This window comes from Corynebacterium sp. 51B, from assembly GCF_008930785.1.
GTDB classification, from domain to species: Bacteria; Actinomycetota; Actinomycetes; order Mycobacteriales; family Mycobacteriaceae; genus Corynebacterium; species Corynebacterium megadyptis.
Map to the genome: position 1 here is coordinate 115,343 of NZ_PQMK01000008.1, position 54,481 is coordinate 169,823.

General features: G+C 63.5%; 47 protein-coding genes, 4 tRNA genes and 1 pseudogene (1 of these 52 only partly in view). 30 read left to right on the top strand and 22 right to left on the bottom strand.

Annotated features, from left to right (window positions below; translation table 11 throughout):
* Both GBB14_RS09910 and GBB14_RS09915 read right to left on the bottom strand, forming a co-directional pair.
* Window positions 1–1,250, bottom strand: partial view of an ATP-dependent DNA helicase gene (locus tag GBB14_RS09910; protein WP_151529775.1) — the 5' portion only. Its footprint begins 763 nt before the window's first position; 1,250 of the gene's 2,013 nt are visible here — the first part of the coding sequence; it begins with the start codon at window positions 1,248–1,250; its stop codon lies beyond the left edge, outside the window.
* A 99-nt stretch (window positions 1,251–1,349) separates the two neighbouring features.
* Window positions 1,350–2,678, bottom strand: coding sequence for a nicotinate phosphoribosyltransferase (locus GBB14_RS09915; protein ID WP_151529774.1), 1,329 nt, complete (start codon window positions 2,676–2,678; stop codon window positions 1,350–1,352).
* Window positions 2,679–2,810: 132 nt separating this feature from the next.
* Between GBB14_RS09915 and clpS the strand changes: the two genes are divergently transcribed.
* The 9 genes from clpS (at window position 2,811) to rdgB (ending at window position 9,182) form a co-directional block, all read left to right on the top strand.
* On the top strand, window positions 2,811–3,119 hold the full coding sequence (gene clpS, locus GBB14_RS09920; protein ID WP_151529773.1) for an ATP-dependent Clp protease adapter ClpS: 309 nt from the start codon (window positions 2,811–2,813) through the stop codon (window positions 3,117–3,119).
* A 70-nt stretch (window positions 3,120–3,189) separates the two neighbouring features.
* Window positions 3,190–3,729: a DUF2017 domain-containing protein gene (locus GBB14_RS09925; protein ID WP_151529772.1), complete on the top strand. Its 540-nt coding sequence runs from the start codon at window positions 3,190–3,192 to the stop codon at window positions 3,727–3,729.
* A 39-nt stretch (window positions 3,730–3,768) separates the two neighbouring features.
* The gene (locus GBB14_RS09930) at window positions 3,769–4,707 is read left to right on the top strand and encodes a P1 family peptidase (RefSeq protein ID WP_225976619.1); all 939 of its coding nucleotides are present in this window, start codon (window positions 3,769–3,771) and stop codon (window positions 4,705–4,707) included.
* Window positions 4,708–4,793: 86 nt separating this feature from the next.
* Window positions 4,794–5,504: a rhomboid family intramembrane serine protease gene (locus GBB14_RS09935; RefSeq protein WP_151529771.1), complete on the top strand. Its 711-nt coding sequence runs from the start codon at window positions 4,794–4,796 to the stop codon at window positions 5,502–5,504.
* Window positions 5,505–5,671: 167 nt separating this feature from the next.
* Complete coding sequence (locus GBB14_RS10625; protein WP_192796112.1) at window positions 5,672–5,827, top strand: hypothetical protein; 156 nt, start codon at window positions 5,672–5,674, stop codon at window positions 5,825–5,827.
* A gap of 159 nt (window positions 5,828–5,986) precedes the next feature.
* The gene (murI, locus tag GBB14_RS09940) at window positions 5,987–6,859 is read left to right on the top strand and encodes a glutamate racemase (RefSeq protein WP_225976625.1); all 873 of its coding nucleotides are present in this window, start codon (window positions 5,987–5,989) and stop codon (window positions 6,857–6,859) included.
* A 61-nt stretch (window positions 6,860–6,920) separates the two neighbouring features.
* Window positions 6,921–7,688, top strand: a complete 768-nt coding sequence (locus GBB14_RS09945) for an MBL fold metallo-hydrolase (protein ID WP_151588412.1) — start codon at window positions 6,921–6,923, stop codon at window positions 7,686–7,688.
* 50 nt (window positions 7,689–7,738) lie between these two features.
* Window positions 7,739–8,470, top strand: coding sequence for a ribonuclease PH (gene rph, locus GBB14_RS09950; protein WP_151529769.1), 732 nt, complete (start codon window positions 7,739–7,741; stop codon window positions 8,468–8,470).
* A 25-nt stretch (window positions 8,471–8,495) separates the two neighbouring features.
* Window positions 8,496–9,182, top strand: coding sequence for an RdgB/HAM1 family non-canonical purine NTP pyrophosphatase (rdgB, locus tag GBB14_RS09955; RefSeq protein WP_151529768.1), 687 nt, complete (start codon window positions 8,496–8,498; stop codon window positions 9,180–9,182).
* A 115-nt stretch (window positions 9,183–9,297) separates the two neighbouring features.
* On the opposite strand, the gene GBB14_RS09960 is transcribed toward rdgB, so the two are convergent.
* Both GBB14_RS09960 and GBB14_RS09965 read right to left on the bottom strand, forming a co-directional pair.
* Window positions 9,298–9,663: a DUF3817 domain-containing protein gene (locus GBB14_RS09960; protein WP_151529767.1), complete on the bottom strand. Its 366-nt coding sequence runs from the start codon at window positions 9,661–9,663 to the stop codon at window positions 9,298–9,300.
* Window positions 9,664–9,665: 2 nt separating this feature from the next.
* On the bottom strand, window positions 9,666–10,034 hold the full coding sequence (locus tag GBB14_RS09965; protein ID WP_151529867.1) for a hypothetical protein: 369 nt from the start codon (window positions 10,032–10,034) through the stop codon (window positions 9,666–9,668).
* A gap of 209 nt (window positions 10,035–10,243) precedes the next feature.
* On the opposite strand from GBB14_RS09965, the gene GBB14_RS09970 reads away from it, so the two are divergent.
* Window positions 10,244–10,328: transfer RNA gene (locus GBB14_RS09970), tRNA-Leu, on the top strand.
* A 737-nt stretch (window positions 10,329–11,065) separates the two neighbouring features.
* Here the strand turns inward: GBB14_RS09970 and GBB14_RS10630 are convergent.
* Window positions 11,066–11,236: a hypothetical protein gene (locus GBB14_RS10630; protein ID WP_192796251.1), complete on the bottom strand. Its 171-nt coding sequence runs from the start codon at window positions 11,234–11,236 to the stop codon at window positions 11,066–11,068.
* A 540-nt stretch (window positions 11,237–11,776) separates the two neighbouring features.
* Between GBB14_RS10630 and GBB14_RS10765 the strand changes: the two genes are divergently transcribed.
* The gene (locus GBB14_RS10765) at window positions 11,777–11,908 is read left to right on the top strand and encodes a hypothetical protein (protein ID WP_255456461.1); all 132 of its coding nucleotides are present in this window, start codon (window positions 11,777–11,779) and stop codon (window positions 11,906–11,908) included.
* A gap of 283 nt (window positions 11,909–12,191) precedes the next feature.
* On the opposite strand, the gene GBB14_RS09975 is transcribed toward GBB14_RS10765, so the two are convergent.
* From GBB14_RS09975 to GBB14_RS10640, 4 genes and pseudogenes are all read right to left on the bottom strand, one after another.
* Window positions 12,192–13,598, bottom strand: coding sequence for an NAD-dependent succinate-semialdehyde dehydrogenase (locus GBB14_RS09975; RefSeq protein ID WP_151529766.1), 1,407 nt, complete (start codon window positions 13,596–13,598; stop codon window positions 12,192–12,194).
* Between the two features lie 145 nt (window positions 13,599–13,743).
* Window positions 13,744–14,362, bottom strand: a pseudogene (locus GBB14_RS09980) (response regulator).
* A 4-nt stretch (window positions 14,363–14,366) separates the two neighbouring features.
* Window positions 14,367–14,996, bottom strand: coding sequence for a sensor histidine kinase (locus tag GBB14_RS10635; RefSeq protein WP_192796114.1), 630 nt, complete (start codon window positions 14,994–14,996; stop codon window positions 14,367–14,369).
* Window positions 14,885–15,457: a hypothetical protein gene (locus GBB14_RS10640; RefSeq protein WP_192796115.1), complete on the bottom strand. Its 573-nt coding sequence runs from the start codon at window positions 15,455–15,457 to the stop codon at window positions 14,885–14,887. Before GBB14_RS10640 ends, GBB14_RS10635 begins: the two co-directional genes overlap by 112 nt.
* A gap of 111 nt (window positions 15,458–15,568) precedes the next feature.
* Between GBB14_RS10640 and GBB14_RS09990 the strand changes: the two genes are divergently transcribed.
* From GBB14_RS09990 to GBB14_RS10010, 5 genes are all read left to right on the top strand, one after another.
* Window positions 15,569–16,171 carry an ABC transporter ATP-binding protein gene (locus tag GBB14_RS09990; RefSeq protein WP_151529764.1) on the top strand — a complete coding sequence of 201 codons (603 nt, stop codon included), beginning with the start codon at window positions 15,569–15,571 and terminating at the stop codon, window positions 16,169–16,171.
* Window positions 16,155–17,375: an FtsX-like permease family protein gene (locus tag GBB14_RS09995; RefSeq protein ID WP_151529763.1), complete on the top strand. Its 1,221-nt coding sequence runs from the start codon at window positions 16,155–16,157 to the stop codon at window positions 17,373–17,375. Before GBB14_RS09990 ends, GBB14_RS09995 begins: the two co-directional genes overlap by 17 nt.
* A 175-nt stretch (window positions 17,376–17,550) precedes the next feature.
* A complete protein-coding gene (locus GBB14_RS10000) occupies window positions 17,551–26,625 on the top strand; it encodes a type I polyketide synthase (RefSeq protein WP_151529762.1) in 9,075 nt (3,024 codons plus the stop codon).
* Between the two features lie 46 nt (window positions 26,626–26,671).
* A complete protein-coding gene (locus tag GBB14_RS10005; RefSeq protein ID WP_192796126.1) occupies window positions 26,672–27,097 on the top strand; it encodes a holo-ACP synthase in 426 nt (141 codons plus the stop codon).
* Window positions 27,098–27,219: 122 nt separating this feature from the next.
* Complete coding sequence (locus GBB14_RS10010) at window positions 27,220–27,483, top strand: hypothetical protein (RefSeq protein WP_151529760.1); 264 nt, start codon at window positions 27,220–27,222, stop codon at window positions 27,481–27,483.
* A 9-nt stretch (window positions 27,484–27,492) separates the two neighbouring features.
* On the opposite strand, the gene GBB14_RS10015 is transcribed toward GBB14_RS10010, so the two are convergent.
* The gene (locus GBB14_RS10015; RefSeq protein ID WP_370451566.1) at window positions 27,493–28,179 is read right to left on the bottom strand and encodes a TetR family transcriptional regulator; all 687 of its coding nucleotides are present in this window, start codon (window positions 28,177–28,179) and stop codon (window positions 27,493–27,495) included.
* A 143-nt stretch (window positions 28,180–28,322) separates the two neighbouring features.
* Window positions 28,323–28,799, bottom strand: coding sequence for a thioredoxin-dependent thiol peroxidase (gene bcp, locus GBB14_RS10020; RefSeq protein WP_151529759.1), 477 nt, complete (start codon window positions 28,797–28,799; stop codon window positions 28,323–28,325).
* Between the two features lie 157 nt (window positions 28,800–28,956).
* Here bcp and GBB14_RS10025 point away from each other — a divergent pair, with 157 nt between their 5' ends.
* The 3 genes from GBB14_RS10025 (at window position 28,957) to GBB14_RS10035 (ending at window position 31,542) form a co-directional block, all read left to right on the top strand.
* A complete protein-coding gene (locus GBB14_RS10025) occupies window positions 28,957–29,232 on the top strand; it encodes a DUF3618 domain-containing protein (protein WP_151529758.1) in 276 nt (91 codons plus the stop codon).
* A gap of 111 nt (window positions 29,233–29,343) precedes the next feature.
* Window positions 29,344–31,086, top strand: a complete 1,743-nt coding sequence (locus GBB14_RS10030) for an alpha/beta hydrolase (protein WP_151529757.1) — start codon at window positions 29,344–29,346, stop codon at window positions 31,084–31,086.
* Window positions 31,087–31,134: 48 nt separating this feature from the next.
* Window positions 31,135–31,542 (top strand): hypothetical protein, encoded by a 408-nt coding sequence (locus GBB14_RS10035; protein WP_151529756.1) that lies wholly within the window; start codon window positions 31,135–31,137, stop codon window positions 31,540–31,542.
* Window positions 31,543–31,705: 163 nt separating this feature from the next.
* Here the strand turns inward: GBB14_RS10035 and GBB14_RS10040 are convergent.
* A tRNA-Lys gene (locus GBB14_RS10040) sits at window positions 31,706–31,778 on the bottom strand.
* Between the two features lie 386 nt (window positions 31,779–32,164).
* On the opposite strand from GBB14_RS10040, the gene GBB14_RS10045 reads away from it, so the two are divergent.
* Window positions 32,165–33,418: an Ig-like domain-containing protein gene (locus GBB14_RS10045; protein ID WP_151529755.1), complete on the top strand. Its 1,254-nt coding sequence runs from the start codon at window positions 32,165–32,167 to the stop codon at window positions 33,416–33,418.
* 76 nt (window positions 33,419–33,494) lie between these two features.
* Here GBB14_RS10045 and GBB14_RS10050 read toward each other — a convergent pair whose 3' ends face one another.
* A complete protein-coding gene (locus tag GBB14_RS10050) occupies window positions 33,495–34,508 on the bottom strand; it encodes an LLM class flavin-dependent oxidoreductase (RefSeq protein WP_225976621.1) in 1,014 nt (337 codons plus the stop codon).
* A 103-nt stretch (window positions 34,509–34,611) separates the two neighbouring features.
* Window positions 34,612–35,919, bottom strand: coding sequence for a hypothetical protein (locus GBB14_RS10055; RefSeq protein ID WP_151529753.1), 1,308 nt, complete (start codon window positions 35,917–35,919; stop codon window positions 34,612–34,614).
* Between the two features lie 645 nt (window positions 35,920–36,564).
* Between GBB14_RS10055 and GBB14_RS10060 the strand changes: the two genes are divergently transcribed.
* The gene (locus tag GBB14_RS10060) at window positions 36,565–37,380 is read left to right on the top strand and encodes a GIY-YIG nuclease family protein (protein ID WP_225976622.1); all 816 of its coding nucleotides are present in this window, start codon (window positions 36,565–36,567) and stop codon (window positions 37,378–37,380) included.
* Between the two features lie 262 nt (window positions 37,381–37,642).
* Here the strand turns inward: GBB14_RS10060 and GBB14_RS10065 are convergent.
* Window positions 37,643–37,715: transfer RNA gene (locus tag GBB14_RS10065), tRNA-His, on the bottom strand.
* Window positions 37,716–38,010: 295 nt separating this feature from the next.
* On the opposite strand from GBB14_RS10065, the gene GBB14_RS10070 reads away from it, so the two are divergent.
* Complete coding sequence (locus tag GBB14_RS10070; protein ID WP_151529751.1) at window positions 38,011–39,630, top strand: aspartate:alanine exchanger family transporter; 1,620 nt, start codon at window positions 38,011–38,013, stop codon at window positions 39,628–39,630.
* 61 nt (window positions 39,631–39,691) lie between these two features.
* Here GBB14_RS10070 and orn read toward each other — a convergent pair whose 3' ends face one another.
* From orn to GBB14_RS10090, 4 genes are all read right to left on the bottom strand, one after another.
* Window positions 39,692–40,336, bottom strand: coding sequence for an oligoribonuclease (orn, locus tag GBB14_RS10075; RefSeq protein WP_151529750.1), 645 nt, complete (start codon window positions 40,334–40,336; stop codon window positions 39,692–39,694).
* Between the two features lie 43 nt (window positions 40,337–40,379).
* On the bottom strand, window positions 40,380–41,180 hold the full coding sequence (gene cmrA, locus GBB14_RS10080; RefSeq protein WP_151529749.1) for a mycolate reductase: 801 nt from the start codon (window positions 41,178–41,180) through the stop codon (window positions 40,380–40,382).
* Between the two features lie 20 nt (window positions 41,181–41,200).
* Complete coding sequence (locus tag GBB14_RS10085; protein WP_151529748.1) at window positions 41,201–42,124, bottom strand: ornithine cyclodeaminase; 924 nt, start codon at window positions 42,122–42,124, stop codon at window positions 41,201–41,203.
* A gap of 148 nt (window positions 42,125–42,272) precedes the next feature.
* Window positions 42,273–42,346: transfer RNA gene (locus GBB14_RS10090), tRNA-Arg, on the bottom strand.
* A gap of 172 nt (window positions 42,347–42,518) precedes the next feature.
* Between GBB14_RS10090 and GBB14_RS10095 the strand changes: the two genes are divergently transcribed.
* From GBB14_RS10095 to ettA, 3 genes are all read left to right on the top strand, one after another.
* Window positions 42,519–44,723 (top strand): cytochrome c oxidase assembly protein, encoded by a 2,205-nt coding sequence (locus tag GBB14_RS10095; RefSeq protein ID WP_225976623.1) that lies wholly within the window; start codon window positions 42,519–42,521, stop codon window positions 44,721–44,723.
* Window positions 44,724–44,883: 160 nt separating this feature from the next.
* Window positions 44,884–45,336, top strand: coding sequence for a single-stranded DNA-binding protein (locus GBB14_RS10100; protein WP_151529747.1), 453 nt, complete (start codon window positions 44,884–44,886; stop codon window positions 45,334–45,336).
* Window positions 45,337–45,481: 145 nt separating this feature from the next.
* Window positions 45,482–47,152, top strand: coding sequence for an energy-dependent translational throttle protein EttA (gene ettA, locus GBB14_RS10105; RefSeq protein WP_151529746.1), 1,671 nt, complete (start codon window positions 45,482–45,484; stop codon window positions 47,150–47,152).
* A gap of 117 nt (window positions 47,153–47,269) precedes the next feature.
* Here ettA and pdxY read toward each other — a convergent pair whose 3' ends face one another.
* Window positions 47,270–48,121: a pyridoxal kinase PdxY gene (gene pdxY / locus GBB14_RS10110; protein ID WP_151529745.1), complete on the bottom strand. Its 852-nt coding sequence runs from the start codon at window positions 48,119–48,121 to the stop codon at window positions 47,270–47,272.
* On the opposite strand from pdxY, the gene GBB14_RS10645 reads away from it, so the two are divergent.
* From GBB14_RS10645 to GBB14_RS10120, 3 genes are read left to right on the top strand one after another with little or no spacing between them, the layout of a single operon-like run.
* A complete protein-coding gene (locus GBB14_RS10645; protein WP_192796116.1) occupies window positions 48,120–48,290 on the top strand; it encodes a hypothetical protein in 171 nt (56 codons plus the stop codon). The genes pdxY and GBB14_RS10645 overlap by 2 nt on opposite strands.
* Before the next feature lie 44 nt (window positions 48,291–48,334).
* Window positions 48,335–48,802, top strand: a complete 468-nt coding sequence (locus GBB14_RS10115; RefSeq protein WP_151529744.1) for a thioesterase family protein — start codon at window positions 48,335–48,337, stop codon at window positions 48,800–48,802.
* A 15-nt stretch (window positions 48,803–48,817) separates the two neighbouring features.
* Window positions 48,818–49,444 carry a hypothetical protein gene (locus GBB14_RS10120; RefSeq protein ID WP_151547660.1) on the top strand — a complete coding sequence of 209 codons (627 nt, stop codon included), beginning with the start codon at window positions 48,818–48,820 and terminating at the stop codon, window positions 49,442–49,444.
* Here GBB14_RS10120 and GBB14_RS10125 read toward each other — a convergent pair.
* Both GBB14_RS10125 and GBB14_RS10130 read right to left on the bottom strand, forming a co-directional pair.
* Window positions 49,441–49,827, bottom strand: coding sequence for a globin (locus tag GBB14_RS10125; RefSeq protein WP_151530467.1), 387 nt, complete (start codon window positions 49,825–49,827; stop codon window positions 49,441–49,443). The two genes, GBB14_RS10120 and GBB14_RS10125, sit on opposite strands and share 4 nt — an antisense overlap.
* An 11-nt stretch (window positions 49,828–49,838) precedes the next feature.
* The gene (locus tag GBB14_RS10130; RefSeq protein ID WP_151530466.1) at window positions 49,839–51,701 is read right to left on the bottom strand and encodes an FAD/NAD(P)-binding domain-containing protein; all 1,863 of its coding nucleotides are present in this window, start codon (window positions 51,699–51,701) and stop codon (window positions 49,839–49,841) included.
* A gap of 130 nt (window positions 51,702–51,831) precedes the next feature.
* On the opposite strand from GBB14_RS10130, the gene GBB14_RS10135 reads away from it, so the two are divergent.
* Both GBB14_RS10135 and GBB14_RS10140 read left to right on the top strand, forming a co-directional pair.
* Window positions 51,832–53,505, top strand: coding sequence for a TIGR04028 family ABC transporter substrate-binding protein (locus GBB14_RS10135; protein WP_151530465.1), 1,674 nt, complete (start codon window positions 51,832–51,834; stop codon window positions 53,503–53,505).
* Between the two features lie 3 nt (window positions 53,506–53,508).
* The coding region (locus GBB14_RS10140; protein ID WP_151550548.1) for an ABC transporter permease at window positions 53,509–54,481 on the top strand (973 nt) is incomplete at its 3' end.

Consider the following 54,481-nt stretch of genomic DNA (forward strand, 5'->3'; position numbering starts at 1 on the left):
TTCTGCGCCAGCAGCGGCGCCACCGACAGCGGCGCCACGTTCAGCGAATCGCGCCGAGAGCTGGAGGAGAACCCAGCCGCCTCCGGAGAGGAAGCATAGGGGCGATCGAGCCACACCACATCCTGCTGCTGGGCGGGATTATCGGTGTCAAAGACCTCCATGATGCGGTCGATGGCATGCACCAGCTCGCTTACGTGATTGCCCAACGAACGCCGCTCGGCCGCAGTCTCCTGATCTTCGCCCAGCTCGCCGCCGTCGAGAGAGGAGAGCATGCTGCGGCACTGCTTGCGCACGCTCAGCAGCATTCCCGACGCCTCCTCGCTGATCTCTAACCAGCGCCCCGCGTCCTCGGCCTCGAGGGTGCGGTCCCATTCTTCGGCGAGCTCGGTGAGCTTCTGTTCCTTGCCGTCCACGCCCACCTTGCCGGCGCGGGTGGCGGTGAGTTTCAGCGCGGTCGAGGACAACGAGTTCGTGGAGACCGCGGTGATGCGCCCATCGAGTTCGTGGGCCTCGTCGATGATCACCGCATCATGCTCGGGGAGGATATCCACATCGGAGAGCGCATCAATGGCTAAGAGGGCGTGGTTGGTCACCACCACATCCACATCGGAGGCGTGGTGGCGGGCCTGCTCGGCAAAGCAATCTTCGCCGAAGGGGCAGGTGGCCGCGCCCATGCAGTCTTTTGAGCTCACACTCATCAGATTCCACACCCGGTCGCTGACCCCGATGTCGAGATCATCGCGGTCACCGGTCTCAGTCTCATTCGCCCACTCAGTGATGCGGCGCACCTGCTGGCCGAGCTCCGAGAGCTCGGTGGGCTGCTCCTCCGCCTCGTCCATCGGCAGGGAAGGGTCCTCGGCATCGAGCTTGTGCAGACAGAGGTAATTATTGCGGCCTTTAAGGATGGCGAAGGTGGGATCTCGCTCCAGCTGGGGGCGCAGGCCCTCGACGAGCGCCGGCAGATCGCGGCCCACCAGCTGCCGCTGTAGGGCGATCGTGGCGGTGGAGACGATGACGGTAGTATCGGTCTCGTGCGCATAGCGAAAGGCCGGTACCAGATAGGCCAAGGATTTGCCGGTGCCGGTGCCGGCTTGGACGGCTAGGTGCCGCTGGCGAAAGAGAGCAGAACTGACCGCGTGGGCCATCTTTTCCTGTCCCTCGCGGTGTGCCCCGCCGAGGTGCTCGACGGCTGCGCTGAGCAGGCCACTGACATCGGCCGTGGGCGAGGCGGTGCTGTCGGGGGAACTCATAACGCTCATAGTAATGAGCGCCCCATGCGGGGTGGAGAGTCAGCTCACCCGAGAACACCGCCGCGCCCGCAGTGGGGCGGCGCGGCCGGTGGTGCGCGCCTAGTTTTCGAAGCCGTAGAAGCGGGTATTCACCGCGGGTTCTCCCCGCGAGAGCGCCAGACCCTCCCACGGCAGCGACTCGATTTCTCGGGCCAGATGTTCGCGGGACTGCTTCAGCGTGGGCAGGTCATCAACGATGGCGCCGCCGCGCATCAGTGGCTGTGTCAGCTCCACGTGCTCGAGGCGTCCGGTGGCGGGGGTGTCGTGGTCGAAGGGGTAGATGATCTCCTCCACGGCGGTGCCGGTGGCGCGCCGGGTACGGATGGCACGCTTGGTGCCGCCGTGGGAGCGCTTATTGGAGGAACGCTTGGACACAGGGTGGCCGTCGACCTCCACGAGTTTGTACACCAGACCTGCGGTGGGGGCGCCGGAGCCGGTGACCACCGAAGTGCCCACGCCGAAGACGTCCACGGGATCACCGCGCAGACCGGCGATGGCGAATTCATCCAAGTCGGAGGACACCACGATCTTGGTATCGCTGGCGCCGGCAGCGTCGAGCTGGTCCCGCACCCGTCTGGTGAGCATGCCGAGATCGCCGGAGTCAATGCGCACTCCGCCGAGCTGCGGCCCGGCCACGGCGAGGGCGGTTTCTACGCCCTTGGTGATGTCGAAGGTATCCACCAGCAGGGTGGTGCCCACACCTTGGGCGGCCACTTGCGAGCGGAAGGCCGCCTCTTCATCCGGCTGGCCATTCTCGTCAACGTGCAGGAGCGTCCAGGCGTGCGCGGCGGTGCCGGAAGCGGGCACCCCGTAGCGGTGGGAGGCCTCCAGGTTTGAGGTGGCGTAGAAGCCGGCCAGATACGCAGCGCGGGTGGCGGTGACGGCCGCATATTCGTGGGTGCGGCGGGAGCCCATCTCGAGGATCGGTCGGCCATCAGCGGCGGTGACCATGCGCGCGGCGGCGGAGGCCACCGCGGAGTCCGCGTTCAGGATGGAGAGAATGACTGTCTCTAGGATCACGCATTCGCCAAAGGTGCCGCGCACCGTGAGCACGGGCGAGTAGGGAAAATACAGCGATCCCTCGTGATAGCCGTCGATATCGCCGGAGAAGTGATAGTTCCGCAGATAGTCGAGAGTCTCGGCGCTGAGGAAGTCGAGGCTGTCGAGCTGCGCTTCGGAAAACACGAAATTGGTCACGGCATCCAGCACCCGGGGTGTACCGGCCACCACGCCATAGCGGCGCTCGCTAGGGAGGCGGCGAGAGAAAACTTCAAACGTGCATTGCCGATTCACCGAGCCATCCTTGATGGCAGCTTCCAGCATGGTCAATTCATACATGTCGGTGAGCAGCGCCGAGGACAGACTTTTCAGGTTCTCGTGTTCTACCATGCCTTTACCATACGCGTTCGTGCAGCGTTTCTCGCTTATCGACGTCGTCTCCTTGGCCGCAGCTCAGCAGCTGCTCAGGTGGAGAAGTCCCGTGGACGCTGCTTTATGACTACCCTATGGAGTATGGATGCAATGAGTACCCCCTCGGCGCCGATGGCTACGCCTGAGCTCGACGAAGCGATCGATGTGGATGTCACCACCAGCGAGAATTTGCCGTGGCTGTGCATCTGCTGGGACGATCCCGTGAATCTGATGAGCTATGTCTCCTATATCTTCCACACGGTATTGGGCTACGACAAGAAACGCGCCAATGAGTTAATGATGCAGGTCCACACCGAAGGTAAGGCCGTAGTCTCCTCCGGTGAACGAGACAAAGTCGAAGCCGATGTGAAGAAACTGCACACGGCGGGCCTGTGGGCCACGATGCAGCAGGCAGGCTAAGCCGCACCGTCGTCATCGCGCCGCCGAGAACTGAGTTTGCCTCGTAATTTAAGAGAACAAGAAAGCCGAAATGGAATCCTTCAAGCGCAAGAAAGGGCTGATGCGCAGCCCAAAGTACACCGCCGTGTTTGAGCCACTCGAGCGAGAAGTGCTGGGAAATCTCACCGCCACGGTGTCGGAGGCGCTTATTCAGCGCGCCCAATCCGCGCCGAAGGATGAGCTTGAAGAGCTCGTGGGCATGACAGGCGGGCATAAAGAAGCGCCGAAGGATCCTGGGTTGGCTCGTCTCTTGCCGGATTTTGAGCGCGAAGGCGATGAGGAATTCGAGGGCGATAATTCGCTGCTGCGCTCTTTGCACGAAAACGATATTTGCCGAGACAAACTACGCAACCTGCAAGTTATTAATAGCGCCCTCGGCCCCGATGGTGGTGTGAACGTGACCGTGGACGATAGCGAGGTACACGCCTGGCTATCGGGGTTGAATGATCTGCGCCTCTATATTGCGTCTTCGGAGATGGGTAACTACGAGGGCGCGGAAGAAGAACGCGATCAACTGGTGGAGTGGTTGGGATTCGTCCAAGACTCCCTGCTCCACGCCTATATGAGCTAAGACTGTTCATCCACCCACTGCAAGGAGAGTACGAGCGCCGTGGCCGGCCGATTGTGTGATGTGGCGGGGCTTCGGGCCGCGCACTACAGCGATAGTGATACCGGAGTCACGGTAATCGTGGCCCCCGAGTCCGCCACCGGTGCGGTGGACGTGCGCGGCGGCGGCCCCGGCACCCGCGAAACCGATCTGCTGGCGCCGCATAACACCGTGGAGGCCGTGCACGCGGTCTGCCTGAGTGGGGGTTCGGCCTTTGGTCTGGCCGCGGCAGACGGAGTGATGGCCTATCTGGAGGAGCGCTCGCTCGGTTTCCCCGTGCTCGGGGAGGACAGCGAGGGCCCGCGGGTGCCGATCGTTCCCGCAGCGGTCATCTTCGATCTTCTCGTCGGTTCTGCGCAGGCGCGGCCGCGGCCACTCGACGGGTGGATAGCGGCCCACCGGGCACTCAGCGGCACCGAGTTACTCTCGGGCACGGTGGGAGCAGGCACCGCCGCGGCGGCAGGGCGGCTCAAAGGTGGCTTCGGCCAATCCTCCACGCGGGTGGGGCAGTACGTGGTGGCGGCGGGCATCGTGGCTAACCCGGTAGGAGATGTCGTCGATAAGCATGGGCGACTCTATGGGGATCCGGACGCCCCCGCCGTCGACTGTGAGGTCTATGCCACCCTCCGCGGTCCAGCCAGCAAGCTCAACACCACGATCGGGGTGGTAGCTACCGACGCGCCGCTCACCAAAGCGCAGGCCACACGGCTGGCGCTGGCCGGCCACGATGGTATCGCCCGCGCCGTGCGCCCCGCTCACTCTCCCCTCGACGGTGACACGCTTTTTGCCCTGGCGACAGGCCCGCGCACCGGAGTGGATGTCGAGCAGTTGACGCGGCTATCCGCTGCGGCCGCCGATGTAGTGGCAACGGCGATTGTGGACGCGGTGACCTCCGCCGAGTCCACGCATGGAATGCGCGCGTACCGCGATATTCTGCGCTGAGCCCACGTGGTGCCGCCGCGGCGCGTGCGTACAATCGTGAGCACACATAATCCGATGCAGCACGAGAGTGAAAAGAGTCGCCCCTCATGCCCCACGGCTATTCGAACTACTCGCACCCGACCTCCTATGGCAGCGGCGCTCAGCCCGGCCCAGCGTGGAGCCCAGCGCCGCGGCAGACAGCGCAGCCACCCCAGCGCCGCTCCCGCGGTGGTTTTGGCACCGGCCTGCGGATCGCTCTCGGCTACGTGCTCGTGATCTGGGCGGTGTTCGTCGTGCAGCAGATGGGGATACTCAACCTGTCCTGGTTCGGCATCCATCCCCGCGATACCTCCACGCTATGGCATATCCTCACCTGGTCATTTCTCCACGCCAACCTGGATCACCTCATTGGCAATACGGTGACGGGAGCGCTCTTTGCTTTTTTGGTGGGTGTCACCGGCAGGCGCACCTTCTGGGAAGTCACAGTGATAGCGGCCATCACCGGCGGGCTTGCAGCATGGTTTTTGGGCTATCCCGGCACCAACCACATCGGCGCCTCGGGAGTGATCTATGGCTGGCTCAGCTATCTCATCGTCCGGGGCGTATTCAATCGCTCTCTGCGGCAGATCATTCTCGGCGTGGTGCTGGCGTTTAGCTATTCCGGTTTCGTCTGGGGCGTGATTCCCACAGAAGCCGCGGTGTCGTGGCAGGCGCACCTCGGCGGGGCGCTGGGTGGTGTGCTCGCGGGGGCTGTGATTAGCTCCGACGATCCGGTGAAGAAGATCGCCGCTCGGCCGAACTCGAGTCTCGGCTACTAGCCCCACCGCCAGGCGCGGCAGTTCGTCTCTCTCGTCTTCGCCCGCCACTCTGTGCGTGCCTCACAGCATGATCCGCGCAGCATGATCAGCGGCGAGAGGGGGTTGTGATAGGGGGGAACCGCATACATTAAATAAGGCAAGGTTAAGACGGCCGATATGGAGGAACGATGGGTTTCTGGGTGATGCTTCTCGCCATCGTGGTGGGTGTTGTTCTCCTCGTGGCCGGAGTGCGACGCCGCACACAGTCGCCGCTGGGTTGGGTACTGGCCGTGGCGGGGCTGGTGTGTATCGGTGCGGGCATCTGGCTGGCGCTACCGCAGTAGCGGCGAGCGCACGGTGGCCAGCTGCGCAACGCAGCGCCCGCTCTGAATCACGCGCGCTCTGACCACGCTCGTGGGGCCGCTGCTAGTCTTCCCGCGCCCGCCTCGCTAGGCTTGCGTGCTGTGGGTACCAGTGAGGAACGAGACAGCGCAGAGCAGCTAATGGTGGACAATCCGTGGAACTTCCGCACCGTGGTTGATGAATTCGGCCACGAGCGAGTGCTGGCGGATCAGACCAGCAATAATGCCCCCATCGGCATCTTCGATTCCGGCTTGGGCGGGCTCACCGTGGCGAGGTCCATCGTGGACCAGCTGCCGCATGAATCGATTATCTACATTGGGGACACCAAAAACGCCCCCTATGGCCCGCAACCACTGTCGAAGGTGCGGGATCACTCCCAGCGGATCGCCGACGAGCTGGTCCGCCGCGGCTGCAAGATGATCGTGATCGCCTGCAACACCGCCACCTCCGCTTTTGTGCGGGATGCCCGCGAACGCTACGACATTCCCGTGGTGGGCGTTATTCTGCCGGCCGTCCGGCGCGCCGTCTCCACCACGCGCAATAACAAGATTGGTGTTATTGGCACCCAGGGAACCATCACCTCGGGGGCCTATCAGGAGTTTTTCGCCGCCTCGCCCCAGGTGGAGGTCACGGCCACCCCCTGCCCGCAGTTTGTGAACTTCGTCGAACGTGGAATCACCTCGGGGCGCCAGATTTTGGGGGTAGCGGAAGGCTATCTCGCACCGCTGCAGGCCGCGGGCGTCGATACTCTCGTGCTGGGCTGCACCCACTATCCCTTGCTCTCTGGGGTAATCCAGCTGGCCATGGGCGATGATGTGACGCTGGTGTCCAGCGCGGAGGAAACCGCGAAGGATGTGCTGCGGGTACTGAGCCACAGCGACAAGCTGGCCGATCCTGAGCACGCGGTGGAACGCTCCTTCGAATCCACTGGTGACCCCGCTATTTTCGCCATGCTCGCGCAGCGCTTCCTCGGCCCGCATGTGACTGAGGTCCAACACGTACAGGGTCTGTAACTTTTCAAACACCACCGCGGCTTTTTCCACATGACCGCGGGTTTAGTGGCAAAGTGATGGTATGAAGTTGACCATCATTGGATGCACCGGCAGCATGGGCGGCCTCGGGGGGCCGGCGTCGGGATATCTCCTTCAGGGCGAACGCGGACAGTCCATCATTATGGATATCGGCCCCGGTGTGCTGGCCCAGTTGATGCAGATGATCAACCCCTCCGAGGCGCATGTGGTGTTTTCTCACCTGCACGCGGATCATTGCCTCGATTTCCCCTCGCTGCTCGTGTGGCGGCGTTTCCACCCCGAGCTGGCTGCCCAAGGGCGCAATCTGTGCTTCGGCCCCAGCGATGCCGAGCTGCGGCTGGGGCGTATCTCCGCAGATGAGACCGATGGGGTAGACGATATGTCGGATACCTTTGCCTACGCCCCGTGGCGGCTGGGCGAGGCGGAGCATCTCGAGGGCATCACCATTACCCCGTTTGAGGCCATTCACCCGATCGAGGCCTATAGCCTGCGCATTGAGGAAGAAGCCACGGGGACCGTCTTCGCTTATTCCGGCGATACCAGCTTCACTAACTCCACCCTCGAGTGCGCCCGCGGCGCGGATGTCTTTTTCTGCGAGGCGACCTGGGGCTACACCTCGGAAGGCAAGCCGGAGGGGCTGCATATTTCGGGGCGCGAGGCAGGGCTGCTGGCCCGCGAGGCCGGTGTAGGCACCCTGGTGCTCGTCCACATTCCGCCGTGGGGCGATGTGGAGGGCGCGGTGCGCGCCGCCGCCGAAGAGTTCGACGGCCCCATCGTGGTTGGCGCCCCGGGGCAGGTCTATACCGGCTAGGCCCCAACGTCTGAGGGGATAAGGCGCGCCTGCGGTGTACCCTGAAGCCCATGACTACTAGCTTTCAGCGCGCAGATGGGCGCGCCCTCGATGAGATGCGTCCGGTCCGAATCACCCGTGGTTTCACCACCAATCCCGCTGGCAGTGTGCTGGTGGAGTTCGGCAATACTCGCGTGATGTGCACCGCCTCGATCGAGGAATCGGTGCCGCGTTTCAAGCGGGATTCCGGCGAAGGCTGGCTCACCGCCGAATATTCCATGCTTCCCGCCGCCACACATGACCGCATGCCGCGCGAGTCCATGCGCGGCAAGGTCAAGGGCCGCACCCACGAGATTTCCCGCCTCGTCGGGCGATCCCTGCGCGCCGCTGTGGATTTGTCCCAACTGGGCGAGAACACGATCTCCATCGACTGCGATGTGCTCCAGGCCGATGGCGGTACCCGCACCGCCGCAATCACCGGGGCCTATGTGGCGCTTGCCGACGCCATCTCGGTGCTGCGCGAGCGTGGCGTGCTCAGCGGTGACCCGCTGCTGCCGCCGGTGGCCGCTGTCTCGGTGGGCATCATCGATGGCCACGTGTGCCTCGATCTGCCCTATGAGGAGGATTCCCGCGCCGATGTGGACATGAACGTGATCATGACCGAGTCCGGAGAGTTCGTAGAAATCCAGGGAACCGGCGAGCACAACACCTTCAGCCGCGCGGAAGTCACCGCCATTTTGGACATGGCGGAGAAGGGCTGTCGCGAGCTCATCGACGCCCAAAAGCACGCCCTTCAGGCCTAGCAGAGACGATCAAAGGAGTGATGCGATGCTGCTGCATGTAGCTACTCACAACCCCAAGAAACTCGTCGAGCTGCGCCGTGTCTTGGATGTCGCAGGCGTTGAGAACTGCGAGCTGGTGACCTCCGAGGACCTGCTTGGTTATGAGGAGCCGGTAGAAGATGGCCGCACCTTTGCCGATAACGCGCTGATCAAAGCCCGCGCCGGGGCCAAGGCCACCGGCGAGGTGACCTTGGCCGATGATTCCGGTTTGTGCGTGAAGGAAATGAACGGCATGCCGGGTGTGCTCTCTGCCCGGTGGTCCGGTGAGGGCGATGATGACGCCAACAATGAGCTGCTGTTGAAGCAGATGAAAGACGTTCCCCTGGGGCGCCGCGACGCCAGCTTCGTGTCGGTGTGCGCCATCGTCACCCCAGAGGGTGAGGAGTTCATTGAAAAGGGTGAGTGGGCTGGCCGCCTGCTGCGTAACCCCGTGGGCGAGAACGGCTTCGGCTATGATCCGCTGTTCGTGCCGGCCGAAGAGGATGAGCGCGTGGACGGCACCGATGAGCGCCCCCGCAGCTCCGCCGAGCTAAGTGGCGAAGAAAAGGATGCGCTCTCGCACCGCGGCAAGGCCCTCGAGGCCCTGGTTCCGGCGATTTCCTCGCTCGTGGCCCAGTGGGAGGCCCGCAGCAGCGAGGACTCCGAGGACAATGACGACGACACCTCGAGCTAAACAGCTCTAAAGCACACACCACACCGCCGAGTCCGATCACAGTGATCAGGCTCGGCGGTCGTGCGTGCGGCGGTGCGCTGCCGCGGGGGAGGGCGGCGTCGTCAAGCGTGCTGCGCTAGAGCTGGAAGGCCTCGGTGACTTCCTTGCGGCGGCGGGACTCAGCCACAAAGGAGAGGAAGGGGATCGTGCCGGCGAGGGCGGTGAGGATCCAGCGCAATGGCTCCCAGCGGGCCTTCACGCCGAGGTTTAAGGTGGCGATGAGATAGAGCATGTAGAACAGGCCGTGGAGCTGACCAATGATGCGGGTCCACTCCGGCATGTCGATACCCACCAGATACTCAAGAACCATGCGGGTGGTGAGGATCAACAGCCACACACCGGTGACCCAGGCGGCGATAGAAAAGAGCTTCAGGGCTTGGCGTACCCGCGCCTGACGCTGTGGGGTGGGGGCAGGGCGCTGGGACTGAGAAGAAGAAGTCATGGCTAGGAAGAGCTTTCGTTGGTGTCGGTAGAGGGGGAGCTGGAGCGGCGGCGGTGCTGCTCGTTGAGTGCGTTGAAGGTAGTCACATCCATGCTCGGACGCTGGGGAAGGAAGTCCTCGTCGATCTCGGTCATCTCGCCGCGTTCGGCGATACGTCGATCAACGGGGGAGACCTCCTGGTCATCCTCGAGCAATTCATTCTCGTATTTGAGGTAGCTCCGGTAGGCGTAGACGATAAACGCGCCGAAGAAGGGCCACTGCAGTGCATATCCCAAGTTTTGGAACGTGCCCGAGCCGGACTGAAAACGAGTCCACTGCCAATAGGCCAATCCGAGCGTGGCGGCCACCGCGAGGGCGACGAACACAATCATTCCCACCGACGCGCGCTTGCGGGGCCGTGGTGGTGTGGTTGGCTCACCCTGATTAGTACTCACACCCCTCTACGATACCCAAGATGCTTCACGACGCCGCGCTGTGGGGGCGGTGCGAAGCATGTGGCGAAAACCCCGTGCCAACAGTGTTGTTGGCGATCCCCATAGGTGCTGGATACAATACCCGCAGCACCGTGTACGCGGCGCGGGCGCCTGTGGCGGAATTGGCAGACGCGCTGGATTTAGGTTCCAGTGTCTTAGGACGTGGGAGTTCAAGTCTCCCCAGGCGCACCACACACCATCTACCTCGGTAGACGAACAATGTCATAACTCGATTCGGGGCGCGATCCCGCAAAAATCCCGCACCCCGCAAAATCACTCGCAGACCGAGCGCGATCACCAGCCCTCGGCGCAAACATGCGCATACGTAGACAGCAGCACCTGCGACGAGTGCCCAAACATCGCTGCGACCTCATGCACCGCTAGGCCCACGCATGCTACCGCGCAGGCTTCACGATCGTAGATAGTCGAGAAGTCAGACACCGGCGGCCGTTTTACTGCCTAAATAGGAACGCCACTCCGCGAACGAGCGGTCTTGATCTCCACTCCCCACCATAAGGGTGATGGCGAACTCACACAGCTCATGAATCCTCATCTTCCCCCATCAGCGTCCCGCGCCCGACGTGCCCTGTAGCCGTTAATCACCTCTTTGATCACTGGTGCAGCGACACCAATACTGAAGAGTGATGCCCCGACCAAAGACTCGGGTGGATCGAAGAGTGCTAGACAAGCGAAGATACCAACGACACACAGGAGCAATACAAGTGCGGCCATCGTTATCCGAACCCACGCTTCACGCTTCGTGTGTGTGAACGCTTCTTGGGTGATTCGGCGGTCCAAGACGGTATCGGCGTGCGCGTCATCGAGAATTCGTGTACCGGAGCCAGGGGCGATTCGGTTGTACTCTTCAATGATGGCAGGAGGGGGAACAGGTCCTTCAAAGCCGACAAGCGCGGATGCAGTGATGTGTTCTAGCCCTGGGAGCGGCGGTTGATTTGCTCCTGGATGTTGCCACCCACGTGGTTGAACGCCCTGGCTGTGCGGGCCTGTGAGCGCAGGCGTGCTTCCTGGGCTGCTTGGATCACTCGGTGGCTCTGCTGCATGTTGATCCTGCCCATTTCGTTGAGGGTAGTTCGGATCATGTTCATGGTTCATATTCTACTTCCTGGGTTTGAGGGGAGCTAGTTACTTGTCGCGGGGCTGGGCTCACGGTGGCCGAAGGTCACGATCGCCTCTGCTCTGGTGAGGTCATATTGCTCTTAGGTACGCGACATCTCGCCTACTGGGCGTAGTGGTTGCTAGTCCTAGAATTCGGTGGTTTCCTTCTCGGTGAAAGCACTGGTGTCAGCGGTTGACAACTCCGGCCTCTCATCACTCTAAGAAGCAGGCGGGACACTGGGGGTAATTTTTTTCGAACGCGGTCCCTCAACCTCATTGATCGCTTCCGTGATTGCTTAATTGAAGGCGGGTTGACCTCGTGTAGCTGTGCTTCACTTCTCCCTAATGAACTCGGATGAGCCTCGTTGTTCGTACCGTCACCGAGTTCATTAGTCCCCAGTTAGTGGACGTTCTGGGCTACTAGCTCAGGCGTTTCGACTGTTCTCTGCGCAATCGGAGGTAAGGCTGCACCGGCGGCGAATGAGGTGGCGAGCTTTGTCAACCACGCCTAGGTTGAGGCTGCTGTGATTGCCATGAAGCTCGTCGTTGACGCCGGTGCAGACGTCGTCGAGTTGCTTGTCCCCACCGTTAAAAAACCTAGGAACGTCATGGTCGACCGTAACTACGAGATGGCAAAGTCGATCACGCGCGGTTAGTGATTTCTTCAGCGCTGAGCAAGAGCTGCATGGTGTGCCGCCGGTCTTTCTATTCCGAGGGTTCGTCTAGTGGCACTGTTAGCTGATTGGGTGGCCCCATAGAGCGAGCTGATTCTCGCGATGGGTACTGAGCGCTGGGTGATGTACTCCCTACCACTCCATTCGGCAGCGGGGAGAATACCGAGAATATCTACAGCAGCTTGACCAGTGGGAGTACACGTCCCCCTAGGCGCACGAACACCCACCTACAGCAGTAGGTGGGTGTTGGTGTATCTAGGAGAAGCTAGAGGGCAGGGGAGAGGCCGGCATCGCTTTGATCGCTGACGCGGTAGAGGTGCTCATTCACAAACTCGCCCACGCCCCAGCGGGCCAACTCGCGGCCATAACCGGAGCGGTTAATGCCGCCGAAGGGCAGGTTGGCGGCGGTGACCGAGGATTCGTTGACGAAGGTCATGCCGTCCTCGAGTTGCTGCGCCACTGCATAGGCCTGCTCGAGGTCTGTGCCCCACACCGAGGAGGACAGGCCGTAGTCGGAGTTATTGGCCAGGGCAATGGCCTCGTCCACATTAGCCACCTTGTACACGACGGCGACGGGGCCGAAGATCTCGTTGCAGCCGATCTCCGAGTTGGGGTCGACATCGGTGAGCAGGGTGGCCTCCATGTAGGCGCCGTCGCGATCAATGGCGCCGCCACCGACACGCACCGTGGCGATGCCGTCGCGGGCCGCCTTCTCGAGTCGTTCGACGATCTCATCACGGGCGCCGATAGACGACAGCGGGCCGATATCGGCGTTCTCGTCATCGTAGGAGCCCACCGTCATCGCTGCGATCTTCTTCTCGAGGAACTCGACGGTGCGATCGTAGAAGTCCTCCATCACAATAAGCCGCTTCGGGGCGTTGCAGGCCTGGCCGGTGTTGTACATGCGGATCTTCACAAACTGCTCCAGCACCCAGTCCAGGTTCTGCTCATCCAAGACGATGAAGGGATCATTGCCGCCCAGCTCCAACACGGACTTCTTGTAGTGCTTGCCGGCGGTGGTGGCCACGGCGGAACCGGCGGCCTCCGAACCGGTGAGGGAGACACCCTTGATGCGCTTATCCGCCACGAAGGCATCCATCTGTGAGCCGGAGGCATAGACGTTGATATAGGCATCCTTCGGCAAACCGGCCTCCTCCAGCAGGTCTTGGCAGGCTTGGGAGGACAGCGGGCAGATGGAGGCGTGCTTGAGCACGATGGTGTTGCCCAACAGCAGGTTCGGCGCGGCAAAGCGGGCCACCTGGTAGTAGGGGAAGTTCCACGGCATAACGCCGAGCAACGGGCCGAGCGGCTCCTTTTTTACCACAGTCTGCTGCGCCCCCGAGGCCGGCAGATACTCGTCGGCGAGCAGCTCATGGGCGTGCTCGGCGTACCAGCGGTAAATATCGGCCACAAGCTGGATTTCGGCCTTGGCCCAGCGGGTCAACTTGCCCATCTCCCGACCGATGTGGTCGGCCAGCTCATCGATGCGCTCCTCATAAAGATCGGCGGTGGCGTTCAACACCGCCACACGCTCCTCGATGGAGGTGGTGCGCCACGAGGTATAGGCGGCGGTGGAGCGGGAGAGAATAGCATCCCGCTCAGCATCCGTGATGCGATCAAACTCCTGCTCGGAACGGCCGGTGTTGGGGTTTTCTAATGCGAAAGTACTCATATCGCCCTGTATAGTCCTGCCCACCAGTGGCTGCAATGCTCTGGGCACACAACACGGAGATATCGGTCTATCAGTGCCTAATCTCACTCAATAACTGGCCCCACACAAGGGTGGCGGGCAGGTGGGTGCCGGCGCTGTGCGGCGGCTAGCCGGTGTAGCGCAGCCACGCGAGCACGGCCTTGACGCGGCGGTTGTCGTCCTCGAGCTGGAAGCCGAGTTTCATGAACACATTGGCCACATGCTTGCTCACCGCCGAGGGGCTAAGAAACAGGATCTTTTCCATATCGCGGTTACTCAGGCCCTGAGCCATGAGCGCGAGCACATCTTTCTCCCGCGGGGTGAGGGTGATGATGCCGCTGCGCTTGGCATTGAGCAAGGTGGCGATCACTTCCTGATCCACCACCGTCTTCCCCGCAGCCACATCCTCGATTGCTCGGACAAACTCCTCCACCTCAGAGACGCGCTCTTTGAGGAGATAGCCGAAGCCGCCGTCCATGAGCTGATCGAGGTAACTGGCGGCTCAGCACAATCACCGGCAGCCCCGGACGTTCGCGGCGCAGCTCCGAGGCCGCCTTGAGGCCATCGTCGCGAAGCATCGGCGGCATGCGTACATCCGTGATCACGAGGTCGATATCCCCTCTACGGCCCTGGTCCCGCAGGGCGTCGGCGTCCGCGACGGCGATCACGCTATGGCCCAGGGCGTGCAGGAGTTGTTCGATGCCCGCGCGCAACAGCGTGGAATCCTCGGCGAGAAGAATATGCATGTGGCTACTTCCTTAGTAGTGGCACCGTGAGGTGCAGCAGCGTCCCGGTGTCAGTCATGCGCAGCGTCACGGTGCCATCGAGCACAGCGGCACGCTCCCGTAGTCCCATGATCCCCGTGCCCGCGCTAGCGGTGGGGGACTCTGCGCTCACCCCGTCGCCATTATCGCGCACCGTCACGTGCAGTGCAGAGGCCGTGGCGTCGATGCCGATATCGGCGTGGGTGGCGTGACCGTGTCGGGTGGCGTTCGTGAGCCCCTCGCTGATGCAGTGATAGGCCAGCAAGGCCGTGGTCTCATCCAGCGGCGGCACGGCGGCTGTGTCGGTGTGTAGCGTGGTGTCGATGCCGGCGTGGGCGAGTAATTCTTCCACCGCTGCCACGAGGCCGTTATCGTAGAGCACCTGTGGTGCAATGCCGCGCACCGTGGCCCGCAGGGCGGCCAAGGCTTGGGCCGCGTTTTCTTCGGCCTTGCGTATCGCTGGCTCGGGATCCATGGCGAGGCGAGCCGCCGCGAGATTAAGTTTCAGGGCAGTGAGATGTTGCTGAGGTCCATCATGGAGTTCCCTTTCGATGCGGCGTCGTTCGCCCGAGAAAGCGTCGGCAAGTAATGCTCGCGAGGTTTGAACCTCCCGCACGGAGGGGCGAGGGTGAGTTGAGAGGCCCGTACCGAGAGCCAGGTCAAGGCCCAGCTCAGCGTGAGCAGCAGCGCCAGCGCCACCGCGGCAATGGAGACACAGAGTGCCACATTCACCACGCGATTCGAGCTCTGCCAAGAATTGAACTCGAGCGTATCCACCATGAAGGGCGCGATCGCAACGAAAACGATGAACGAGCCCAGCATGGTCCACAGCATCAAGCTGAGAACAGACACCACGAGCTGCAGAAAAAGATGGAGCACCTGCCGCCAATCGAACCAGCGAGATACCGTGCGCTGGCGAATGGGGCTGGCAAAGGTCCGTGCGCCGCAGCGGCCATAGGCATCCACCGGGCGGGCGAGCAGCGGCAGCCACGGCAGCAGCACGAGGGTAACGGCCAGCGCCGGAATGCACGCTAGTGCGAGCAGAATATTCCAGCCGACCGAACGCAGAACTGACATAACTAATAAGCCTAAGCGTTGCAGCCGTGCGAGTAAGTGGAGTTAGCTCCACCATAGATTCGGCAGCCAGCTCCCTCGTGCCAGGCGCGGTGCGCGCGGTGTGATGAGGGCATGTTGACAGCAGAGAACCTCAGCAAGAAGTATGGTCGCCGCCTCGTGTTTCGCGATCTTAGCCTCACGATCGCGCCGGGCGAGTTCGTGGCCATAATGGGGCCCTCGGGCTACGGTAAGTCCACCTTGCTCAATCTACTCTCGGGGCTGGATAAGCCCAGTTCGGGCACGCTAAACGCGCCGGAGCGCACGGAACGGGCCTTCGTGTTCCAGGACTATAACCTGCTGGAATCGCTTGATGCTCGGACCAACGCGATGCTCACGGCAAAGTTCTCTGGGCGCCCGTGCACCCGCGCGGAGGCGGATCGGGTATTTCACGATCTCGGACTGGATGGGTGCCAGCGCCAGATGCCCGCGGAGCTCTCCGGTGGGCAGCAGCAGCGCGTTGCTATAGCGCGGGCGCTGCTGGCCACGCCCTCGTTCATCTTCGCCGATGAGCCCACGGGGGCGCTGGACGATGCCACCGCCACGACCGTGCTGGAGCATTTGCGGGCCGCTGCGCACAAGGGGGCCACCGTGGTGATGGTGACGCACTCGCATGCCGCCGCCGCAGCCGCGGACCGGATCATAGACATGGAGGCAGACCATGCGCGTGTGGCTTAAGGATGTCTGGGCCAACCGCGTGTCGTGGCTGGCGGTGGTACTGACGCTCGTGGTCTCCGCTGCGAGCTGCGGGCTCGCTTTGACCCTGATTACTGCGGGTGGGGGCGATGCCGGACCGCCGGGAGGGACGATCCTCGCCATGTCCTTGTGCTCCATCATGCTGGTGGTGTCGATGCAGATGCGGTTGCTTATCGACGAGCACTGGGAGGTGTATCGCAGCTGGCGCTTGGTGGGCATGCCGGGCTGGATGATCGTGGGATTCGTGCTCGGTCAGGTGGTGGTTGTGGCACTCGCCTCGAGCGCCGTGGGTCTAGTGCTGGTGCCGCCGCTGCTTAGCCCGACCGAAGAGGCGCTGCGGGCGGATGGCCTCAGCCTCGACGCGCTGGCGTTCAGTAGTACGTCTGCGATCGCCGCGGTGGCTATCTGTTCGACGGCAGCGGTGCTGGCGGTGCTGTGGCCCGTGCGGCGTATCTTCCGCCCAGTAGTGGTGCGTTCCTCGTGGTGGACAACCCCGGTGGCGGCGCTACTGGTAGCTGCGGTGCTGGCGCCTTCTATAGCCGCCACGATGGAGCCGGATGCTTTTCTTGGCTGGTCTATGGGATTGATCGTGGCGCTGTCTTTATTCATGCCGTGGCTGCTGCCGCTGCTGGATCAGTGGACGCGAGTTGTGGGGATCGCAGGGGCGAATGTGCGCAATCGCCGCCGTTTCAGCGCCCCGCAAATCGTGCCGTGGGTGATCTTTGGTGGGCTGATCGTGGTCGTTGGCTCTGGGATGCGGGCGATGATGATAGCCAGTGGGTCGTGGCATGTGTCCTCGTGGGAGGTGTTCGTGGTGCTGCTTGGGCCCTCGATCATTCCGAGCGTGGTGGCGGCACTCGCTATCTCTTTACTCATGCGCCACCGCATTGCGGCGGACGTGCGGGCCCTCCGGTTAGCTGGGGCGCCGCCGCGGGCCCCGCTCACCATTCAAATAGGCGAGGCGATCGCGCACACCATTACTGCCGCCGCGGTGGTGGCGCTCATGGCTATCTATGTGGTGGTGCGGCTCAACGGGCTACTCGGCGTGGAGGATCCCTTCACGGGGCTGTGGTGGCAGGCATGGCTGGCCATGTTCCTCGTCATGGCAGCGGTGACGACGCTGCTCAAAATCGTGCTCGCCTGGCGGTTCATACATCTGTGTACTAGCGGGGACGGCTACGTCTAGCTGTGCCGGATGCTCGCGGCGGGGTGGGTGGGCACGCCGGAAACATAAAGATGACGAAATCCTCATGATTACGTGGTAGGTTATTTTCCCACGAGATACCTGTTTGATCCCAAAAGGCAGTGTGTCCCGCGTAGCACCCTGTTCCCCCAAGTTTGAGAAGAGCCGACGACATAGCATGATCACTCCTAACTCCACCCCCTCTCAGCAGGACAGTTCCCCCACTGCAGGGCCGCGTACCCTCAGTGATCGGCTAGAGACCGAGCGCTTCGCCTTAAGTTTTTCGGGCCAAGGTTTTGACTGGCTGCGCCCCCTCGCCGAGGCCACCGAAGCAGGGGCTGATGAGTCCCGCTTGCGCGGGATAGTCGCCGACGCCGAGCAGCGCCTCAGCGAACTCAACGAAGAACTCGCCGGTGTGCTCCCCCTCGGTTTCACCCCCTTCCGCTGGGCGGGGCTCGATGATGTTCCCGCCGGATCGGATCACGGATATAGCGCCAACGCGGCGGTGTCCGTGCCGGGCATTGTGCTCGCCCAGATCGCCACTCTCGATGCGCTGGGTGCCCAGGACGTGCCCTGGCAGCGCGCAGAGCTGTCCATCGGCCACTCTCAGGGACACCTCGGCGTGGAATATGCCCGCACTCCCGAGCGCGCCAGCGAGCTGCTGGTGATCGCTCGGCTCATCGGTGCGGCGATTACCCGCACCGCCCAGCGCAGTGGTGTGATCAGCGAAGGGGAGCGTCGTCCGATGCTCGCCATTGGTGGTGTCGAGCGCTCCATCGTGGAAGAGGAGCTGCACGGCACCGAAGCCGTCGTGGGGCTGCATAATGCCCCCGATGCGCAGGTAATTGTGGGCACCCCCGCCGAGTTGGAGCTGGTGCAGCAGCGCTTGAGCCGCCGCGCCGAGAAGGAACAGCAGGCGCTGGAGAATAAAGAGCGCGGTGGCTCCGCCCTGCGCCCCACGTTCAGCCCCATCGCTGTGACCGCCGGCTTCCACCACCCCGTCATGGAGGACGCCGTTCAGCTCACCCTCGACTGGGCCCGTCGCCTCGAGGTAGATGAGCAGCTCGCCGAGCGCTGCGCCCGCGCCGTGCTGGTCGATAGCGTGGACTGGCCCCGCGAGCTGCGTCGGGTGCGTGAAGCAGGCGTTTCCTGGCTGCTCGAAATCGGCCCAGGGGAGGGCGTGGCGAAGCTCTCGGCACCGCAACTCGCCGGCACCGGCATCGCTGTGGTGCGCGCCGGCACCGCCGAAGGGCAGGGCCAGCTCTCTGACCCGCATGCTGCTACTCCGCAGGCTGTGGACTACACCGACTTCGCCCCGCGCCTCAGCGCCGATGGCCGCCGTGTTGAAACCGCCTTCACGCGGCTGACCGGTCGCTCGCCGATCCTCTTGGCGGGCATGACCCCCACCACGGTGGATCCGGAGATTGTTGCTGCCGCCGCGAATGCCGGCTATTGGGCAGAGCTCGCCGGCGGTGGCCAGGTCACTCCGGAGATCCTGGATGAGAACCTCACCCGTTTGGGCGAGCTGCTCGAGCCGGGAGTCAATGCCCAGTTCAACTCCATGTTCCTCGATCCCTACCTCTGGGGCATGCACATCGGCGGGAAGAAGCTGGTGCGCAAGGCCCGCGCCCATGGCGCCCCGATTGATGGTGTGGTGATCACCGCCGGTATTCCGGAGCGCGAGGAAGCCGTGCAGCTCATCCACGAGCTGCGTGCCGAGGGCATTCCGTGGGTGGCCTTCAAGCCGGGCGCGGTCAAGCACATCAAGCAGGTCTTGGCCATTGCCCGCGAGGTTCCCGAGGCGCCGGTGATCATGCACGTCGAAGGCGGCGTCGCTGGCGGTCACCACTCCTGGGAGTCCCTCGATGACTTGCTGCTCAACACCTATGAGCAGATCCGCCGCCAGCCCAATACCGTGCTGGTTGTCGGCGGCGGTATTGGCACTCCCGAGCGCGCCGCGGATTACATCACCGGCCGCTGGGCCGAGGCCTATGGTCGCGTCGCGATGCCGGTGGACGGCGTGCTCGTCGGCACCGCTGCCATGGCGGCGCGCGAGGCCTGCACCACTCCGCAGGTGAAGCAGGCTCTGGTGGATACCGCAGGCCCGAATGATTGGGTTCCCGCCGGGTCCGCCAAGGGGGGAATGGCCTCCGGTCGCTCGCAGCTGGGCGCCGATATTCACGAGATTGATAATTCCTTCGCCCGCGCCGGACGTCTGCTCGATGAGGTCGCCGGCGACGCCGAGGCCGTGGCCGCCCGCCGCGAGGAGATCATCACCGCCATCAATGCCACCTGTAAGAAGTACTTCGGCGATCTGGAGGAGATGAGCTACCGCAGTTGGCTGGAGCGCTATCTCGAGCTGTCCGGGCCCGATAGCTCCGGCTGGGTGGATAAAACTTGGCACACCCGCTTCCAGCACATGCTTCAGCGCACCGAGGCGCGCCTGAACCCCGCCGATCATGGCGAGCATCCCTCGCAGCTCTCCCCGCTGGAGCTGGAGGACGACCCGGCCGCCGCCGTGGCTGAGGCCGCCGCGGCCTATGATCTCGACCGCCGCCTCCACCCTGCGGATGTGGAGTGGTTCATCGCCGAGCTGCGCACTCCAGGCAAGCCGGTCAACTTCGTGCCCGTGATCGACGAGAACGTCCGCCGCTGGTGGCGTTCCGATTCGCTCTGGCAGGCCCACGACCCGCGCTATAGCGCCGATGAAGTGTGCATCATCCCCGGCCCAGTGGCCGTGGCCGGCATCACCATCAAGGATGAGCCCATCGCCGAGCTGCTCGGCCGTTTCGACGCTGCCGTGGTCGAGGCCGCCCGCGATCGCGAGGCAGCTACCGAAGACACCCCTTCGCGCTTGTCGACGCTGCTCTCCAGCCCCACCACCTACTGGGCAGGCCGCAACGTCTCCTCCATCTTGCACGCGCTTGCCCCCGCTGCCGAGTGGGAGATTCTCTCGGCAGATTCCGCCCGCGAGCCGCGCACGGGTGCCCGCCTGCAGGTGCTCGACGATACGAGCGCTGAGCTGGTCGTCAGCCTCGCCGGCGAACGCCGCTGCGAGGGCCTCGAGCTGCGCGTGAAGCTCGAGCTGCCGCAGGTCGATGGTGCCGCCCCGGTGGTCACCCAGCGTGCCGCGGAAGAGGCGATGGATACCCTCACCGAGATTGCCGCCGGCGGCTCCGTGGCGGAGCTGGTGGAGGGTGCGGCCACCCACGAGTTCACGATCGATGCCGATAGGGCCGCTGACTATCACAACCTCACCAGCGCGGCGCTGCGCGATGTCACCGTGGGCGGTAGCGATTCCCTCGCCCCCGATGTGTTGGTGGGTGCCTGCTGGCCGGCGATCTTCGCTGCTGTGCGCGGCGCCGAGATCCCGGGCCGCCCCGGCGAGCGCGTGGTCGAGGGCATGCTCTCTCTGGTGCACCTCGAGCACCACCTCACCCTGCGGGACGAGCAGGCCTCCACTGCGGCGCTGATTGGGGTGCCGCTGACCGCCACCGCCCATGCCGATGAAGTCAGTGACACCGATATCGGGCGTGTCGTGGTGGTGCGCGTGTCCATCAGCGATGCCGAGGGACGCGTGCGCGCCACATTGACCGAGCGTTTCGCTATTCGTGGCCGCCGTGGCCCCGCGACGGCGCGCACCAATACCTCTGCGCTGCCCTCGATCAGCCCCGTGACCCACTCGGCGCGCACCCGCGCGCAGGTGGTGGCACCGGAATCCATGCTGCCCTTCGCCGCCGTGTCTGGGGATCGCAACCCGATCCACGTCTCGAGCACTGCTGCGCATCTGGCAGGGCTGGATGATGTGATCGTGCACGGCATGTGGACCTCCGCGGTGGCGGAGCTGGTTACCGCCGCCGCCTATGCCGACGATGCCGTGCACACCGAGCCGTCCGCGATCACCGAGTTCACCGCCACCATGCTGCGGCCTATTTCCCCAGGTGAGACCGTGGACTTTAAGGTCGAGCGCACCGGTGTGGATAACCGCCCCGGTCGCGGCGAGGTGCGCGAGGTCACTGCCAGCGTCGATGGCGAGACTGTGCTCACCGCAGTAGCCGTGATGGCAACACCGACGACCTTCTACGCCTTCCCCGGCCAAGGAATCCAGCACGAGGGTATGGGCATGGAGGCCTATGCCTCCTCCCGCGAAGCCAAGCAGGTATGGGATCGCGCCGACGCCCACACACGCGCTGCGCTGGGCTTCTCCGTGCTGGAGATCGTGCGCACCAACCCCCGCGAGGTAGTGGTGGGCGGAGAACGCTTCTTCCACCCCGACGGCGTGCTCTTCCTCACCCAGTTCACCCAGGTGGCCATGGCCACCCTTGGTGTGGCACAGGTGGCGCAGATGCGCGAAGCAGGAGTGCTCGACGATACCGCTTTCTTCGCTGGGCACTCCGTGGGCGAGTACAACGCCCTAGCCGCCTACTCGGGGGTGCTGTCCCTAGAATCTGTGGTGGAAATCGTCTACGCCCGCGGGCTGACGATGCACCGGCTCGTAGAGCGCGATGAGCAAGGCGTATCCAACTATGGCCTCGCCGCCCTGCGCCCCAATAAATTTGGTTTGGCAGCAGATCAGGTGGCCGACTTCGTGGCCGAGGTATCCCACAGCACCGGCGAGTTCCTCGAAATCGCCAATTACAACCTCAAGGGCAAGCAATACGCGGTGGCCGGAACTCGCGCCGGTCTCAAGGCCCTCGCCGCTGCCGCCGAGCAGCGCGCCCCCGGTGCCCGCGGGCTCATCCTCATCCCCGGCATCGATGTGCCCTTCCACTCCTCCGTCCTGCGCGACGGGGTGGATGACTTCCGCGATCACCTCGACAGCCTGCTGCCCGCAGAAATCGACCCCGAGGTGCTGGTGGGACGCTATATCCCGAACTTGGTGGCTCGCCCCTTCGCGATCACCGCGGAGTTCGTGGAGTCTATGCGGGAGGTCGTGGATTCCCCGATCTTGGACCGCTTGCTCGAGCGTTTCGATGCCGCGGTGGCGGAGAACACCGCCGCAGTGGCACGCACCATCCTGATCGAGCTGCTCGCATGGCAGTTCGCCTCCCCGGTGCGCTGGATCGAAACCCAGGACCTCATGCTCGCGGAGCTTGGTGTCGAGCGCTTCGTGGAGATCGGTGTGGCCAACGCGCCCACCCTGGCCAACATCATGGCCCAGACCGCAGCCGTGACCCCCGGTGGGGAAGGGCTGGAGGTGCTCAATATTGAGCGCGATCGCGGCATCGTCTTCGCCGAGGACAGCTTCTCCTTCGCCGCCCCGGAGGAGGAAGAAGCACCCGCCGAGAGCGCCGAGGATATCGAGCCCGCACCCGCAGCCCCGGCCACTCCGCCGGTGGCAGAGCCCGAGCCCGCCCCGGCCCCGGCTCCCGCTGCGGCCGCTGGCGATACCCCGGAGGTGGAGTTCACCCCGGCCCATGCCACCACTGTGCTGCTGAGCTTGTGGACGAAGGTGCAGCCGGGCCAAATCACCGCCACCGACACCATCGAAACCTTGACGGATGGCGTCTCCTCCCGACGCAACCAGCTCTTGCTGGATCTCGGCGTGGAGTTCGGCCTCGGGGCCATCGATGGCGCCGCCGATGCCGAGATCCCGGACCTGCAGGACACCGTGAGCCGCATGGCCAAGGGCTACCAGGCCTTTGGTCCGGTCCTCGGCGATGCCATCAGCGATGGGCTGCGCAAAGTCACCGGCCCTGCGGGCGCGAAGCCCGCGGCTGTCGCCGAGCGCGTGAGCCAGGTATGGCAGCTCGGCGAGGGCTGGCGTCTCCACGCCGAGGCCCAGATGGTACTCGGTACCCGCGATGGCGACTCCGTGCGGGGTGGCGCGCTGGCAGAGCTCAGCCCCGCCCAGCCCAGCTCGGCCAGCGAGCTGGATCAGCTCATCGACAATGCTGTGCTCGCTGCGGGAGAGCGCCTGGGAGTGAGCGTCGCTAAGCCCGCGGCGGCAGGAGGGGAGCAGACCGCGGTGGATTCCGCCGCCCTCGGCGCCTTCGCGGAGCAGGTCACCGGCAAGGCCGGCGTGCTCGCCGAAACCGCGCGCATGATCCTCAAGCAGCTCGGCCACGATCACGCCCCGCAAACCGTGGGGCTGGATGATCACAGCGCCGACGAGAAGCTCTTCGAGTTGGTCTCGGCGGAGCTCGGCCAGAACTGGCCGCGTATGGTCTCCCGCAATTTCGATCCGCGGCGCGCGGTGCTTCTCGACGACCGCTGGGCCTCGGCGCGCGAGGACATCACCCGCGCCGGGCTGGGCTTGGTGGATCCCGAGAGCATTGACGTCAGTGGCGCAGGCGAGACCGTGGCCGCCCACGCTCGTCACTTCGGACTCGACTCCCTCGCCAACCAAGCCCTAGAGCAGGGCCGCGGCAGCTTCGCTGAGGACGTGGCTGTGGTCACCGGTTCCTCGCCGCAGTCCATCGCCGCCGCCGTGGTGGGAGAGCTGCTGGCCGAAGGTGCCACCGTGATCACCACCACCTCGAGGCTGAGCCATGAGCGCTTGGAGTTCTACAAGCGGCTCTACGCGGAGCACGCCCGCTTCGGCGCCACCCTGTGGGTGATCCCCGCCAACTTGGCCTCCTATGCGGACCTCGATGCGGTCGTGGAGTGGATTGGTTCCGAACAGCGCGTCACCGTGGGCGCATCCTCCGTGGTGACGAAGCCGGCGCTCGTGCCGAGCCTGATCTTCCCCTTCGCCGCCCCGCCGGTGCAGGGCAGCATCGACGAAGCCGGCCCGCAGGCAGAAAACCAGATGCGTTTGCTGCTGTGGTCGGTGGAACGTCTCATCGCCGGGCTCTCCGCTCTGGGCCGCGATACCCACGTGGGCCAGCGCACCCACGTGGTGCTGCCGGGCTCGCCCAACCGCGGAATCTTCGGCGGCGACGGCGCCTATGGAGAGTCCAAGGCCGCCCTCGACGCCCTGGTGAATCGCTGGAGCGTGGAGGAGAACTTCTCCGCCCGCACCACCCTGGCCCACGCCCTGATCGGCTGGGTGCGCGGCACCGGGTTGATGGGCGCCAATGATCCGCTCGTCGAGCTGGTCGAAGCCAAGGGCGTGCGCACCTACTCCACCGACGAGATTGCCCGCGAACTCATTTCTTTGGCCTCGCAGGAGTCGCGCCAGGCTGCCGCCGATACGCCGCTGCTCGCCGATTTCACCGGCGGGCTCGCCGAGGCGCAGCTCAACCTCGCGGAGCTGGCACGCTCCGCGGCCGGCAACCCCGAGGCCGAGCAGCTGCAAGAGGTGGACACCACCCCGCGCTTCCACGCGCTACCGAATGTGCCGGCACTGCCCGCAGCACCGGCCACGGCTGCCGCAGCCTTCCACAGCTCGGTGAGCGCCTCCCTGGAGAACATGGTGGTCATGGTCTCCGCCGCGGAGCTGGGGCCCTATGGCTCCTCGCGCACCCGCTTCGAGGCCGAGCTGAGCGGAGATCTCAGCGCCGCCGGCGTGGTCGAGTTGGCCTGGTCCATGGGGCTGATCTCCTATGAGGACGGCGCTTGGCTCACGGCCGAAGGCGAGGAGATCGCCGAGGACGAGATCTTTGACGCCTATCACGACGAGGTGCTCGGCCGCGTGGGCGTACGCCAGTACCACGATGATTTCTCTATGGTGTCGAACCTCGCCCCGCAGCTGAGCAAGATCTACCTCGAAGAGGACCTCACCTTCGCCGTGGCAACCCGCGAGGAGGCCGAGGGCTATGCTGCCGAAGACTCCAACACGGTGGTGCGCTTCCACCCAGAAACCGAGGAATGGCTGGTCACCCGACCCGCTGGCTCCGAGGTGCGGGTGCCCACCCGCGCGGTGATGTCGCGCTTCGTGGGCGGGCAGATCCCCGAGGGCTTCGATCCCACGCGCTGGGGCATTCCCGCCGAGATGGTCAACAACCTCGACCGCGTGGCCGTGTGGAACCTCGTGTGCACCGTGGACGCCTTCCTCTCTGCGGGCTTCACTCCCGCCGAGATCCTGGCGCACGTGCACCCGGCGAAGGTCAGCTCCACCCAGGGCACCGGCATGGGCGGCATGTCCTCCATGCGCTCGCTCTACGTGGACGGCTTGCTCAACGAGGCCCGCGCCAACGACATCCTGCAAGAAGCCCTGCCCAATGTGGTGGCGGCACACGTCATGCAGGCCTATGTGGGCGGCTACGGCCAGATGGTGCACCCGGTGGCGGCCTGCGCCACGGCGGCCGTGTCGGTGGAAGAAGGCATGGATAAAATCCGCCTCGGCAAGGCCGATGTGGTGGTCACCGGCGGCATCGATGATCTCTCCGTGGAGGGCATCACCGGCTTCGGCGACATGTCCGCTACCGCTGATTCCCAGGTGATGCGGGATAAGGGCATCGAGGATCGCTACTTCTCTCGGGCCAATGATCGACGCCGCGCTGGGTTCGTCGAATCTGCTGGCGGCGGCACGCTGCTGCTCATGCGCGGCTCGGTGGCCTTGGAGCTAGGCATGCCGGTGCAAGCGGTGGTGGGCTACGCCCAGTCCTTCGCCGATGGCCTGCACACCTCCATCCCCGCGCCGGGGCTCGGTGCTTTGGCCGCGGCCCAAGGTGGCACGCATTCGGCATTGGCTACCCAGCTGGCCGAGCTGGGCGTGCACGCCGATGACATCCGCGTGGTGTCGAAGCACGACACCTCCACCAACGCCAATGATCCCAATGAGTCTGAGCTGCACGAGCGTATCCAGCAGGCACTTGGCCGCGATGCGGGCAGCCCGCTGTATGTGATCTCGCAGAAGAGTCTCACCGGCCACGCCAAGGGAGGTGCCGCAGCCTTCCAGCTCACCGGCCTCGCCCAGGTGTTGCGCTCCGGTGTGATCCCGGCGAACTTCTCGCTGGACTGCGTGGATCCCGTGCTGGCCGAGCATCCGCACCTTGTGTGGCTGCGCCAGCCACTCAAAATGCCGAAGCAGGACGTGCTCAAGGCCGGGTTTGTCTCCTCGCTCGGTTTCGGTCACGTCTCGGCGCTGGTGGCCCTGGTCCACCCAGCGGCCTTCTATGAGGCGGTTCGGGCCCAGCGTGGCGAGGACGCGGCAGCAGAATGGGCCGCACAGGCCGCGGCTCGGGAGCAGGCGGGTGCCGAGCGTATCCTCGCCGGCATCTACGGTGCCGCGCCGCTGTACGAGCGCACCTCCGGCCGCAACCTGGGTGGCGATGGCGATGCCGCCCACGATCGGGAGATCGCCATGCTGCTCGACGCCGACGCCCGGCTCCGCGACGGCCGCTACCGCCTGTCCACCGAGGGCTAAGGCAGTGGACACAGCCCAGCAGCCGAGAGAGATCCCGCACCTGCCGGTGCGTGGGTGCGGGATTGATCTGGTGCACGTGCCGGGTTTTGCCGAGCAGCTCGCCCAGCCAGGTACCCGCTTCGCGCGGGTATTCCACGGCAGCGAGCTGCGCCACGCCCAGCAGCGCGGCCTGACTGGCCTGTCCCGGGCTCGGCATCTCGCGGGGCGATGGGCGGCCAAAGAGGCCTGGATTAAGGCTTGGTCGCAAGCGCTATTTGGGCAGCCTCCCGTGCTGGCGGAACACGAGGTGGATTTCCGCGACATCGTGGTGCAGGCCGATCCCTTCGGCCGAGTCCAGCTCCGGCTGCGCAGTCGGCTGCGCGCCCTGGCCGCAGAAAGTCTCGGGACCAGCGCAGAGCACCTCGATACGTCGGTGCAGTTGAGCATCAGCCATGATGGCGACTACGCAGTAGCGGTCTGCGTACTCAGCTAGCTCCGCCCACGCGGCCCCGCCCCACACAGGCGCGGGGAGCGGGAGACTCGCCCGAGCAGTTCTCCAGCACGACGGCCCCGCCCCACACAGGCGCGGGGAGCGGGGCGGCTAGGCTGGGGTTTGTGAGTATCTCGAAAGACTTCGATGACTACCTCGCCGAACACCAGCTCGTTCCCGCGGCTGAGGTCATTCCCGAGCACCCCTGCCAAGATTTCTCCCATAATGAGCACGTGGTGGATGCCCCCGCCCCTGGCCGTCGTGCCGCAGTGTCCGCGGCAGATACCGCCGGGCCCAGCGCAGAACCCGCTTCGCCAGAGGAGCAGGACACACTGGCGGAGGCGGCCCGCCTAGCCCAGACCATGCTGGGAGAAAATCGCCGGGTGTGAGTAGAACACCTAGCCTTGGGCGACCGAGAAGAGATAGGCAATGAGCATGCGCTTGATCTCTTCCACCGTGGTGAGATAGGTCTCCGGCGAGGCGGTGGCATCGCGCACCGCGAAATTAAGCAGCGAGGTGGCGGTGTGCACCAAAATCCCGGCATGCTTGCGGCGCTCGGGAAGTGGCAGCGTCGGGGCGAGGGGGATGAGTACCTCCGCCAGCAAATCCAAGAGCTCCGATTCGGTGGCCGCACCCGTGGCGCGGGTAGCTGGGGTGGACTGGATGGCATGCCACACCGCCCGCCGGGAGGGATCCGCTTTCCACAATTGGGCGAGGTGGTCGATGAAGTTATCCAGAAAATCCGGCCACTGAATTGACGGATCGCGGCTGGGCCATTTCTTCAGCTCGGCCACGATCACTGCGGTGTCCTGGCGATCCAGCTCGCAGATCATCACATACTTATTGGCAAAGAACTGATACAGCGTGCCAATGGGCACCTCGGCCCGCTTGGCCACCTCGTCGAAGGTGAAGGATTCAAACCCGTGATCGACGAGGACGCTGCGCGCCGCCTCCAGCATGCGGGCGAATTTCTCCCGACTGCGTTGCTGGGCTGGGCGGCGGCGTGGAACCAGAATGGCAGTATCGCCATCGTCGGCGTCGGAGGCATCGCTGCGCTGCTGCGCTGCGGAGCCAGGGTGCTGCATCAAAGAAGGCTCGGACGTGGTGGAGCGCGTCTGGGTGGAGCCGGTGTGATCGGAGGTTCTAGCCATGGTACCTATCGAGTCTATCGAATGAGAACGGCCCTGTGAACACGGTTTATCCTAATGTCGCCCAGCTGTCTGGGCGACTAGAGCACGTCGCGCAGAATCCGATCGACGTGGCCTTTGGCGCGCACATTGTACTGGGCGCTGGCGATGCGTCCATGTTCGTCGACCAAGAAGGTGGAGCGAATCACGCCTTGGACTACCTTGCCGTAGTTCTTCTTCTCACCGAAGGCGCCCCACTGTGTCATCACCTCTTTATCGGGATCGGAGAGCAGCGTGAAGGTGAGCCCGTGATCGGCGCGGAATGCCGCGAGCTTTTCCGGGCTATCAGGGGAGATGCCCACCACAGCCACGCCGAGATCATTGAGTCGGGCCAGGTTGTCACGAAAATCGCAGGCTTCGGTGGTGCAGCCGGGGGTGTTGGCGCGCGGGTAGAAATAAACAAGAACGCGCTGCCCACGGAACTCCGCTAGGCTGACTGTCTCGTTGGCGTCGTTGAGCAAAGTGATAGCGGGGGCGGTGTCGCCCTCGCTAAGGCGAATGGAAGCGGGTTGAGTCATGGTTCTAGGGTAGGTGAGAGCTCGGCATTTCTGCAGTGCGGTAGGCATGCCGACTAGAAACCACAGCGTGGTTTTAGGTAGGCTCATGCAGGTAAACGCCGCGCCCTGCTGGGCGCACCGTACATGGATAAAACTAGCTAGGGGAGTATCGACAACAGTGGCACGCAATATTGAGGACATTCAGCGCGACATCGAGCGCACTCGCAAGAACCTGGCGAACACCCTCGATGAGCTTGCCGAGCGCAGCCAGCCGAAGAACATCGTGAACGATGCGAAGAAGGAAGCCACCAACAAGCTGCAGGACCCGAAGGTGCAGAAGATTCTGGCTGGCGTGGGCGCGGTTGTTGTGGGTGCAGTCGTCGTTGGCGTGCTGCGTTCCCGCAAGCGCAACAAGGATCTCAAGGAGATTCAGAAGCTGCTCGCTTCCCGTTAATCTTTATCGCTTTTCGCTTTTCGCTGCCCCGCCGCGCCGATTATCCCCGAGGGGAGTCGGTGTGGCGCGGGCTTTTTTAAGTCTGGCAACGCTGAATTTTATGAGACCCCAATGAGTAACAGTGACCATCCTGAGTGGCTGACCGTCACCTCCCGCCACTACAACGTGGTGGGCTTGATCGGGGTGGCCCTATTTTTCGCCGCCGCCTATACGCCTTCACTGCTGCCCCGTGCTTGGTATTACCAAGGAATTGTCTCTGGGGTGACCGCGAATATCGGCTACTGCGTGGGCGTGGGCTTAAGCCAGCTGGGGTGGATGCTGCTGCGCCGTCTCGGCCCGCGCACCGCGCGCCTGCAGCTCTCCGATCGCCAGCGCCGGCTGATCGACTATATCGGCATCCTGGTGCTCGCCCTCGTGGCCCTCGGGGTGGTGTGGGCGTCGCTATCGTGGCAGGAGCAGCTCGCCGCCGCGCAGGGGCTGCCCACCCCGCACCTCACCCACTTTTTACCGCTCTCCGCGGCCCTCGGGCTGGCGCTGTGCTTTGGGCTGATCTGGTTGTGGCGGCTGCTGGCGGCGTGGGCGGAGTCCACGGCAGAGGTGCTGGAACATCGCGGCCTGCCGCCTGGGATCGCGGCCGTGGTGTCCAACGTGTTCGTGGTGGTGATCATGGTGGCCAGTGTGGGCATCATCATCCCCAATACCGGCCTGACCATCATCGAGCGCCAGGCCGCCGACCGCAATGCCACCTATCGCAAGGACATCGCCCCACCAACGGTGGCATATCGCTCGTCTGGGCCCGGCAGCGAGATCTCATGGGAGGGCCTCGGCTATGAGGGCTCGCGCTTCATCGCCGATGGCGCCACCAAGGAGCAGCTAGAAGCAGTGACGCAGCGGCCGGCCCGCGAGCCTATCCGCCTCTACGCAGGGGTGGGCAATGGCGCGGATATGCAGGAGCGCGTCGATAAGCTCGTGGCGGAACTCGATCGCACCGGGGCGGCCGACCGGCAGGCATTGCTCATCCTCCCAGTCACCGGCACGGGGTGGGCCAATCCGGTGGCGGCCCAGGCCTTCGAGCTGCTTTTTGCTGGCGATACCGCCATTGCCAGTGCCCAATTCGGCGTGCTGCCCTCTGCGGTGTCTTTCCTCAGCGACTCGGGGGCGGCTGCGGAAGCAGGGCGCGATTTGATCCACACGGTGGCGCAATGGTGGTCTGCGTTGCCCGCTGGAAACCGGCCCCAGCTCTATCTCTACGGCGAGTCCCTTGGTACCACGGGCGTGGAGGCGGCACTGGAGTCCTTGCGCGCCCTCAATGTAGAACCCGATGGGGTGTTCATGGTGGGCCCGCCGCGCAGCAATGAGCTGCACCGCTGGCTCACCACCAATCGCGAACCGGGTAGTCCTGAATACCAGCCGCGCATGCCTGAATCGAGTGCCGTGCGATTTGCCGCCACCGGCCGCCATGCGCGACAGCTCGGAGCAGATCCCCGCTGGGGCGAGCATCGACTGCTCTTTCTGCAGCATGCCACCGACCCAGTGGTGTGGTGGGAGCCGAATCTGCTGTGGAAGCGCCCCGACTGGCTCGTCGAGCCGCTCGGCCCGGGGCGGGCCCCACAAATGACGTGGTATCCCGTGATCACCTTTTGGCAAGTCAGCGCCGATCTAGGTGGGGCAGCGGACGTGCCGGATGGCTTCGGGCATAACTACGCCACGGAGCTTCTCGACGGGTGGATTGCTGTCACACGCAGTGCGCGTGTCAGCGATGCGGATGCTGAGCAGCTGCGCGCGGAACTGGATGTGCTGCTGCAACGACAAGGACCGGAAAAGGGGCATATCAGCGAGCTCGGGGATAGCTAAGGGCCAAGGGGCATTGATCTGCGAACAGCGAGGACTAGGGTTTTATATATGAATTCCTCAGCACGCCCCGTAGTCCCACGCTCTCTCATTGTTGCCTTCTGGGGCACCGGAATCTCCCTGCTGGCCTCAATCGTGATCATGGTCATGCTCTACATAGTGGCCTCGAGCGCGGCAGACGTTCCTATGTTCATTTCGGTGATCGTGTTGAACCTCAGTGCCTTCGTGGCCTTCATTGCCGCTGCTCTCGCCGCCGCACAACACCCGGGGCCAGTGCGCACCCACGCCACTGTTCTTCTCGCCTCCATTGTGATTGGCCGGATTATCCTTGCCATCGGCGGCGGCAGGGTGGAAACCACAGGTGCGCTTGCCGCCCTCCAGACCATCAGCATCGTGCTTCTGCTTGGAGCCATGATCTACGTTGGGCTGGGAATGAAGAAGGACTTCGCTGCGGCGTAGTACAGCGTGCCGCTAGGGGACCGCGAGACCGGTGGCGCAGTCTGCCTTCTGCGCTGCCTCGCCCTGATAGGGGGACATGCATCGAGGAACATGGACCCCATTGCAGAGATACAACAATCCCCTCTAGGCGTGATAACCGCCTAGAGGGGATATAAAGAAAAAGTGCGCCATCAGGGACTCGAACCCCGAACCCGCTGATTAAGAGTCAGCTGCTCTGCCAATTGAGCTAATGGCGCATGCTCTGCGTCCCTGCCGTGGTGGCCGGTGTGCTGTGCAACGAGATGTTATATTACAAACAGTTTCACACCTTGTAAAATCGCCAGCTCAAGGGCTATTTAAGGGCTTCGCGGGTCGCGTGTGGCTACGTAGTGTGAGACGGGTGTATCGCTGCGTTGTGGGGAGGGATGGGCGGCGCTCCTCGCCGGAATAATGGTGTCGCGACAACTGCCTGACAAGGCTCGGGGGAGGGGCTCGATTTTTGACACACAGTGTCGACAACATGGTGTGTGGCATGCGATAAGCAACAGTTTGGTCACGGTTTTGGGAAGCGGTTTTTCCGACGCGGTCCGAGAGCGCGGGGCGTGTACAATCCACCGAGACTATGGTTTATCGACGGAGTGAAATGTTTAGCACAGGGCGGTTCTCTTTTAGTGGTCTGACGGGCGCGGTCAGCGGGGGTTATACAGCTCAGTCTCGGCTGCTGCGAGCGCTGATGGCGCTGCTCGTGTCGTGTTCGCTGGTTCTTGCTGGATGCACGATCGGTAACGGCAACGCGGAAGAAGAAGCAGCCGAACAGGCCAAGATAGAGAAGGTCCGCGAGGAGGAAACTCCGAAGCTGAATGTCGGCGATGAGGCCACGGATGTCAATCCCACGGAGCCCATCGAGGTCACTGTCGAGCACACCACCCTGACGTCGGTGACGATGACGAACGAAGCTGGCAAGGTGGTCGAAGCCGAGATCAGCGACAACGGTAAGAAGTGGCATGTCACAGAGCCACTGGGCTATTACCGCACCTATACCGTGGATGCGCAGGCCGCGAATGGTCAGTCCCTCGAGGCAAGTTTCACCACGGTCGCACCCGATGGCCGGGCGGCTGTCTACTTGGGGCCGCTGGATGGCTCGGTCGTGGGCGTGGGCCAGACTATCTCTTTCCGTTTTAACGCCCCGATTGCGGATCGCCAGGCCGCCCAGGACGCTATTACCGTGAGCACTACCCCTGAGGTAGAGGGCGCATTCTATTGGCTGAATAATTCGGAGATGCGCTGGCGTCCGGCCGAGTTCTGGCCCAGCGGCACCGAGGTTGAGGTGAAGGCCGATATCTATGGCGTCGATTTGGGCAACGGCATGTACGGCAACGCCGATAATGAAATCTCGTTCAGCATCGGTGATGAGATCATCAGCACCGTCGATGACTCGACCAAGACCATGACGGTGACCAAGAACGGTGAGGTGCTCAAGACGATGCCCGTCTCCTTGGGCGATGCGGATTTCCCCACGCCGAATGGCACCTACATGATCGGCGATCAGAACCCCTCGATGATCATGGATTCTTCTACCTTCGGCCTGGCCGTGGATAGCCCCCGTGGTTATCGACAGAAGGTGGACTGGGCCACCCAGATGTCCTGGTCGGGAATCTATGTGCACTCCGCGCCGTGGTCCATGTGGGCCCAGGGCAGCACGAATACCTCCCACGGCTGTGTGAACGTCTCTCCAGAGAACGCCAAGTGGTTCCAGGAGCTCGTCAAGCGCGGCGATGTGGTGAAGGTGAAAAACACCATCGGCGGCGAGCTCTCCGGCTTTGATGGCCTCGGCGACTGGAATATTCCTTGGGAAACATGGAAGAAGGGCAACGCGGACCAAACCTCCTCGTGGTAAACCCTGTCCACTAGCGCTCCGAGACCAACGGCCCAGCCAACTATTCACTGGCTGGGCCGTTGTCGTGTGTATACCCCTAGAGCGCTGGGTCGGCGCCGGGCAGCTCCCATGCGGCGGAGAGGATCTCCATGGAGTGCAGCATCGCCGCATGCGACGGTGACTGCAGCGAGATCATGAGCTCATCAGCGCCGGTGCGCTCCTGGAACTTCGAGAGATAACTGCGCACCTCGGGCTTCGTGCCGATCGCGGTATAGCGCATCATGGTGCTCACCTGCTGGCCCGCATAGGAGTGCAGCAAGGCGTCGAGCTGTTTTTCGCTGATCTCGCGGCCCCGGGCGGCCAGTGATTTCACCCGACTGCGTCGCACCTGCTCCCAGTCCGCGTGTGCCTGGGCTGTGGTATCGGCGGCCGTCACATTCACTGCGGCGATCACATAGGGGTCGGGACTAACGGCGCTCGGTTGGTAGCGCTCGCGGTAGACGGCGATCGCGTCATCGAGGTGCTGCGGCGCGAAGTGCGAGGCGAAGGCATACGGCAGGCCGAGTTGTGCGGCCAGCTGGGCGCCAAAGAGGGAGGAGCCGAGAATATACAGCGGCACCTCAGTAGCGGCACCAGGAATGGCCTGCACGCCGGGGATCCGGCTCTCCCCAGAGAGATAGCCCTGCACTTCGGCGACATCCTCGGGGAAGCGCTCGGCGGCGCGAGGGGAGCGTCGTAAAGCCTGCACAGTGCGCTGATCGGTGCCCGGGGCACGGCCCAAGCCCAGCCCGATACGGCCGGGATACATCTCCTCTAGGGCCCCGAATTGTTCGGCGATCACCAGTGGCGCGTGATTCGGCAGCATCACTCCGCCCGCCCCCAGTTTGATGGTGGAGGTGTGCGCGCCCACGTGGGCGATCAGCACAGCCGGGGCGGAGGACGCGATACGCGGCATGTTGTGGTGCTCCGCGTACCAGATGCGTTCATAGCCGAGTTGCTCTGCGCGCTGCGCAAGCCGTACCGAGCGCGAGAAACTATCGCGAGGCCGTTCCCCGTCGTAGACGAGGGCGAAATCGATGAGCGACAGCGGAATCATGCGTGCCTTTCTCATGCGGGGAGTAGTGCTTTTACCCACTGTAGAGAAAAGGCCCACACGTGGTGGGCCTGAGTCTCAGCTTATCGACGCCACGCTGCGGGCGCGCGGCGCGAGGGCTTTAGGATTTCGCGGAATCGGGGGTGTCCGTATCGCGCAGCTGCTCGGCGTCCTCTTCGCTGAAGTCCACGGAATCATCCTGCACCAGCGAATCGGTCACTTCCTCCTGCACCGCATCGGAGAGGTAGTCATCGGAGATCTGGGAATCACCCATCAGCTTCTCCATTTCCGCTGCGTGATCGTCGGTGAACTCCTTGTCCGGGTGGTGCTTACGGTAGGCGAGGTCGCGAATCTTATTGCGGCGCTTCGACTCCGAGGCAATCTTGCTGCGATCGCGGAGATAGAAGATCACCAGCACGGCGATGAGCAGCAGGCCGAGGTAGCCGAGAATCGGGTACACCTTCGCCATCAGGGAACCGAAGCCAATGAAGGAGATGGCGTAGCCCACCAAGGTGGTGATGATGAAGTAGAGACGGAACTTAGACTGCTTGCCCGCGGAGAGGCGGCGGCCCAGGGCGTAGAACATGCCGATAGCGGAGTTGTAGATCATCGCGTAAACGATGAACACCGCGATAATGGCCATCACCGGGTGGATCTCCCCGAAGAGGGTGAGGTTGGGCACCGAGGAGCCCTCCACCTTGTCAGCGCCGAGGAAGAGCGTCACCGAGATCATCACCAGCAGCACCGTGTAGGCGATACCGCCCACGAGGCCGCCGAGGGAGGATTCGCGCGGGTCGAGGTAGCTGCCGCCGATCACGAGCACCATGGAGATCGCCATGATTTCCACCAAGCCCGCGTAGTTAATGGCCGAGAGCCACCACGGACTGATGGGGGATTCGGCCTGCACGGCCACATCGTTGAGGCTGGACAGATCGTCCGGCAGGTTGAACATCATGTAGGTGAAGGCGATGATCACCGCGATGATCATGGCCGGGGTGAGCGCGCCAATCACGTTCGACACCTTGTTGATGTCGAGGAAGCCCGAGGCAATCACCAGCGCCAGCATGACGGTGGAGCCCACCCAGGTGGGCCAGCCGAACTGCTGGTTGAAGGTGGAACCCGCGCCGGCGAGCATCACGAATCCCAAGCTGAAGAGGGTGATCATCACCGAGACGTCCATGAAGCGGGCGACCCACTTCTTGGAGATGTCTTGGAATACCTCATTGTGCTCATCGGCCAGGAAATAGCTGCCCAGCTGGAGCGAGAGCATGCCGCCGATGGAGATGAGCAGGCCGGCCAGCACGGCGCCGGCGATACCGATGGAGCCGTGGGAGACGAAGTATTGGATCGTTTCCTGGCCGGTGGCGAAACCGGCGCCCACGAGCAAGCCAATGAAGGCAAGCGTGATGGATATGACGCGTTTAAGCATGAATGTGTTCAGTCCTTAAAGAAAGCGGAAATACAAGGCGCGGTGGCATGCGCCTTGCTCAGCAACAGCAGGGTGCAGTGCACGAGACTCACTAAGACTCAAGAAACCGCTCTCAGCATGCAACCCAGAAACTGTCTTGAGCAGACAAAACGCAAATAGTTGTTATCTGATTGTTATTAAAGCGGAAGAAACTGTGACGTGCGTTTCTTGTTAGTTTTGCGCAGCTAATACAGGTGATTGTGCTGCTCTTCAGCGTACCAGCGCAGGCGCATTTGCCGGCGGGGTGTGTCTGGGACGAGTGGATTCTTTCTCGGGCAGGGGGGCTTGACAGAACTAGTGCGCTCGGATTCGGTAGCCGAGAACGCTAGGGGTGGCTATCCCGCCGAGGGGCAGTAGGCAATCAGGCACAATTGCACTATGTCCTCGGATCTTTCGTCTCCTTCATCCAAGCATGGCCAGTGCACACAACTGACAGGACGGGTATATGACGTTCGGGAGCTTGACTCAATCGCGATCATTCTCGTGGGGGAGTCGAGTCTCAGGGGGCTTTATCGCCTTCGGTTTGCCGATGGCAGTGTCTACGTTGGGCAATCCGTGAATGTGGTCTCTCGCTTTCGCTCCCACCGCAGGCGCTGGAATGACATCGTGACTTTCGAGTTTTTCCCGCTGCCGGAAGGCGATTTAGACGACCCAGAGAGGGCCCTTATTGCTGATAGTGAAAGGGCATCATCGGTCCGGAACGTTCGGTATACGCAACGGCCCCACGGTGATGCCGATGTTGAGTTCACCTCTATAGAGGGGGCCACCACGGTCCTGCCGTGGGATAGAGAGAAGCGAGTGCGTCCGGGGGAAAACGTCATCGGCAGGGATAGCAAAAAATTCTTAGAACTCGCGAGGATGGTCGAATATGAGGTGCTCCGAGATCTCCTCGGATGGTTCATCTACGAGGCACTGCCTGACCCCTACAACACGCACAGACACCTCTGGATAGTGTCATGCTTGCCAGCGACGAATCGCTCTCAATCACACCGAAGGCTGCTGGTGGTGAGTGCGGGAAATCTTGAGATTTTCGTCGTTTGCCAACATATGGTCGATGATGCAGCTGAAATTGAGTTGGTCATTAATACCGCGAGAGTCGATGTTGAGCTGGCCTCGCTCCAGGATCCGGAGGGGCGGTGGTATGTCGAAAACAGTACCTATCCTCTTACCGAGGTTACGCGCTGGTATTTCACAATGGAGGGGCTCGAAGACATCCTCACTGGGCTCGTTGATTTTCCGCACATCGAGCTGCTCCTGAATAGCGCGTATCAGTTGAATGTTCGTCTGATGCGGCAGGGGGGAACGATGTTCGGTCGTTTCCACAATGAATTGCTCGCCAGCGACCTTCTAGCCGCTTCGCTGAAGTGGGGTAACGACGAGTGGCGGGCAGCCATTGGTATAGGTGAGGAGGCTGCCCACTGAGGAGCCCACAGCCGACACGAACCAGTGCTTCGGGTGTGTACTCAGTATGTGAGGGGGTCGGTCGAGAGTGCTGGTCGCAGGTATGAGCGCGCCCCATTGTGTGGATGGACGTCATGCAGGTTGTCGGCCGCCCGTTGTGCGTGCCAGTTGGCAGTGACGCCTTCTCTTCGGGAAGCAGACCTAAGACTTGCTCGGGGGCGCCGGGTGACGCAATAAAACAAGCCCTCGGACCCTGTTTCCAAGGCCGAGGGCTCATCGTCGGGGTGGCTGACGGGACTCGAACCCGCGACACCCAGGATCACAACCTGGTGCTCTACCAGCTGAACTACAGCCACCATCGCTGCTGTTTTCTGCAGCGAGAGTTATAGTAGCGCACCGCATAAGAAAAGCAAAAACTGCAGCTGGTATGGGTAATTGCTGGCGCGGAAGCAGCGGGGATCTGGCGCTCTCACTTGACGTAGGATGACTCAGTGATACGGTAACCCTGCTGAGAACCTACGGGTGCGCATGCTCTCACCATTCTCCGCGCGTGGGCGGGGAAGCGGGGAGTGTCGCACGCCCACGCCGCTTCTCTCCTCATATTCTTCTGGGCCCGCTGTCGTGGGCCCCCGCGCTCCCCAAGGACCCCTCGTGTTCGATTATCTCGCCGCCAATCCATTGATTGCGCTGATGGCGATACTTGCCCTCGGCTATCTTCTGGGCAAAGTGAACGTGGCCGGCATATCGCTCGGCTCCGCCGCCGTGTTGTTCGTCTCCATTGCTTTCTCCGCGGTCGAGCCGGAGATCCAGCTCCCGCCGCTGTTGTACACCTTCGGCCTGGCGCTGTTTGTGTACGCCATCGGCCTGAGCTTCGGCGCGCAGTTCTTCGCGGAATTCCGCTCCCGTGGCTGGAAGATCAGCGCCCTCGCCGGCCTCGTGCTCACCGGTGTGATCGTGCTGGCCTATATCGGCGTGAAGTTCTTAGGGCTCGACGCCGCCCAAGGCGCCGGCAGCATGACGGGCGCAGTCACCTCCACTCCTGGTATGGCAGCCATCGTGGAAACCATGAAGGCCTCGGGTATCACTGATCCCGAAGCGCTGGCGCTGCCAGTGATCGGCTACTCGCTGGCCTATCCGGGTGGTGTTCTGGGCCTGATCCTCGTGGCCGCCGTGGGAGCGAAGCTGCGCAGGGTGGACCACGTCGCCGACGCCAAAGAGGCCGGTGTGATCACCGAGGACCTCCACCTCACCGGGCTCGAGCTCGGCCCCATAGAACCCAGCACGGTCGCAGAGGTGCTGCGCCCCACGGGTGCTGAGGTGGTGGCGACCCGCCTGATCCACCACGAGGATCCGGAGAACCAAACCCTCATCACCGCGGATACCGAGGTGACGAGCGGCGATGTGCTGCTGATTCACGGCACGCAGGAGGAGCTCCGGCGAGCCACACACATCCTGGGCCGCGAGGTGCATTTTCCTATCGATGACCACAATCTCGATTACCGCCGCTTCTCGGTGTCTAATCCGCAGATCGTGGGTCGCACTATCGACGAGCTTGGCCTCGCGGAGAAGCGTTTTTTGATCGCGCGGGTGCGTCGCGGTGACTCCGATTTCATCCCCACGCCCACGACCCGTTTGGAATACTCGGACAAGGTGCGGGTCGTCACCCCGACCCACAAGATGGCCGAGGCGAGAAAGTTCTTCGGTGATAGCGAGAACGCTCTGGGCAACTTTGATTTCTTCCCTTTCTTCTTGGGGCTGCTCGCCGGACTCCTGGTGGGCATGATTCCGATTCCGATGCCGGGCGGGCTGACTCTCTCCTTGGGATTCGGCGGCGGCCCCATCCTCGTGGGACTGATCTTGGGCTGGCGTGGCCGCACAGGCCGGTTGCAGTGGATCGTGCCCTTCCAAGCCAACAAGATCTTCATCAATATCGGCTTGGCGCTCTTCCTCGCTGGGGTGGGCACCACCGCCGGTGCCGGCTTCGCCGCGGCGCTCTCTGATGTTGAATCCTTGCTCTACGTGGGCTTCGGTCTGGTTCTCACGCTGGTTGCAGCGATCGCCATGGCCGTTCTTGGCGCGTGGGTGCTGGGGGCGAAATGGGATGAAACCATGGGCATGGCCGGTGGCATCTCCACCAATCCTGCGATTATCGCCTATCTCAACGCGCAGACCGGCACCGATCTCGCCGCGCGGGGCTATGCCACGGTGTATCCGGTAGGCATGATCGGCAAGATCATTGGCGCCCAAGTGCTCTTCCTGCTGCTCGTCTAGGCCCGCGACAGACACACATAACGCCCGCTACCTTCACACTGGGTAGCGGGCGTTGGTGGTTTTACTGTCCGAGATGCTCCCGGTAGCGGTCGACGGCCTGAGCGGCGGCGTTGCCACAGTTCTCCGATGTGGGGCCGGGATCGGCCACGAAGAGAGCGCGGCGATAGTAGTCGAGTTCGCGGATCGATTCCACGATATCCGCCAGCGCGCGGTGGGCGAGGCCCTTATCCGGCTGGTGGTAGTACACCCGCGGCTGCCAGCGCCGTGCCAGCTCCTTGACGGAGGAGACATCCACCATACGGTAGTGCAGCGCCGCATCGAGGGCCGGCATATGCGCCTTGATGAAGGCGCGGTCGGTGGCGATGGAGTTACCGGCCAAGGGGGCGGGGTGCTCGGGATCGCAGTGCTCCGCGACGAGCTCCAGCACCGTCTGCTCCGCCTCGGCAAGGCTGATAGTGGAGGCTGTGATCTCCTCGGTCAGCCCGCTGGAGGCGTGCATATTCGCCACAAAATCATCCATCTGGGCCAGCTCTTCTTCGCTGGCGTGCACCACGATGTCCACGCCCTCGCCGAGGATATTCAGCTGGGCGTCGGTGACCACGGCGGCGATCTCCACGATCACATGTCGCGCGGGATCGAGGCCCGTCATCTCTAGGTCGATCCACACGAGGCGATCATATTTTGCGGGTAGCTGCGGCTCAGACATGGTCACGGAGGGCGCTTTCTAGGGTTGAGAGGAACAACAATGTCTAACCCATTCGAGCATAGAAGGAACCCATCAGTGGCGCGAGTAGGCCCGTAGGGGCCACCTTGGATACCGCATTCATGACCTTCGATAGCGGTCCCGGCACCACGCGGCGCCGGTTATTGGCCAAAGCCTCGAGGGTTTCTTTCGAACAGGATTCATAGGTGGTCCACAGGAAGTCGGGCACCACCTTGTCCACGATGGACTTCTCCTCCTCGGCGATCTCCGCCTCGCGCACCGGCCCAGGAGCCAGCAGGGTGCAGTGCACCCCAGTCTTGCGCAGCTCATAGTGCAGCGCCTCGGTAAAGGCGTTCACGCCCGCCTTGGTGAAGACGTAGGTGGCGTTATTCGGGATCGGCACATTGCCGGCCGCCGAGCCCACATTGAGGATCGCGCCCTCGCCCCGCTGGAGCATGCCCGCCAGCACGGCATGGGTGAGCTCGAATACGGCCCGGGCGTTGAGCTCGAACTGATCCTGCTCATAGTTCCAGTCCTGATCGCGGAAGGCGCCGAAGCTGGCGATGCCGGCGGAGTTGATGATGATGGAAATCTCGCGCTGGGCCAGCTCATCCACCAGCTCGGCGCGGGCGTCGGCGCGGGCCAAATCAACAGCGCGCACCTCCACTTCCACGCCATGCTTATCGACGAGTTCTGCCGCCAGATCCTGCAGCACGGCTTCGCGGCGTGCAACAAGAATGAGGTTATGGCCCGCTGCGGCGAGATCCCGGGCGATCGCGCGGCCGATGCCCTGGCTGGCGCCGGTGACTACGGCCCGCTGCTGGGGTTGGGGGAGAGGAAGAGACATGATGAGGTGGTGAATCCTAATTAGTTGGAGTTGGCGGCGCGATAGGAGGCGAGCACGTCGTTGCCAATAACGATATCTCCGAGACCGGAGCCGAGGTTCTGTGCCACCACAATGCCCTCGGGGCGATCGCCATTCAGCAGATCGCCGGTAGCGCCGGTGGCCTTGGGGTAGTCCTCGGCGATTTTCGCCGGCCGCAGTGCCTCGTACTGGGTGGGATCATCGGCGACAAGAGTGCTGGCGGCGGCCAGTTCCTTGCCCACCACGGTGCCATAGTCCAGCGGCAGCAGGGTCACATCATCGCGCACCTGCGCGGAGGTGATCTCCTGGCCCGGTACCCGCATGGCGAGGCCGGTGATGATCACCCCGGCGTCGCGGATCGCACCATCGCGATCCAAGGTGGGCTTCAAGGTGATGCCGGGAGTGTGCTCGGCGGCCCACTCCATCAGCGCGTCGAGGGAGGAGGAGCTACGGCCCCACACGGTCATCTCCTCATAGCCGAGTCCCTCGAGAATCTTGGCATGCGAGCGGGCCTGCACCCCAGTGCCGAGGAAGGTCACATCTCGGCGCTCCCCGCCGTCGATAGCGAGGCTGGCGCCGGTGACTGCGGCGGTACGGAAAGCGGTCAGCGGGGCGGCGTCGAGAATGGCGAGGGTGGAGCCATCATCCGGATCGGAGAGCAGCACGCTGCCCTGGACGAAGGGCAGGCCCTTCTCCGGGTTGTTCGGGGTGAGTGTCACCCACTTGGTGCCAAAAAGATTGCGATCTGGCCAGGCGGCGGGCATCGAGTTGGAATAGGAGCGGCCCTCGCCGGCGCTCACCTGAATCTTCGGCACGGTGTTGGCCGAGCCATCAGCGATGGCGATCAATGCCTCTTTAATGGACTCCACGGCTGCGGCGGGGCTGGGCAAATGGGCTTCGACTGTGTCGTGATCAATAATGAGCATGCCGTCGAGCTTACTAAAACACTCCGGGCATCAAGGTGACACATGTCTCAGCCTGCGGGAATGCGCTGTGTACCCCCGCTTTTGAGGTGATGGGACGTCGGGAAGCGGGCAGCACTTCTCGAGGGCAGTGCGGATCGCCCATAAAAAGTACCCCCGGCAGGACTCGAACCCGCGACACATGGGGTAGAAACCCACTGCTCTAATCCACTGAGCTACGGAGGTATATCGCTGCACGGGGCGCCGAGCGGGCGCGTGCACAGCGATGCCTACGTATGTTAGTCACCGCGCTGAGCAGCGCGCAAAAGGCGGGACCGGGACGCGGCCTAGAAGATGCTGCGGGGAATTGAGGCCATGGTCAGTTAACGATCCTCGGGCTGGCGGCTATCCTAAGAACATGGCTGAAGCGACGAGCATCTCCGCTGGTACAACCGCACCGGCACCCTCGGCCCCTTCCTCCCCAGCGCGCCCCAGCAAGGCGCTCTACGTGCTATTTTTCACTACAGCAGGACTGGTTGCGGGCCTCATTTCATGGCAATTCCTGAGTGCCTCCCTAGCGGCGCTGGGTATTCCCGACCCCGGCCCGGCCACCACCGCCGGGCTGCCCTTTTTGCGCGCCGGGGGAATGATGCTGGCCGCGCTTGCTGTGGGCTCCTTTTATTTCAGCTCTTTTCTTACCCCGCCGCGTACCCAGCACGTCAGCGAGATGTACGTGGACAAACGCCGGCTGGCGGCGGCGGAGCAGCGCTCCCAAGCCAGCGGCTATGGCTATGAGTTTCACCGCGAATCAGAACTGGCCACTCGGCTGCGGGTAGCGGAACTCGGCGTGGATGGTTCCTTGGCCAGCCGCACCGGCGCGGTGGCGGCGCTGTGCTTCGGCATGATCGCGGTGGCGATGGTGCCGATGTATCTTTCGGATGTCTCCGGCGAGCCGCTGTGGCAGGCGATGAAGCCGGGGAATTGGTCCATCGCGATCTCCCAGGTCTCCACTTCGCTGGCTTGGATTGTGGTGGCCTGCGTCGCTCTGGTCGTCGGGCTGGGGGCGCTCTTGAGCAAGAAGTGGATTATGCAGCCAGTGTGGCTGCTGCTGTCGGTGCTCATGATCGTCCCGCTGGGTATGGAGGGACACTCCGCCAGCGGCGGTAATCACGACTACGGCACGAACTCCTATCTCTGGCACCTGCTGTTCATGGTGCTGTGGGTCGGCGGGCTCATGGCGCTTATCGCGCATGGCCGCCGTCGGGGTACCCACCTCGATATTGCTGTTCGACGCTATTCCCCGCTCGCGCTGGTGGCTGTTATCGGCATGACGCTGTCCGGTCTGCTCAACGCCGCCGTGCGCATCGACTTCTCGGATTGGCTCACCTCCGGCTATGGCTTGTTGATTACCGCCAAGGCCGTGGGCGTGGTGGTGCTCGCCCTCTTCGGCTTCGCCCACCGCCGCATCGCCATCCCGCGGCTGGAGCGCGACCCGAATGATCACCGCACCTTCCGTCGCATCGCCATCGTGGAGGTGCTGGTGATGGGCGCGGTCACCGGTGTTGCCGTCTCCTTGGGCCGCACCCCGCCGCCCCCGCCGCTGGTAGCGGATATCAACACCATGGATATCCAGCTGGGCTACAAGCTCTACGAGGAGCCCACCATCTGGAATGTGTGGACGATGTGGCGCTTCGATATCGCCTTCGCCACCTTCGGGCTGATCCTCGCGGGACTGTATATATACGGTCTCATCAAGCTGCGCCGTAAGGGCGAGAGCTGGCCGGTTCGCCGCAGCGCCTGGTTCCTGCTCGGCTGCGCCACCCTGGTGATCACCATGAGCTCGGGTATCGGCATGAATATCCCGGCCACCTTCTCGATGCACATGGTCGGACACATGATCCTGTCCATGACCATCCCCGTGTTCTGGGTGCTGGGCTATCCGCTGCAGCTGGCGTTGAAAGCCAATGAGCCGTCGACAAGCGAGGTGCCGGGACTCTATGAATTCGCGGAGATCGCCCTCGATAACCCCGTGCTGCGGGTGGTGGTGCACCCAGTGTTTAACACCGTGCAGTTCCTCGTGATCTTCTATCTGATGTATCTGGTGCCGAGCCTGTACGAGGTGGCGATCTCCGAGCACGCCGGACACCTGAGCATGAATGTGCTGTTTTTGTGGTCGGGCTACATGTATTACTGGGACATCATGGCCACCGACCCGCTGCCGGTGCAGCGCTCGCCCATGTCGAAGACGGCGTGGCTGACCTTCTCGCTTCCTTTCCACATGTACTTCGCGGTCTATCTCATGCAGACCCAGCAGGTGATGGGCGAGGAGTTCTACAGCACCCTTGGTTTGCCCTGGGAGGTGGACCTGCTCTGGGATCAGACCGTGGGCGGCGGCATCGCCTGGGCATCCGGCGCATTCCCGCTGGTGATCGTCTACATTGTGGTGCTGCGCAAGTGGCTGACCGCAGATCGCCGCGAGTCCCGCGCGTATGACACGCAGGCGGATGCCACCGACGATGAGCAGCTCGAGGCCTATAACCAGTGGCTGCAGCAGGTCAGCCGCGGCGAGGATAGGCAGGACGACTACCACAACAAGGATATTTCGCGGCCGCGCCGCCGCTAACGCTGGGTCTTCGCATATGGCCTGTGGATAACCTCAGCCCCGTGGGGGTGGGCGAGGCGGTTATCCACAGGTCCTCGCGCTGTCTCGGGCCGACGGTCGGGCGGATGGGCCACTCTGGTGATCGCACGCAATACAGAACACCAGAAAGGACCGTGCAGCTATGCCAATGATCCAAACCACTCTGATGGGCAATCTCGGCACCGAGCCCGAATACCGGCTATTTCCCAGCGGCAAGGAACTCACCAAGTTTCGCGTCTGCTCCTCCAAATCTCGCCAAAATGAGCAGGGAGACTGGGAGCAAGTCAGCGAGCTGTGGGTGGATGTCGAATGCTGGGGCCGGATCGCCTCCCCAGCCGCACACGCCTTGCGCTGCGGCATGAGCGTGATTCTTGTCGGCCACTTCTATACCGACGTCTGGGAGGTGGAGGACAATGGGGTGACCTCCAAGCGCAGCCAGGTGAAGTTTAAGGCCCAGTTTGTCGGCAGCGATGTCACCCGCTCGCTGCTGCGCGTCGGTGCGGGCAGTGAGGATAGCGTGGCGGATACCGCCGCGGATAATCGCGCCGCCGCCGCGAAAGCGCTGGGGGAGGAGGCCGAATCCGTGCCCTTCTAACCTCGTGGTGCAATGTAGGTGCCCGCGCTGGAACTCATGTACCCTTTAAGGCGGCTAGCAGCGTTTTAGCCCTGCCCACTGCTTGGGCTGAGGTGGCTGCTGATTACTTAACGTGCACGTCAGATTTAATAGGGAGTTACATAAGTTGGGCGAGTTTATCTACACCATGAAAAACGTCCGCAAGGCCCATGGTGACAAGGTCATTCTGGACAATGTCACCATGGCCTTTTATCCGGGCGCGAAGATCGGTGTCGTTGGCCCAAACGGCGCCGGTAAGTCCTCGATTCTGAAGATTATGGCCGGGCTGGACCAGCCCTCCAATGGCGAGGCCTTCCTGGATTCCGGTGCCACCGTCGGCATCCTGCAGCAGGAGCCGCCGCTGAATGAGGAAAAGACCGTCCGCGAGAACGTGGAAGAGGGCCTGGGCGGCATCTTCGAAAAGAAGCAGCGCTTCGAGGCCATCGCCGAGGAGATGGCCACCAATTACACCGATGAGCTCATGGAAGAGATGGGCAAGCTCCAAGAGGAGCTGGATGCCGCTGACGCCTGGGAAGTGGACTCCAAAATCGAGCAGGCCATGGAGGCCCTGCGCTGCCCGCCGTCCGATGAGCCCGTCAACCACCTCTCTGGTGGTGAGCGCCGCCGCGTGGCCCTGGCCAAGCTGCTGCTCTCCGAGCCGGATCTCTTGCTGCTGGACGAGCCCACCAACCACCTGGACGCCGAGTCCGTGCTGTGGCTGGAGAAGCACCTGGCGGACTACCCCGGCGCCGTGCTGGCCGTGACCCACGATCGTTACTTCCTCGATCACGTGGCCGGCTGGATCTGCGAGGTCGACCGCGGCAAGCTCTACCCCTACGAGGGCAACTACTCCACCTACCTGGAGAAGAAGGCCGAGCGCCTCGAGGTGGCCGGCAAGAAGGACGCGAAGCTGCGCAAGCGCCTCAAGGACGAGCTGGCGTGGGTCCGCTCCGGTGCCAAGGCCCGCCAGGCCAAGAACAAGGCCCGTCTGGAGCGCTACGAGGAGATGGCCAAGGAAGCCGAGCAGTACAAGAAGCTCGACTTTGAAGAGATTCAGATCCCCACCCCGCCGCGCTTGGGTAACCAGGTGGTGGAGGTGCACAACCTCACCAAGGGCTTCGATGGTCGCACCCTGATTAAGGATCTCTCCTTCACCCTGCCGCGCAACGGCATCGTGGGCGTGATCGGCCCCAATGGTGTGGGTAAGTCCACGCTGTTTAAAACCATTGTTGGTCTCGAGGAGCCGGACTCCGGCGAGGTCAAGGTGGGCCAGACCGTGCAGCTGTCCTATGTGGACCAGAACCGCGAGAACATCGACGGCGAAAAGACCGTCTGGGAGGTTGTCTCCGATGGCCTGGACTACATTCACGTCGGCCAAAACGAGATGCCCTCTCGCGCCTATCTGTCTGCGTTCGGCTTCAAGGGCCCGGACCAGCAGAAGCCGGCCAAGGTGCTCTCCGGTGGTGAGCGCAACCGCCTCAACCTTGCCCTGACCTTGAAGCAGGGCGGCAACTTGATCCTGCTGGACGAGCCGACCAACGACCTCGATGTGGAAACCCTGAGCTCGCTGGAAAACGCGCTGCAGAAGTTCCCCGGTTGTGCCGTGGTGATCTCCCACGACCGCTGGTTCCTGGATCGCACCTGTACCCACATCCTGGCTTGGGAAGGCAATATCGCCGAGGGCCAGTGGTTCTGGTTCGAAGGCAACTTCGAGGACTATGAGAAGAACAAGGTGGAGCGCCTCGGCCAGGAGGCCGCACGCCCCTCGCGTGTGACCCACCGCAAGCTCTCTCGTTAGACACCGAGGCCCAAGCACCCGCCCCGCAGTGGGGCCGGTGCTGCCGCGAAAACACCACCGCCGCCGAGCTGGATAGCAGCTCAGCGGCGGTGGTTGTCGTTTCGAGACGAAAGCTAGTTAGCGCACTTGGCGCACCTCAAACTGCATGCGCGGGTGCGCGAAGGCATCCTGGGTTTCGATGAGCTTCAGCTCCCGGCTGCCCGCGGTGTAGGTCGCCTCCACCAGGTCGAAAATGGAGGAGGTGGTGGCGGCGAGTGCGGCGGCGGCGTCACGGCCCTCGGTGTAGTGGCCGGTGAAGAGCGCGGCGGTGACATCGCCGGAGCCGTTGATCTTAATCGGCAGCTTCGGGGTGGTGACCAGCCAGGCACCCTTCTCATCGACGGCCAGCATCTCCACGGTGCCCTCCTCGCGGTCGGGGCGCTCCACGGAGGTCACCAGTGCCGCGGAGGGGCCAAGATCGAAGGCAGCGTCCACGGCGGCGAGGGTGGAATCCAGATCGGAGACTTCGCGGTCCACCAAGTAGCCCAGTTCGAACTGGTTGGGCACGATCACATCGGCCTGCGGCACCACCTTGTCGCGCAGCAGCGGCGGGATGGCGTCGGAGACGAAGCATCCAGACTTGGCATTGCCCATCACCGGATCGCACACGTAGATGGCGTTCGGGTTGTGCTTTTTCACTCGCTCCACGGCGTCGAGAATCGCATCAGCGATGTCGGGGCCGCCTTGGTAGCCAGACAATACGGCATCCACCGAGCCCAGTACCTCGCGCTCCTCGAGGCCGGTGACGATGTCTGTGACATCAGAGGCGGGCATCAGCGGTCCGCGCCAGGCGCCATAGCCGGTGTGGTTGGAAAACTCCACGGTGTTGATAGCCCACACCTCGTGGCCCATGCGCTGGAGCGGGAACACGGCGGCGGAATTGCCGACGTGCCCATAGGTGACGTGCGATTGGATTGACAGGATGTTCATGCTCTCTATTGTGCTCGAGAACGTGCGGGAAAAGAAAAATGGGTGCGCCCACACCACGGGCTGCGAGATGGGGCGCGCAACGGCGAAGATCGCCGAGCCGGTGGCGCCGCTGTCAATCGTGGGCGCCAATCTCGTGCACGGGCGCGCCCGCACTGGCACAATGGCCTAAGTACGCACCTGAGCGAACGCATTGTATGTAAGAAGGTAACCACGATGACCGAAACAGCCGCCCATGTGGAAAGCTCCACGCCCGGCCCCATTCATTCCTGCGCCATTCCGGTGCGCTGGACCGACTTTGACCGCTTCGGGCACATGAGCAACTCCATCTATGTGGAGATTGCTCAGGAGGCGCGGATGCGTTTTGCTATCGACGAGTTCGTGCCCCGCGGCCTCGAGATCCCCACCGTGTTCGTGCGTCGCCTTGATGCCGACTATCTCGCCCCGGTGCTCACCGACACCACGGCGGTGACGGTGGATACCCAAGTCATTAGCATCGGACACACCTCCTTTACCTCGCGGCAGAAGCTGAAGGATCGCCACGGCAAGATTTGCTGCATTATCGAAGTCGTGCAGATCGCGATGGACCTGCACACCTCGAGCCCGCGACCGATTAGTGAGCGGGAGATCTCCGTGCTCACCCGCGCCGAGGAGACCAAGGCGATCTCGGACGGCAGTAACTAGAGCGGCGAGGTTGTGGTGCAGCTTTCCTCAGGACAGCAGGGAATCCTCGCGCTGGTCACGCGCGCCCTCGCGCTCGACAGTGACGCCCATATTCGCATCGCCCGCCGCTCCGGCGGGCTGGAGTGCTTTGTGCACACCCCCTTTTCGGTGCTCGCAGGACGGCGTGCGGAGGGAACCATCGCCAGCGATGGGGCCGTGTATCGGGCCCAGGATCTTCTCACCTCCGATGGCTCGGGGTTAGACCCCCAGCCCAGCCCCGCCCCCGGCGGCGCCCTGTCATGGCCGGGCGCCCTGCCCCCGGAGGACGGGTGGGAGCTCATCGAATCCATCCCCGGAGCCGCGGTACGGCAACTCGTGGAATCCGGGCGCGGCTTGGCGAAGCAATTTTCTACCACCATGGGGCCGCCAGTATCCCTGCTCAACTCCACGGTGATCAGCTGCAGCGCCGGCGAGATCACGGTGGAGGTGCCGATGCGCGCGGTATTCGCGCTCAACGCCTTCGCCTTTATCCCCACAGATACCTCCGAGCCCAGTCATAATCGTTTGTTGGTGTCGCGCTCGGGCAGGTGGGTGCGTATCGACGCCTACTATGGCTCGGTGTGGTACCGGGCCGGTGCGGACTCCCTCACCAGCCTGCTCTAGGTGTGATTGACCAGCATATAGGCCACCCGCACCATGTGCTCCCACACCGCGGCACGGTGGGCGTCGGAAAGCTGCTCGGGGGATAGCTCATCCATGGAGGCTTTCATCAGCTCCAGCCAGCGCTCGGCGGCGGCCGCATCAATCTGAAAAGGCGCATGGCGCATGCGAAGCCGCGGATGCCCCCGCTGGGCGGAATACTCGCCCGGGCCGCCCCAGAATTGGATGAGAAACATTTTTAGCCGCCACTCGGCTCCCGCCATGTCCTCGGCTGGGTACATGGGCCCGAGGATGTCATCCTCCTTCACGCGGGCATAAAAGCCGGCGACTAAACGATCGAAGGTGTCCTCGCCGATCTCCTCGAAGACGCTGCGCGGTTCAGTCATGTCTATCCATTTTAGGTGCCCGGAGAGTCGCAGGCGATGCGCAGCAGCGAGCGCGCCACCCGGTCGCTTTCCTGGAGCATAGTGGGGTCGGTACGCGGCATCGGCGAGATCGTGGTGTCGGCGAGAAACGCTCCCAAGGGAATGCCCACCGCATGCAGCCGGGGATCGGGCTCGCCCGCGCTGCCGATAACGCGGCCCGTCTGGGGATCGACTTCCCACGAGCGCGAGGCGCTGCCGTCGTCAAAACGGAAGAGCCGAGCCCTCGCGCCCACTGAGTGCACCAAAGGCGAGGCGGATCTGCCCATATCGGGGTTGCGCACGAAGGCGTCGAGAAGCACCCGGGCCTCGCGGGCGTCGCGGGTGGTGGGAGAGGACATGCGAAAGCCGGTCTCGGTGGTGCTCACCTGTGGGGTGGCGCCGAGAAACTCCACGAGGCCGGCGTCGATAAGCGCCAGCAACTGCCGGGTGCGAAACAGCGGCGGCCCCGATCCCGCCATCTGGCCCAGCGCCATAAATTCGCGGAGGCTGCTGGTGCGGGAGGCGTGGGTGTAGCGGCCGTGTTCGCCGAGAATGCCCACGGCCTTGCGGGAGGCGGCCAGGGCCCACATGCCATTTTTGAAGGCGGATTCGCGCGCGCGTTCGGCCTCGTGGATATCGCCGCTAAGGCTTGCGGCGATGTGCTCGGTCAGCGCGGGCGGATCCATGCGAAGCCCCGCCAGTGGCTGGGAGTAGGCGAAGGGATCGAAGGGTCGAGAGGTGGCGTCAAGAAGCGGTGCGATCTGTTCCGGCAAAAGCCGAGGATCGGTGGTGCTATCGATGAGCTGGAGAATTTCCTCCACACGGGCAGGGCGGCTGGTGAGATAGTAGGCCTCGTGGGCATCGCGCAACAGTGCGGGAAGGACCTCGGTGCCGAAATCGATGCAGCCCAAACCGGTGCGTTCCGATAGCTCGGCGATCACGGCGCGGGTGCGGGGATTATGTGGCGCAGGGGGTAGGGAGTGGTACTCCGATTTCGGCAGATAGGGATAGCCGCGGCCGCTGGCCACCACCACCTGCGGTTCCTCGCCGCTTGGCTCATAACGCAGCCCCGAACGCCGGTAGGTATCAGAGACGAAGCGGCCGCCGCGTCCCTCGGTGAGTAGCAGGAGGGAATCGAAGAAACTCATGCCTAACCCCCGCACCAGCACGGTCTCGCCGGCGACGATGGGGGAGAGATCCTGATCAATGGGGTTGCCCGGGGCGATCCACTGGCCGCTCGCTTGGGCGAGGGCCTCCTCCTCGGCGGAGGGAGCCGGGGTGTCCCAGCCGAGGGCCAACACGGTGGCATCGGCCAGCAGGGTAGTGCCATCGGCGAGTGTTATCAGATCCTGGGAGCCCTGCGGCTCGATGGCGGTGGCGGCATGGGGGTGCTCGCGCACAGTCATCGTCTCTGGCAGGGTGTCGCGCAGCTGCTGGTAGACGGCACGGAGATACTCGCCGTAGAGGGCGCGGCTGGGATTGGACTCCGGTTTGGTGGCGCGCATCTCCTCCCAGAACTTGCTCGCCCGCGCGTCTGGGTCCTGCAGCTGTGCGCGGATCCACTCATACATGGTGGGGCCGGTGCGTGGCGGAATGCCGACGCTGGCGTCAGGGTCGGGGTAGAGGGTGACAGCATCGGCAAGGGTGTTCATGCACATGGTCCGTGGCTGGTCGGTGCGCCATACCTGCCCCGCCCCGATCTGGTGGGGGTCGAGGAGATGCACCGTCAAGGGGGTGGGCTGATCGCTGTGGCGCTGAGCCGTGGATAGCCGCTCAAGCAGGGAGATCCCGCGGGGTCCTGCTCCGATGATGGCGATGTTGCGGGGGTGAGCGTGAGCCGAGTGTGAAATACCCATAATAGACAGATTAGTTCTTTATAAATAGAATGGCCAGTCTAATATCGTGCTGTGCGCGCCGCGGCGAGGCTGAGGGGCCGCGCCTGGCGGGCACCTGCTGTTGTGTTTATCGCATAGGAAGGCTCCGTCCATGACACCCTCACGACGCCCTCATCTCGCCCCGCTTCTTGCCACGCTCGCGATTCCCATGCTGATGCTCGCCAGCTGTGCCGCCCCCCTCAAAGCCAACCCCGATGATCGCGCCGCCGCCGCGGAGCTGACCTATGCCGATTCGGCTCCGTGGACCAGCCTCTACCCGCCGACCGCGGGCTTCTACCCCAATGGGGGCATCGTGGGAAACATCACCGATCGCCTCTTATGGCAAGACCCCGAGACCCTCGAGCTGCACCCGTGGATCGCCACGGAGCTGCCCGAGATCAACGAAGACGCCACCGAATACACCTTCCGGCTACGTGAGGGCGTGACCTACTCCGATGGCAGCGCCCTCGACGCCGCGAATGTGGTGGCCAACTTTGATCTCTTCGGGCGCGGCGACGCCGAGCGCACCCTGCCGCCCAGCGAGCAGATCAACAACTATGAGCGCGGCGAGGTGCTCGATGAGCACACCGTGCGCTTCCACTTCTCCGCCCCCGCGCCGGGCTTCGCGCAAGCCACCTCCACCCTGAATGCTGGGTTATTGTCGACTGCCACGCTGCGTCGCGACGCCGAGGGCTTCGGCCCCGGCAATGCGGTGAACGTGGTGGCCAGCGGCCCCTTCGTGATCGAGGAGGAGGAACTGGGCACCCAGATTCGTCTGGTGCGGCGCGAGGACTATGACTGGGGTCCGCCGGCGGCCTCCCATCACGGCCCAGCGAAGCTCACCACCCTCACCATCGTCACCGCCCCAGAGGACTCGGTGCGCACCGGTGCTCTGCTCGCTGGCCAGGCCGACGTGATTCGCCAGGTGGAAGCACCCGATGAGCGCCGCTTCCGGGAGCTGGGGGTGCGCATCCATGCCGGCGGCACCGGCGGGATGAATAACTCCATCAACTTTCACTTCGCCCACCCCTATCTCGCGGATCAGCGAGTCCGCGAGGCGCTGATCAAGGGCGTGAACCGGGAGGAAATCCTCGACACCTTGTTCACCGACTCCTATCCGCTGGCCACCTCCACGCTTTCGAGCGAGGCCCGCGGCTATGAGGATCAATCCGAGCACTATGTCTACGACCCCGAGGCGGCGCGGCAGCTGCTCGACGAGGCCGGCTGGCAGCTGCCCGCAGGCGCGAGCTCAGGCGCCATCCGGGAGAAGGACGGCGAGCGCCTGAGCCTCACGGTCAACGAGGCGGTGCCGCAGCCACGCTCGAAGGAGATTGTGACCATGATGCAGGCACAGCTGCGCCGTATCGGGGTAGACCTGCAGCTCTACCCGGGAGACTATGCCGCCCAAACCGCCGCGGCTAAGGACATCGAGAAGATTCAATTGGCCCATCACATCGTGGGCCGTGCCGATGCGGACGTGGTGACCTCCCTCTGGCATTCGGAGAAACGCAATGTCTTGCTCAATGGCGATACGGAGACGGGTGAGATCCATGATCCCGAACTCGAAAGATTGATGAACGCCATCTCGGCCACCGCGGACTCGAGCGCCCGCGAGCGCGTGGTGCGCGAGAGCCAGAACTATGTGTCGGACAAAGCCTATGCCTTGCCGCTTTTTGAGGAGCCCCAAGTATTCGCCCTCGGCGATAACGTGCGGGACTTCCAGACCGGCCCCACCGCCCGCCCGTGGTTCTATGCCACAAGCCTGAGCGCCCCGAAGGAGAACTAGATCATGACTCGCTCTGCTGTATTATCGCGCATCTTCCAGGCCTTCACCGTGATACTGCTGGTGTTCATCTCCGCCTTCGTGCTGCTCGCTGCCTTGCCCGGCGATGCCATCGAAGCCCGCTATGCCAGCCCCGAGCTCGGTCTCTCACCGGAGCAGGTGGAGGAGATTCGTCGTTCCTATGGCGCGGATAAGCCCCTGGTGGTGCAGTTCTTCGTGCTCCTCGGCGGCTATCTCACGGGCAACTTCGGCACCTCGGTGGCCCAAGGCAGTGCCGTGTCCACCCTCTTGGGCGAGGCGCTGCCGCACACCCTGGCTCTGGCTATCAGCGGCTTTCTTCTCGGCGTGGTGCTGGCGGTGCTCATCGCCACCGCCGCCACCTTCGGCCCCTTCCATTGGCTGCGGGCTTTGGCCGGATCGCTGCCGCCCCTTTTTGCCTCTACCCCTACTTTCTTCGTCGGCATCGTGCTCATTCAGTTGCTGAGTTTCCGCTTCGCCATCATCCCGGTGATCGGCGGCTCCGCCCTGCACGAGCTGGTGTTGCCGGTGATTACCCTCTCCATTCCCGTGGCCGCGCCCCTGGCGCAGGTGCTCATCCGTTCCATCGATGAGGTGGAGTCCAGCCCCTTTGTCACCGTGTTGCGCGCCCGCGGCGCCACCGAACGGTGGGTGCTGTGGCGCGGCATCATGCGCAATGCGCTGCTTCCCACCCTCACCATCGCCGGCATGATCTTCGGCGAACTCATCGGCGGCTCGGTGGTGACCGAGGCCGTCTTCGGCCGAGCCGGTATCGGAGCGCTCACCGTGAACGCGGTATCCAATCGCGACACCCCTGTACTCATGGCCATCGTGGTGCTCGCCGCGGCACTGTTTGTGCTGATCAACCTCATCGTGGATCTGTGTTACCCGCTCCTTGATCCACGCCTGCGCACGGTGCGCACTGCCCGTACCGGACCCGCCGCCGAGCCCCTCGCAGCCC

Bases quoted from the DNA above. Each gene is read 5' to 3' on its own strand.
- pdxY (WP_151529745.1), bottom strand. From the start codon at position 48,121: ATGAACATCCTGTCAATCCAATCGCACGTCACCTATGGGCACGTCGGC.
- GBB14_RS10135 (WP_151530465.1), top strand. From the start codon at position 51,832: ATGACACCCTCACGACGCCCTCATCTCGCCCCGCTTCTTGCCACGCTC.
- GBB14_RS09945 (WP_151588412.1), top strand. From the start codon at position 6,921: ATGAAGTTGACCATCATTGGATGCACCGGCAGCATGGGCGGCCTCGGG.
- GBB14_RS10625 (WP_192796112.1), top strand. From the start codon at position 5,672: ATGGGTTTCTGGGTGATGCTTCTCGCCATCGTGGTGGGTGTTGTTCTC.
- GBB14_RS09935 (WP_151529771.1), top strand. From the start codon at position 4,794: ATGCCCCACGGCTATTCGAACTACTCGCACCCGACCTCCTATGGCAGC.
- GBB14_RS10045 (WP_151529755.1), top strand. From the start codon at position 32,165: ATGTTTAGCACAGGGCGGTTCTCTTTTAGTGGTCTGACGGGCGCGGTC.
- GBB14_RS09975 (WP_151529766.1), bottom strand. From the start codon at position 13,598: ATGAGTACTTTCGCATTAGAAAACCCCAACACCGGCCGTTCCGAGCAG.
- rdgB (WP_151529768.1), top strand. From the start codon at position 8,496: ATGCTGCTGCATGTAGCTACTCACAACCCCAAGAAACTCGTCGAGCTG.
- GBB14_RS09915 (WP_151529774.1), bottom strand. From the start codon at position 2,678: ATGGTAGAACACGAGAACCTGAAAAGTCTGTCCTCGGCGCTGCTCACC.
- murI (WP_225976625.1), top strand. From the start codon at position 5,987: ATGGTGGACAATCCGTGGAACTTCCGCACCGTGGTTGATGAATTCGGC.
- GBB14_RS10645 (WP_192796116.1), top strand. From the start codon at position 48,120: ATGCTCTCTATTGTGCTCGAGAACGTGCGGGAAAAGAAAAATGGGTGC.
- rph (WP_151529769.1), top strand. From the start codon at position 7,739: ATGACTACTAGCTTTCAGCGCGCAGATGGGCGCGCCCTCGATGAGATG.
- GBB14_RS10125 (WP_151530467.1), bottom strand. From the start codon at position 49,827: ATGACTGAACCGCGCAGCGTCTTCGAGGAGATCGGCGAGGACACCTTC.
- GBB14_RS09990 (WP_151529764.1), top strand. From the start codon at position 15,569: ATGTTGACAGCAGAGAACCTCAGCAAGAAGTATGGTCGCCGCCTCGTG.
- GBB14_RS10095 (WP_225976623.1), top strand. From the start codon at position 42,519: ATGGCTGAAGCGACGAGCATCTCCGCTGGTACAACCGCACCGGCACCC.
- GBB14_RS10130 (WP_151530466.1), bottom strand. From the start codon at position 51,701: ATGGGTATTTCACACTCGGCTCACGCTCACCCCCGCAACATCGCCATC.
- clpS (WP_151529773.1), top strand. From the start codon at position 2,811: ATGAGTACCCCCTCGGCGCCGATGGCTACGCCTGAGCTCGACGAAGCG.
- GBB14_RS10085 (WP_151529748.1), bottom strand. From the start codon at position 42,124: ATGCTCATTATTGATCACGACACAGTCGAAGCCCATTTGCCCAGCCCC.
- GBB14_RS09965 (WP_151529867.1), bottom strand. From the start codon at position 10,034: ATGATTGTGTTCGTCGCCCTCGCGGTGGCCGCCACGCTCGGATTGGCC.
- GBB14_RS09995 (WP_151529763.1), top strand. From the start codon at position 16,155: ATGCGCGTGTGGCTTAAGGATGTCTGGGCCAACCGCGTGTCGTGGCTG.
- GBB14_RS09960 (WP_151529767.1), bottom strand. From the start codon at position 9,663: ATGACTTCTTCTTCTCAGTCCCAGCGCCCTGCCCCCACCCCACAGCGT.
- GBB14_RS10015 (WP_370451566.1), bottom strand. From the start codon at position 28,179: ATGCAGCACCCTGGCTCCGCAGCGCAGCAGCGCAGCGATGCCTCCGAC.
- GBB14_RS10630 (WP_192796251.1), bottom strand. From the start codon at position 11,236: ATGATCCGAACTACCCTCAACGAAATGGGCAGGATCAACATGCAGCAG.
- GBB14_RS10035 (WP_151529756.1), top strand. From the start codon at position 31,135: ATGAATTCCTCAGCACGCCCCGTAGTCCCACGCTCTCTCATTGTTGCC.
- bcp (WP_151529759.1), bottom strand. From the start codon at position 28,799: ATGACTCAACCCGCTTCCATTCGCCTTAGCGAGGGCGACACCGCCCCC.
- GBB14_RS10030 (WP_151529757.1), top strand. From the start codon at position 29,344: ATGAGTAACAGTGACCATCCTGAGTGGCTGACCGTCACCTCCCGCCAC.
- GBB14_RS10000 (WP_151529762.1), top strand. From the start codon at position 17,551: ATGATCACTCCTAACTCCACCCCCTCTCAGCAGGACAGTTCCCCCACT.
- GBB14_RS10050 (WP_225976621.1), bottom strand. From the start codon at position 34,508: ATGAGAAAGGCACGCATGATTCCGCTGTCGCTCATCGATTTCGCCCTC.
- GBB14_RS09925 (WP_151529772.1), top strand. From the start codon at position 3,190: ATGGAATCCTTCAAGCGCAAGAAAGGGCTGATGCGCAGCCCAAAGTAC.
- GBB14_RS10055 (WP_151529753.1), bottom strand. From the start codon at position 35,919: ATGCTTAAACGCGTCATATCCATCACGCTTGCCTTCATTGGCTTGCTC.
- GBB14_RS10100 (WP_151529747.1), top strand. From the start codon at position 44,884: ATGCCAATGATCCAAACCACTCTGATGGGCAATCTCGGCACCGAGCCC.
- cmrA (WP_151529749.1), bottom strand. From the start codon at position 41,180: ATGTCTCTTCCTCTCCCCCAACCCCAGCAGCGGGCCGTAGTCACCGGC.
- orn (WP_151529750.1), bottom strand. From the start codon at position 40,336: ATGTCTGAGCCGCAGCTACCCGCAAAATATGATCGCCTCGTGTGGATC.
- GBB14_RS10640 (WP_192796115.1), bottom strand. From the start codon at position 15,457: ATGTCAGTTCTGCGTTCGGTCGGCTGGAATATTCTGCTCGCACTAGCG.
- GBB14_RS10115 (WP_151529744.1), top strand. From the start codon at position 48,335: ATGACCGAAACAGCCGCCCATGTGGAAAGCTCCACGCCCGGCCCCATT.